At 59.1% G+C, this 57,671-nt stretch carries 51 protein-coding genes and 1 tRNA gene (1 of these 52 running past the window's edge); 24 read left to right on the forward strand and 28 right to left on the reverse strand.

The window, feature by feature from the left end:
* Positions 1-300: 300 nt before the first annotated feature.
* The 6 genes from CQ009_RS28400 to rpsU form a co-directional block, all read right to left on the reverse strand.
* Positions 301-867 carry a PBECR2 nuclease fold domain-containing protein gene (locus CQ009_RS28400; protein WP_105709366.1) on the reverse strand — a complete coding sequence of 189 codons (567 nt, stop codon included), beginning with the start codon at positions 865-867 and terminating at the stop codon, positions 301-303.
* Between the two features lie 249 nt (positions 868-1,116).
* Positions 1,117-1,193: transfer RNA gene (locus tag CQ009_RS28405), tRNA-Ile, on the reverse strand.
* 15 nt (positions 1,194-1,208) lie between these two features.
* Complete coding sequence (locus CQ009_RS28410; protein WP_064390794.1) at positions 1,209-4,955, reverse strand: bifunctional diguanylate cyclase/phosphodiesterase; 3,747 nt, start codon at positions 4,953-4,955, stop codon at positions 1,209-1,211.
* A 126-nt stretch (positions 4,956-5,081) separates the two neighbouring features.
* Positions 5,082-6,926 carry an RNA polymerase sigma factor RpoD gene (gene rpoD, locus CQ009_RS28415; RefSeq protein WP_064390793.1) on the reverse strand — a complete coding sequence of 615 codons (1,845 nt, stop codon included), beginning with the start codon at positions 6,924-6,926 and terminating at the stop codon, positions 5,082-5,084.
* Between the two features lie 67 nt (positions 6,927-6,993).
* Positions 6,994-8,958 carry a DNA primase gene (gene dnaG, locus CQ009_RS28420; RefSeq protein WP_064390792.1) on the reverse strand — a complete coding sequence of 655 codons (1,965 nt, stop codon included), beginning with the start codon at positions 8,956-8,958 and terminating at the stop codon, positions 6,994-6,996.
* Positions 8,959-9,443: 485 nt separating this feature from the next.
* Complete coding sequence (rpsU, locus tag CQ009_RS28425) at positions 9,444-9,659, reverse strand: 30S ribosomal protein S21 (protein WP_002551877.1); 216 nt, start codon at positions 9,657-9,659, stop codon at positions 9,444-9,446.
* Between the two features lie 199 nt (positions 9,660-9,858).
* On the opposite strand from rpsU, the gene tsaD reads away from it, so the two are divergent.
* The gene (gene tsaD, locus CQ009_RS28430; protein ID WP_034155077.1) at positions 9,859-10,884 is read left to right on the forward strand and encodes a tRNA (adenosine(37)-N6)-threonylcarbamoyltransferase complex transferase subunit TsaD; all 1,026 of its coding nucleotides are present in this window, start codon (positions 9,859-9,861) and stop codon (positions 10,882-10,884) included.
* 23 nt (positions 10,885-10,907) lie between these two features.
* On the opposite strand, the gene plsY is transcribed toward tsaD, so the two are convergent.
* Positions 10,908-11,477 (reverse strand): glycerol-3-phosphate 1-O-acyltransferase PlsY, encoded by a 570-nt coding sequence (gene plsY, locus CQ009_RS28435; RefSeq protein ID WP_064390790.1) that lies wholly within the window; start codon positions 11,475-11,477, stop codon positions 10,908-10,910.
* Positions 11,478-11,551: 74 nt separating this feature from the next.
* Between plsY and folB the strand changes: the two genes are divergently transcribed.
* The gene (folB, locus tag CQ009_RS28440) at positions 11,552-11,908 is read left to right on the forward strand and encodes a dihydroneopterin aldolase (RefSeq protein WP_064390789.1); all 357 of its coding nucleotides are present in this window, start codon (positions 11,552-11,554) and stop codon (positions 11,906-11,908) included.
* Entirely contained in the window at positions 11,899-12,414 is a 516-nt protein-coding gene (gene folK, locus CQ009_RS28445) for a 2-amino-4-hydroxy-6-hydroxymethyldihydropteridine diphosphokinase (protein WP_105709367.1), read from the forward strand. The genes folB and folK overlap by 10 nt, the downstream gene beginning before the upstream one ends.
* Positions 12,415-12,505: 91 nt before the next feature.
* On the opposite strand, the gene CQ009_RS28450 is transcribed toward folK, so the two are convergent.
* The 11 genes from CQ009_RS28450 to CQ009_RS28500 form a co-directional block, all read right to left on the reverse strand.
* Entirely contained in the window at positions 12,506-13,729 is a 1,224-nt protein-coding gene (locus CQ009_RS28450; protein ID WP_105709368.1) for a multifunctional CCA addition/repair protein, read from the reverse strand.
* A 63-nt stretch (positions 13,730-13,792) separates the two neighbouring features.
* On the reverse strand, positions 13,793-15,355 hold the full coding sequence (locus CQ009_RS28455; RefSeq protein WP_064390786.1) for a SpoVR family protein: 1,563 nt from the start codon (positions 15,353-15,355) through the stop codon (positions 13,793-13,795).
* Positions 15,352-16,623 (reverse strand): YeaH/YhbH family protein, encoded by a 1,272-nt coding sequence (locus CQ009_RS28460; protein ID WP_007910114.1) that lies wholly within the window; start codon positions 16,621-16,623, stop codon positions 15,352-15,354. The genes CQ009_RS28455 and CQ009_RS28460 overlap by 4 nt, the downstream gene beginning before the upstream one ends.
* A gap of 121 nt (positions 16,624-16,744) precedes the next feature.
* A complete protein-coding gene (locus tag CQ009_RS28465) occupies positions 16,745-18,667 on the reverse strand; it encodes a PrkA family serine protein kinase (RefSeq protein ID WP_007910115.1) in 1,923 nt (640 codons plus the stop codon).
* Between the two features lie 297 nt (positions 18,668-18,964).
* The gene (gene glpE / locus CQ009_RS28470) at positions 18,965-19,294 is read right to left on the reverse strand and encodes a thiosulfate sulfurtransferase GlpE (protein ID WP_016983139.1); all 330 of its coding nucleotides are present in this window, start codon (positions 19,292-19,294) and stop codon (positions 18,965-18,967) included.
* A 33-nt stretch (positions 19,295-19,327) separates the two neighbouring features.
* Positions 19,328-20,209: a symmetrical bis(5'-nucleosyl)-tetraphosphatase gene (locus CQ009_RS28475; protein WP_105709369.1), complete on the reverse strand. Its 882-nt coding sequence runs from the start codon at positions 20,207-20,209 to the stop codon at positions 19,328-19,330.
* Positions 20,209-20,589: a Co2+/Mg2+ efflux protein ApaG gene (apaG, locus tag CQ009_RS28480; protein ID WP_007910127.1), complete on the reverse strand. Its 381-nt coding sequence runs from the start codon at positions 20,587-20,589 to the stop codon at positions 20,209-20,211. Before apaG ends, CQ009_RS28475 begins: the two co-directional genes overlap by 1 nt.
* A 113-nt stretch (positions 20,590-20,702) precedes the next feature.
* Entirely contained in the window at positions 20,703-21,521 is an 819-nt protein-coding gene (gene rsmA, locus CQ009_RS28485; RefSeq protein WP_064390784.1) for a 16S rRNA (adenine(1518)-N(6)/adenine(1519)-N(6))-dimethyltransferase RsmA, read from the reverse strand.
* Positions 21,518-22,507 (reverse strand): 4-hydroxythreonine-4-phosphate dehydrogenase PdxA, encoded by a 990-nt coding sequence (gene pdxA, locus CQ009_RS28490; protein ID WP_105709370.1) that lies wholly within the window; start codon positions 22,505-22,507, stop codon positions 21,518-21,520. Before pdxA ends, rsmA begins: the two co-directional genes overlap by 4 nt.
* Complete coding sequence (gene surA / locus CQ009_RS28495; RefSeq protein ID WP_146117577.1) at positions 22,504-23,820, reverse strand: peptidylprolyl isomerase SurA; 1,317 nt, start codon at positions 23,818-23,820, stop codon at positions 22,504-22,506. Before surA ends, pdxA begins: the two co-directional genes overlap by 4 nt.
* The gene (locus CQ009_RS28500) at positions 23,801-26,599 is read right to left on the reverse strand and encodes an LPS-assembly protein LptD (RefSeq protein ID WP_064390782.1); all 2,799 of its coding nucleotides are present in this window, start codon (positions 26,597-26,599) and stop codon (positions 23,801-23,803) included. Before CQ009_RS28500 ends, surA begins: the two co-directional genes overlap by 20 nt.
* 130 nt (positions 26,600-26,729) lie before the next feature.
* Between CQ009_RS28500 and CQ009_RS28505 the strand changes: the two genes are divergently transcribed.
* From CQ009_RS28505 to CQ009_RS28515, 3 genes are read left to right on the forward strand one after another with little or no spacing between them, the layout of a single operon-like run.
* Positions 26,730-27,749, forward strand: coding sequence for an aminoglycoside phosphotransferase family protein (locus CQ009_RS28505; RefSeq protein WP_105709371.1), 1,020 nt, complete (start codon positions 26,730-26,732; stop codon positions 27,747-27,749).
* Positions 27,746-28,417 (forward strand): N-acetylmuramate alpha-1-phosphate uridylyltransferase MurU, encoded by a 672-nt coding sequence (gene murU, locus CQ009_RS28510; RefSeq protein WP_105709372.1) that lies wholly within the window; start codon positions 27,746-27,748, stop codon positions 28,415-28,417. The genes CQ009_RS28505 and murU overlap by 4 nt, the downstream gene beginning before the upstream one ends.
* A gap of 1 nt (position 28,418) precedes the next feature.
* Positions 28,419-29,186, forward strand: a complete 768-nt coding sequence (locus CQ009_RS28515; protein WP_105709373.1) for a DnaJ domain-containing protein — start codon at positions 28,419-28,421, stop codon at positions 29,184-29,186.
* A 123-nt stretch (positions 29,187-29,309) separates the two neighbouring features.
* Here the strand turns inward: CQ009_RS28515 and CQ009_RS28520 are convergent, their stop codons facing one another.
* Positions 29,310-30,299: an alpha/beta hydrolase family protein gene (locus tag CQ009_RS28520; protein ID WP_105709374.1), complete on the reverse strand. Its 990-nt coding sequence runs from the start codon at positions 30,297-30,299 to the stop codon at positions 29,310-29,312.
* 73 nt (positions 30,300-30,372) lie between these two features.
* Between CQ009_RS28520 and CQ009_RS28525 the strand changes: the two genes are divergently transcribed.
* The 10 genes from CQ009_RS28525 to trpE all read left to right on the forward strand — a co-directional run bounded on the left by CQ009_RS28525 (position 30,373) and on the right by trpE (position 42,814).
* The gene (locus CQ009_RS28525) at positions 30,373-32,766 is read left to right on the forward strand and encodes a PAS domain S-box protein (protein ID WP_105709375.1); all 2,394 of its coding nucleotides are present in this window, start codon (positions 30,373-30,375) and stop codon (positions 32,764-32,766) included.
* 105 nt (positions 32,767-32,871) lie between these two features.
* Positions 32,872-33,501 carry a response regulator transcription factor gene (locus tag CQ009_RS28530; protein ID WP_064390776.1) on the forward strand — a complete coding sequence of 210 codons (630 nt, stop codon included), beginning with the start codon at positions 32,872-32,874 and terminating at the stop codon, positions 33,499-33,501.
* Positions 33,502-33,852: 351 nt separating this feature from the next.
* Positions 33,853-34,977: an ABC transporter ATP-binding protein gene (locus CQ009_RS28535; RefSeq protein WP_105709376.1), complete on the forward strand. Its 1,125-nt coding sequence runs from the start codon at positions 33,853-33,855 to the stop codon at positions 34,975-34,977.
* Between the two features lie 48 nt (positions 34,978-35,025).
* The gene (locus tag CQ009_RS28540; protein WP_008085222.1) at positions 35,026-36,069 is read left to right on the forward strand and encodes an ABC transporter substrate-binding protein; all 1,044 of its coding nucleotides are present in this window, start codon (positions 35,026-35,028) and stop codon (positions 36,067-36,069) included.
* Between the two features lie 195 nt (positions 36,070-36,264).
* On the forward strand, positions 36,265-37,512 hold the full coding sequence (locus CQ009_RS28545; protein WP_008084125.1) for an ABC transporter permease: 1,248 nt from the start codon (positions 36,265-36,267) through the stop codon (positions 37,510-37,512).
* Positions 37,513-37,524: 12 nt separating this feature from the next.
* Complete coding sequence (locus CQ009_RS28550) at positions 37,525-38,349, forward strand: ABC transporter permease (protein WP_008084123.1); 825 nt, start codon at positions 37,525-37,527, stop codon at positions 38,347-38,349.
* Between the two features lie 194 nt (positions 38,350-38,543).
* The gene (locus CQ009_RS28555; RefSeq protein WP_105709377.1) at positions 38,544-39,692 is read left to right on the forward strand and encodes an iron-containing alcohol dehydrogenase; all 1,149 of its coding nucleotides are present in this window, start codon (positions 38,544-38,546) and stop codon (positions 39,690-39,692) included.
* Between the two features lie 79 nt (positions 39,693-39,771).
* Complete coding sequence (gene rpe, locus CQ009_RS28560; RefSeq protein ID WP_007918813.1) at positions 39,772-40,446, forward strand: ribulose-phosphate 3-epimerase; 675 nt, start codon at positions 39,772-39,774, stop codon at positions 40,444-40,446.
* Positions 40,443-41,261 (forward strand): phosphoglycolate phosphatase, encoded by an 819-nt coding sequence (locus tag CQ009_RS28565; protein WP_105709378.1) that lies wholly within the window; start codon positions 40,443-40,445, stop codon positions 41,259-41,261. The genes rpe and CQ009_RS28565 overlap by 4 nt, the downstream gene beginning before the upstream one ends.
* Before the next feature lie 71 nt (positions 41,262-41,332).
* Positions 41,333-42,814, forward strand: a complete 1,482-nt coding sequence (gene trpE, locus CQ009_RS28570) for an anthranilate synthase component I (protein WP_105709379.1) — start codon at positions 41,333-41,335, stop codon at positions 42,812-42,814.
* 175 nt (positions 42,815-42,989) lie between these two features.
* Here trpE and estP read toward each other — a convergent pair whose 3' ends face one another.
* On the reverse strand, positions 42,990-44,897 hold the full coding sequence (estP, locus tag CQ009_RS28575) for an esterase EstP (RefSeq protein ID WP_105709380.1): 1,908 nt from the start codon (positions 44,895-44,897) through the stop codon (positions 42,990-42,992).
* A gap of 408 nt (positions 44,898-45,305) precedes the next feature.
* Here estP and CQ009_RS28580 point away from each other — a divergent pair, with 408 nt between their 5' ends.
* From CQ009_RS28580 to CQ009_RS28595, 4 genes are all read left to right on the forward strand, one after another.
* On the forward strand, positions 45,306-45,899 hold the full coding sequence (locus CQ009_RS28580; RefSeq protein WP_105709381.1) for an aminodeoxychorismate/anthranilate synthase component II: 594 nt from the start codon (positions 45,306-45,308) through the stop codon (positions 45,897-45,899).
* 9 nt (positions 45,900-45,908) lie between these two features.
* Positions 45,909-46,958 carry an anthranilate phosphoribosyltransferase gene (gene trpD / locus CQ009_RS28585; RefSeq protein ID WP_105709382.1) on the forward strand — a complete coding sequence of 350 codons (1,050 nt, stop codon included), beginning with the start codon at positions 45,909-45,911 and terminating at the stop codon, positions 46,956-46,958.
* Entirely contained in the window at positions 46,955-47,791 is an 837-nt protein-coding gene (gene trpC / locus CQ009_RS28590) for an indole-3-glycerol phosphate synthase TrpC (RefSeq protein ID WP_105709383.1), read from the forward strand. Before trpD ends, trpC begins: the two co-directional genes overlap by 4 nt.
* 135 nt (positions 47,792-47,926) lie before the next feature.
* On the forward strand, positions 47,927-48,625 hold the full coding sequence (locus CQ009_RS28595; protein ID WP_105709384.1) for a lipoate--protein ligase family protein: 699 nt from the start codon (positions 47,927-47,929) through the stop codon (positions 48,623-48,625).
* Here the strand turns inward: CQ009_RS28595 and crp are convergent.
* Positions 48,622-49,266 (reverse strand): cAMP-activated global transcriptional regulator CRP, encoded by a 645-nt coding sequence (gene crp, locus CQ009_RS28600; RefSeq protein WP_008088598.1) that lies wholly within the window; start codon positions 49,264-49,266, stop codon positions 48,622-48,624. The two genes, CQ009_RS28595 and crp, sit on opposite strands and share 4 nt — an antisense overlap.
* A gap of 236 nt (positions 49,267-49,502) precedes the next feature.
* Here crp and CQ009_RS28605 point away from each other — a divergent pair, with 236 nt between their 5' ends.
* Both CQ009_RS28605 and speD read left to right on the forward strand, forming a co-directional pair.
* On the forward strand, positions 49,503-49,925 hold the full coding sequence (locus CQ009_RS28605) for an OsmC family protein (protein WP_003228794.1): 423 nt from the start codon (positions 49,503-49,505) through the stop codon (positions 49,923-49,925).
* Positions 49,926-50,162: 237 nt separating this feature from the next.
* On the forward strand, positions 50,163-50,957 hold the full coding sequence (gene speD, locus CQ009_RS28610; RefSeq protein WP_007918883.1) for an adenosylmethionine decarboxylase: 795 nt from the start codon (positions 50,163-50,165) through the stop codon (positions 50,955-50,957).
* Positions 50,958-51,076: 119 nt separating this feature from the next.
* On the opposite strand, the gene coq7 is transcribed toward speD, so the two are convergent.
* The 6 genes from coq7 to hemJ form a co-directional block, all read right to left on the reverse strand.
* A complete protein-coding gene (gene coq7, locus CQ009_RS28615; RefSeq protein ID WP_008077993.1) occupies positions 51,077-51,724 on the reverse strand; it encodes a 2-polyprenyl-3-methyl-6-methoxy-1,4-benzoquinone monooxygenase in 648 nt (215 codons plus the stop codon).
* A 202-nt stretch (positions 51,725-51,926) separates the two neighbouring features.
* Complete coding sequence (locus tag CQ009_RS28620) at positions 51,927-52,265, reverse strand: histidine triad nucleotide-binding protein (protein ID WP_003228789.1); 339 nt, start codon at positions 52,263-52,265, stop codon at positions 51,927-51,929.
* Between the two features lie 81 nt (positions 52,266-52,346).
* Complete coding sequence (locus CQ009_RS28625; RefSeq protein WP_105709385.1) at positions 52,347-53,135, reverse strand: SDR family oxidoreductase; 789 nt, start codon at positions 53,133-53,135, stop codon at positions 52,347-52,349.
* A gap of 61 nt (positions 53,136-53,196) precedes the next feature.
* Positions 53,197-54,147, reverse strand: coding sequence for a DUF805 domain-containing protein (locus tag CQ009_RS28630; protein ID WP_064390763.1), 951 nt, complete (start codon positions 54,145-54,147; stop codon positions 53,197-53,199).
* Positions 54,148-54,204: 57 nt separating this feature from the next.
* Complete coding sequence (locus CQ009_RS28635) at positions 54,205-55,191, reverse strand: nitronate monooxygenase family protein (RefSeq protein WP_105709388.1); 987 nt, start codon at positions 55,189-55,191, stop codon at positions 54,205-54,207.
* Positions 55,192-55,224: 33 nt separating this feature from the next.
* Positions 55,225-55,653, reverse strand: a complete 429-nt coding sequence (gene hemJ, locus CQ009_RS28640) for a protoporphyrinogen oxidase HemJ (protein ID WP_064390762.1) — start codon at positions 55,651-55,653, stop codon at positions 55,225-55,227.
* Positions 55,654-55,788: 135 nt separating this feature from the next.
* Here hemJ and argC point away from each other — a divergent pair, with 135 nt between their 5' ends.
* A complete protein-coding gene (gene argC, locus CQ009_RS28645) occupies positions 55,789-56,823 on the forward strand; it encodes an N-acetyl-gamma-glutamyl-phosphate reductase (protein ID WP_016983465.1) in 1,035 nt (344 codons plus the stop codon).
* Positions 56,824-56,991: 168 nt separating this feature from the next.
* Positions 56,992-57,342, forward strand: coding sequence for an iron-sulfur cluster insertion protein ErpA (gene erpA / locus CQ009_RS28650; RefSeq protein ID WP_084379622.1), 351 nt, complete (start codon positions 56,992-56,994; stop codon positions 57,340-57,342).
* 75 nt (positions 57,343-57,417) lie between these two features.
* On the opposite strand, the gene CQ009_RS28655 is transcribed toward erpA, so the two are convergent.
* Positions 57,418-57,671 carry the 3' end of an anhydro-N-acetylmuramic acid kinase gene (locus CQ009_RS28655; protein WP_105709386.1) on the reverse strand. Its footprint extends 838 nt past the window's final position, so 254 of the gene's 1,092 nt are visible here — the last part of the coding sequence; its start codon lies off the right edge, out of view; its stop codon occupies positions 57,418-57,420.

The raw sequence follows: 57,671 nt of genomic DNA on the forward strand, positions 1-57,671 counted from the left end.
GGGGGCGGTTCCATGGTGTGTGGGGGGGGCGATGAGTTGTGCATGTTACAGGCACTACGAGCGACACGTTGCGGGTGATGTTGGGGCGGTTCACCCAAGCGTCGACGCTATCGTTGCGCTGAAACAAACCATCGGATATTTGATTTGACTTGCCTGGCCTATTTATCAAGAATGCCAGCAAGAGCGCGAAATCTGCTGCCTTGCAGGGCATTAGCGGACGTAGGTACCTCGGCGATGCTGCAACATCGGTGTAAGGTGAGACCTCTTCATCCCATTTCCTGAGGATGCAAATATCAGGATTCAAACATCAAGGGCAGCCAAATGGCTGCCCTTTTCTTTGTCTTCAAGAATGTACCGCTTGTACAAAAGCTCGCCTTGGCGGTGTCTGTTCATTGCTCTGGCCGGAGCGTGCATGAAGTTCCAGAGGACATGCCCGTTTCGCACATCGACCACGACAAGCATGTCGTTTTTTGCCTCATAGGCATTGATGAATGCCATTCGGTAACCACCATTATCGTAAAGGACTTTCCAGACTTCGAAAGGTCCCGCGAGCGTATCGATGGCATGTCGAACATAGCGTTCTCGGGAGTCTGGGCGTTTCTCAACGATGTGGGCCAGTTTGTCGCGCATGACTGCAACGTTTCCAATGGGTGTGAGAATAGTAACGGCCAAAACGGACTCGACGATGAAGCCGAAGTGATCGAAGAGGATTTTGAGGGCGCCCTCTGTGTCTTCAGCCCTTTTTACTTCTTCTATTGCGGCTGACCGAAGTTCTCTGGATAGCGTTCTCAGATCGGGTAACGCAAGATCGATCCAGGTTTGTTGGTCGGCCGCTTCTTTTATCAATGGCGCAGTATTCACCAGCATGAAAACAATCCTGAACGAGCGGTGGCGTCCGGAGATTACTCGTCTGGAGAAAAGGTCAACAAGGCAGGAGAGTGGGAGAAAACATAGGTTAGGAACATTCCTACAGACCTTGCGGCTGTATTCCTCGAAACGCGCTTCGGAACTTGCCTACAGCCTTCGGGGAAGTCTTCCGAACATTGCGCTCGCCAAGACATCGATACCTAATCCATCGCCCAAGAAAAAGCCGCGCATTTAGCGCGGCTTTCAATTTGGTGGGCCCACACGGACTTGAACCGTGGACCAAAGGATTATGAGTCCTCTGCTCTAACCAACTGAGCTATAGGCCCTCAGTAGGCCGCGGATTATAGCGACGGTTTCTCGGCTGTGCTATCCGAATAATCCGATACGGTTACACGCAGAAACGTTGCCGCGAATTCTTCCGGGGGCAGTGGCAGGCTGACGATGTAGCCCTGGATCTGTTCGCAGCCTTCGGCAGCGAGAAATTGTTGTTGTGCCTGGGTCTCTACGCCCTCGGCAATCACGGTGAATTGCATGCTGCGACCAAGGGCGATGATGGCTCGGACAATCGCTGCATCGTGGGGGTCGTCGGGCAGTCCGCGGACGAACGACTGGTCGATCTTGAGGATATCCAGTGGCAGGCGCTTGAGGTAACTGAGTGAGGAATAGCCGGTGCCGAAGTCGTCGATCGCCAGTTGTACGCCGAGATGTTTGAGTTGGTGCAGCACGGCCAGCGCCTCTTCGGCCTGACTCATGATGAAATTCTCGGTAATTTCCAGTTGCAGTAAATCCGGCTGCAGGCCGTTGTCGTTGAGCAGTTGTTCGATGCGTCCGAGCAGATTGGGCTGGCGCAACTGCGCGCCGGCGAGGTTGACTGAGAGCGGGCCGAGGCTGTCGTAGACCTGATTCCACTCGAACATCTGCCGGCACGCGGTCTCCAGCACCCAGTCGCCGATCTGCAGGATCATGCCGTTTTCTTCGGCCAGCGGAATGAAGTGCTCTGGCGGTACGTCGCCAAAGGTCGGGTGGCGCCAGCGAATCAATGCTTCGGCACCAACCAGGCGGTGATCCTCCAGACTGATTTTTGGTTGGTAGTAGAGAAACAATTCATCGCGCTCGATGGCTCGGCGCAGTTCGTGTTCAAGCGCCACGCGCTCGCTCGCTTGGGCAGTGAGGTCGCGGGTGTAACTCTCGACGCGGTTGCGGCCCTTGGCCTTGGAGCGGTACATCGCCGCGTCGGCGTTTTTTACCAATGTGGCGACGTCACAGCCATCGTGCGGGTAGAGGCTGGTGCCGATGCTGGCACTGATGAAGAACTCATGCTCGCCAGCCTGGAACGGCGCACCGAAGCAATTGAGCAGTTTGCTGGCGATGTTGTCGGCGTCGCTGGCCTGTTGCAGGCCGGGCAGCAGGATGATGAATTCATCGCCGCCCAGCCGCGCCACCGTGTCGATGTCGCGCAACTGTTCTTTCAAACGCACGGCAATGCCCTTGAGCAGCAGGTCGCCGACCGGGTGACCAAGGCTGTCGTTGATGTGTTTGAAGCGATCGAGGTCGAGGAACAGCACGGCGCCCTGGCCGCCGTTTTCCTGCTGATTGTTGAGTGCAGTGAGCAAACGGCTTTCGAACAGCGTGCGATTGGGCAGGCCGGTCAGCGGGTCATGGTGCGCCTGATAGTCGAGTTTGGCCTGCGCATGTTTGAGGCTGGAAATGTCGGCAAACACTGCGACGAAGTGGGTGATGAATTTGTCACGATTACGCACGGCGCTGATGGTCAGCCAACTCGGGTACAGCTCGCCGTTCTTGCGCCGATTGGAGATCTCGCCTTGCCAGTGTCCTTCGTCGGTCAACTGGTGCCACATCGCCGCATAAAAAGCGCTGTCGTGCAGGCCGGAAGCGAGCAAGCGCGGTGTATGACCGAGGGCTTCGCTCTCGCTGTAGCCGGTGATCTCGGTAAAGGCACGGTTGACCGCGCTGATGTGCTGCTGAGTATCGGTGATCAACACACCTTCGGCGGTGCTCTCGAATACGGTCGCGGCTTGCTGCAGTTTTTCCTGCATCAGATGACGCTCGGTGATGTCACGGGCGATGGTCAGCATGCAGTCTTCTTCGCCGATCGGCAGCGGACGGCTGGAGACTTCGCAGAGGCGAATCTGCCCGTCGCTGCGGCGGATATGGCAGGTGAAGTCGCGGACGAAACCATCCCGGTGCAACAGATCGAGCATCTGTTTGCGTTCGTTGAGGTTGACCCAGATCCCCAGGTCCAGCGCCGAACGATCTACCGACATCGCACTGTTGAAGCCGGTGATGCGGCTGAAACCTTCGTTGACCTCCAGCAGCAAACCATCGCTCTGGCGCGACAGCAACAAACCGTCCGGTGAGGCGTGGAAGGCCTTGGCGAACTTCTCTTCGGAGGTTTGCAGCTGTTGTTGGGTTTCCTTGAGCTGGGTGATGTCGCGCACCACGACCACCAATGCGGGCGTGGTGTCGAGGTCGAATGGCTCGGCGGAAATCAGGCCGGTGAACAACTGGCCGTTGTTGCGGCGAAAGGGCAGTTCCAGATTGCGGATGCTGCCAGCCTGCAAGCGCTGCAACAGCCCTGGCCCGACACCGGGGATGCCCCAGATATTCAGGTCAGTGGCGGTTTGACCAATGACTTCTTCGGCTTTCAGGCCGATCTGCTCTTCAAACGCTTCGTTGACCTCCAGCAGACAACCGTCAGACAGGCGCGCGATGACCAGGATGTCCGGACATTGCTGGAACACCGAAGCAAACTTCTGCTCGGACAGCCGCAGCGCTTCTTCGGTACGCTTGATTTCGCTGATATCGATCATCAGGCCGCGCATCACCGGTTCGTGGCCATGTTCGATCAGGCTGACGATGTCGCGCACCCAAAGGCAGCGGCCATCGGCGGTGATGACGCGATAATCGACGATGTGGTCGCGGCCTTCACGCAGGGCTTCTTTGCAATAACTCTGGGTGCGGGTCAGGTCGGCCGGATGAATGATGTTGTGCCAGAAGCCTGGAATCAGCCAATGGGATTGTGGGTAGCCGAGCAAGTCTTCGGCGTGGGGCGACACATAGCTGTAGGTGAAGTCGCTCATGCGCGCTTCCCAGGCGATGGCCGAAAGACTTTCCACCAGGCCGCGGTAGTGATATTCGCTGCTGCGCAGCTCCTGTTCGAGGTCGATTCGACGGGCGATTTCCGAACTCAGGCGGCGGTTGATGCGGATCACCACGGCCAGGATGGTGATCAGCAATAACAGCCCCGGCAGGCCGTAGATCAGCAGGTCTGACCAGAATGTCCGGTGATCGAGGACGTTGCCGACCCAGTGTTCCTGAATACTGCTGATTTCGTCCGGGCTCATGTCGGCGAGGACTTTGTCGAGAATCCCCACCAGCACCTTGTTGTCGCGGGGCACGGCCATCGCCAATTGGTAGCGATAGGGTGTTTCGCCGCTGACGTACAAACCGTCGAGCTTGAGCTGGCGCAGGCTCCAGACGCTGGAAGCGAGGTCGCCGACCACCGCGTCGACCTCGTCGGTGGCCAGGGCCTGCAAGGCTGAGCTGACATTCGGCATGGCCACCAGATTCAGATCCGGGTGGTGAGTGCGCAAGAGCTCATGCGGTGCGTAGTTTTCCACTACGGCGATTTTCAGGCCGTACAGGTCGTCGAGTTTGCGCGGTTGCGCACCTCCGACGTGGGCGAGGATCACAATCGGGAAGTCGAGGTAAGGCCGGGTGAATGAGAGATAGGTCTGGCGTTCCGGGGTCGACATGATTCCCGGCAGCAGGTCGATCTTGCCTTGTTTGACCTGCTCCAGCACTACTGTCCAGCTCACCGGTTCGATGGGTGTCAATTTGATAGCGAGGCGTTGACGAATAACGTCGATATAGTCGGCCGCCAAGCCTTGATAACGGTTCTGGTCGTCGCGGTACTCGAACGGCGGCCACGACGCATCGACACCCAGATGCAAATCCGGGTGAGCCGCCAGCCAGCTACGTTCTTCATCGGTCAGAGTCAGCGCGTCAGCCGTTGCGGTCCAGATCATCAGTGACAGCAAAAAAAGCACGGACGCCAGTCTGGGCATAACGCTCTCGTTATGGCTCGGGGATGATTGTTTCGAGTGTAGACGGGGTATGCGGGGGAGGGGGGATGCGCGGGATTTAATCTGCCATATAAACAAAACCCCCGGCCTGGGCCGGGGGTTCTGGTATCACTCGTCGAGGAAGGAGCGCAGATGCTCGCTTCGCGTCGGGTGGCGCAGCTTGCGCAGCGCCTTGGCTTCGATCTGACGGATCCGCTCACGCGTTACGTCAAACTGTTTGCCCACTTCTTCGAGTGTGTGGTCGGTGTTCATGTCGATACCGAAACGCATGCGCAGTACTTTGGCTTCACGGGCAGTGAGGCCGGACAGCACTTCGCGAGTCGCTTCTTTGAGGCTCTCAACAGTGGCGACATCGATTGGCGACTGCATGGTCGAGTCTTCGATGAAGTCACCCAGATGGGAGTCTTCGTCATCACCGATCGGCGTTTCCATGGAGATCGGCTCTTTAGCGATCTTCAATACCTTGCGGATTTTATCCTCAGGCATTTCCATGCGTTCGCCCAGCTCTTCCGGAGTCGGTTCGCGACCCATTTCCTGCAACATCTGCCGGGAAATACGGTTGAGCTTGTTGATCGTCTCGATCATGTGCACCGGAATACGGATGGTGCGGGCCTGGTCGGCGATCGAGCGAGTGATCGCCTGACGGATCCACCAGGTGGCATAAGTCGAGAACTTGTAACCACGACGGTATTCGAACTTGTCTACCGCTTTCATCAGACCGATGTTGCCTTCCTGGATCAGATCGAGGAACTGCAGGCCACGGTTGGTGTACTTCTTGGCGATCGAGATCACCAGACGCAAGTTGGCTTCAACCATCTCTTTCTTCGCGCGGCGGGCCTTGGCCTCACCGATCGACATGCGACGGTTGATGTCCTTGATTTCAGCGATGGTCAGACCGGTCTCGGTTTCCAGCGCAATCAGCTTCTGCTGGCAACGAAGGATATCCGGCTGCACGCGACCGATGGCTTCGGCGTACTTGCTCTTGCCTTTGGCCAGAGCGTCGGACCAGCTTTCGTCAACTTCATTGCCCGGGAACTGACGCAGGAAATCGGCGCGTGGCATACGTGCATCACGTACACACAGTTGCATGATCGCGCGCTCTTGCTGACGCAGACGATCCAGGGCGCCGCGAACACGCTCGACCAAACCTTCGAATTGCTTCGGTACCAGTTTGATCGGCATGAACAACTCGGCCAGAGCCAACAATTCGGCAATCGCTGCCTTGTTGTTGCGACCGTGTTTTTTCAGCGCCTTGCGGGTGACTTCCATCTGATCAGCCACGGCGCCGAAGCGCTGGGCAGCGATGACCGGATCCGGACCGCTTTCGGCTTCTTCTTCGTCATCGGAAGATTCGGCTTCATCGTCGTCGGTTTCGTCGTCGGCTTTCGCTGCTTTCGCTTCGACAGGCGGCGGCACTTCGGCAGGCGGCGCGATGCCGTCGTCCGGGTCGATATAACCGCTCAGGACGTCGGACAGGCGACCACCTTCGGTGGTGACGCGGGTGTACTCGGAGAGAATGTGGTCAACCGTGCCAGGGAAGTGCGCGATTGCGCTCATCACTTCACGAATGCCCTCTTCGATCCGCTTGGCGATTTCGATTTCGCCTTCACGAGTCAGAAGCTCGACCGTACCCATTTCACGCATGTACATGCGCACTGGGTCAGTGGTGCGACCGATATCGGTCTCCACCGCTGCCAACGCAGCGGCTGCTTCTTCCGCAGCGGCCTCGTCGGTATCGGCGTCGGCCAACATAAGGGCGTCCGCATCCGGAGCACTCTCGTGTACGGGGATCCCCATGTCGTTAATCATGCGGATGATGTCTTCCACCTGCTCAGGATCTGAAATATCCTCGGGCAGGTGGTCGTTGACCTCGGCGTAAGTCAGATACTTCTGCTCACGACCCAGTTTGATCAACTCAATAATACGAGACTGCTGTTGCGCTTTTCCGGACATAACACCCTATCCACTGAAGGTCTTGGCGGGCAAAAAACAAGCCGAGGATTATACCTGAGCTATGACCTCACGCGCCAGTTGAGGTCGGGTTTGATGCGGAAACATTGCGACTAAGAAGGTCGCGCAGTTGATTTTTCTCTTCAATACTCAGTTCGCTTTGACGGGCTTTCCTGAGTAACTGTTCAAGATTTCGCTCGCGTTGGCGGGCTGACAAGCTAGTAATGGTGTCGAAAAACTGTTGTTCAAGGTTATCTCCGTCAATCAACCACTCCTTTTCTGCCAGTGCCTTGAGCAAGCGTCCCTGTTCAGTGCCGTGCCATCGCGCGATCAACTGAAATGAGTTTAGCTTGGGATTCTTCTGTACGGCTTCGAGCAGCGCCACAAGTAGTTGGGCGTTGGTCTGATTTTCGTCGGCAATGTGCCCGGCATCTTCGACGCGCTCGGCCAATTGCGGGTGATGAAGCAGTGTGCGCAGGGCGGTCAAGGTCGGCGACTCGACGCCAATCGGCGTACGTGGGCGTTGCTGGTCGCGATCACCGCCACGCTTGCCGTTCTTGTCCCAGGGCTTCTTGTCCCATTTCTTGCCGCCAGCGCCGGGTTTCTTCGGCGTCCATTCCTGCTGCGGCACATACATGTCCTGTGCCTGCGGCTGATGGTAGTCGCTGTAGTCCGGCATTGCGTCGTAATCGATGCCCGGATCGTAGGCGGGCGGCGCTTCCTGCGGCGCATTTTGTGCCAGCTGACTGACGGTTTCGCTGCTCAGGCCGGTAATTTCGGTCAGGCGCTGACGCATCAGGATGCGCAGGTTGGCGCCCGGCACTTTGTCGATCAACGGCGCCGCGAGGGTGGCCATGTGGGCCTTGCCCTCGAGCGAGCGGGGGTCGGCTTCTTCGGTCAGTTGCTGGAAGAAATAGTCCGCCAGCGGCTGAGCGTGTTGATTGATTCGCGCCTTGAACGCGTCAGTGCCTTCGGCGCGTACCAAGGTGTCCGGGTCTTCGCCTTCGGGCAGAAACAGGAAGCGTGCACGACGCCCGTCCTGCAGGCTCGACAGCGTTGCTTCCAGTGCGCGCCAGGCGGCGTTACGGCCGGCCTGGTCGCCGTCGAAACAGAACAAAACGTTCGGCACGACGCGGAACAGGCGTTTCAAGTGTTCTTCGCTGGTCGCGGTGCCCAGCGTCGCGACGGCATTTTTCAGGCCTTGTTGGGCGAGGGCGATGACGTCCATATAACCTTCGACGACAATGATTTCGTCGAGGTTGCGGTTGTTCTTGCGCGCTTCATAAAGGCCGTAGAGCTCCTGGCCTTTATGGAATACCGGGGTTTCCGGTGAGTTCAGGTACTTCGGCTTGTCGTCGCCGAGTACGCGACCGCCGAAAGCGATGATCCGCCCACGGGTGTCGCGGATCGGGAACATCACGCGATCGCGGAAGCGGTCATAGCGTTTGCCGGTTTCGGCGTTCTCGATCAGCAGGCCGGCGTCGATCATGGCTTTTTGCTGCAAAGTGTCGCTGCTCAAGTGCTTGAACAGGTTGTCCCAGCCCGGTGGCGCAAAGCCGAGGCCGAAATCCCGGGCGATCTCGCCAGTCAGTCCGCGGCCTTTGAGGTAATCCACGGCTGCCTTGCGGGCGGGATGGCTCTTGAGCGCCTGCTTGTAAAAATCCGCAGCAGCGGTGAGCAACGGGTATAGCGGCGAATCGGTCGGTTGCCGTGGCTTGCGCTCGCGGCCACTTTCTTCGCGGGGGATTTCCATGCCGGCGGCTTTCGCCAGATCCTCGACAGCCTGGGGGAAATCCAGGTTGTCGTGGTCCATGAGAAAGCCGAGGGCATTGCCGCCGGCGCCGCAGCCGAAGCAGTAATAGAACTGCTTGTCGGGGCTGACGCTGAAGGACGGGGTTTTCTCTTTGTGAAACGGGCAGCAGGCGGTGTAGTTCTTGCCGGCCTTCTTCAATTGCACGCGCGAGCTGACCACGTCGACGATGTCGGTGCGGTTCAGCAGGTCGTCAATGAAGCTCTGGGGTATCAGCCCGGCCATGGCATTCTCGTCGTCTGCGCTGCAATAAGTCCGATGCGAAAGGCTGGCGGACGCGGGTCATTATAGGAAGCACGCAAAATGTGCGGCTCGACCGGTGTCGTCTGCGTAATCGCTGTCGGGAAGTGTATCTGCCGAAAATCCACTGACGTTAGTAGCCATCAGTCTTCGACTATTTGAAAGTGTTGCGCTGAATCCGCTGGCGGCCGGTAAAGGGCCTCGGATAGCTCAATAAAGCGGGCACGCATGCAGGTGCCTTGGGCTGATCGTCGTAAGAGGAATCAGTGGGTGTGCTCGTCAGTAGCCTTGAAAGGCTCGTCAGAAAAGACGTGCACCGCTGGCAAAAGAGCCAGGTCTGACGCGTGAAGCAGATTTGTCTCGGTCGCGTGTGCGGCTTCGACGGTGAAGCATCAAGCGTTTTACGCAAATGCCATTAGCCCGGCTGAGAGCCGGGCTTAGGCAAGAAGCTTGCTACGAACGTCTGTGTATTAGTACAGACGAACGGCGCGGCGCTGTTCGCGCTGAACTTTCTTGGCGTGACGCTTAACAGCGGCTGCTGCTTTGCGCTTACGCTCAGAAGTTGGCTTCTCGTAAAATTCGCGGCTACGAACTTCAGCCAGTACACCGGCTTTTTCGCAGGAGCGCTTGAAACGACGCAGAGCTACGTCGAAGGGTTCGTTCTCTTTAACTTTGACGGCTGGCATCCAGAGCTACCTTCATTCATTACCGGGGTCAACATCCTCGCGGCAAAAGAGCACTTGAAGACGTCGGTTTTTAAGGGTTGCGGATGTTAACCCCTCATCGCTCGGAATGCAAAGCCTCTGATCGAAAACCGCTGGTCGGGGCATCACGCGGCGACTAGAATGCGCGCCTTCGAATTCAGCCTAAACAAGGCGCAAACCCATGCTAGTACTGGGATTAGAAACCTCCTGCGACGAAACCGGCGTCGCATTATATGACAGTGAGCGCGGCCTGCTGGCCGACGCACTGTTCAGTCAGATCGACCTGCACCGCGCCTATGGCGGTGTGGTGCCGGAGCTCGCCTCGCGTGACCACGTCAAACGCATGCTGCCCTTGATTCGTCAGGTGTTGGCTGAGGCCGACTGCGTGCCGACCGAGATCGATGCAATCGCCTACACCGCGGGTCCTGGCCTGGTTGGCGCGTTGTTGGTCGGTGCTTCCTGCGCTCAGGCGCTGGCGTTTGCCTGGGGTATTCCGGCACTCGGTGTGCACCACATGGAAGGGCATTTGCTCGCGCCGATGCTCGAGCCAAAACCGCCGGAATTCCCGTTCGTCGCTTTGTTGGTCTCCGGTGGTCATACACAGCTGGTTCAGGTCGATGGCATCGGCCAATACAGTCTGCTCGGCGAGACCCTCGACGATGCCGCCGGCGAAGCGTTCGATAAAACCGCGAAGATGATGGGCCTCAATTATCCGGGCGGACCGGAAATCGCCAAGTTGGCGGAGAAGGGCGTTGCAGGACGTTTCACCTTTCCGCGTCCGATGTGCGATCGCCCGGGCCTGCAATTCAGCTTCAGCGGTCTGAAAACCTCTGCGCTCAATGCCTGGCAGCAGTGCGTCAGCGCCGGGGACGACAATGAGCAAGCCCGTTGCGACATCGCGCTGGCGTTCCAGCAGGCCGTGGTGGAGACTTTGACCATCAAGTGCAAGCGTGCCCTGAAACAGGCCGGCATGAAGCGTCTGGTGATCGCTGGTGGCGTCAGCGCCAACAAGGCATTGCGGGTGTCGCTGGAGAAAATGCTCGGCGACATGAAGGGCGATGTATTTTATGCGCGTCCGGAGTTCTGCACCGACAACGGCGCGATGATCGCGTTTGCTGGTTGCCAGCGTTTGCAGGCCGGTCAGCAGGAAAGCCTGGCGATCAGCGTGCAGGCGCGCTGGCCGATGGAGCAGTTGTCGGCGTTGTGATGAGCGGCGCTCATGAGCTGTATTTAAAAATGCCGTTCGCGCCCGGCAAACAGGTCGCGTAGATTGCCGCGGTGGCGCCAGACGATCAGCAATGTCAGCGCGCTCATCGGCAACAGCGCCTCCGGTTCCTGCCAGGCGAGCAACGGCAGGGTCAGCGGCGTGGCGATCAGCGCCGCCAGTGAGCTGGTGCGGGTCAGGTAGAACGTCAGCAGCCAGGCGCAAACAGCCAGCAGCGCGGCGGGGGGATACAGGCCCAGCAGCATGCCGGCAGCGGTGGCGACGCCTTTGCCGCCACGAAAGCGAAAGTACAGCGGGAACAGGTGACCGATCACGGCGCACACGCCAATCCACGCCTGATCCTGCAGCGAAAGACCGACAGCCGAGGCGATCAGCACCGGCACCAGGCCTTTGCACAGATCACCCAGCAGGGTCAGGATCGCCAGTTTGCGACCGGCCAGGCGCAGCATGTTGGTGGCGCCGGCATTGCCCGAGCCACTCATTCGCGGATCCGGATTTCCGGTCAGGCGGCTGAGCAAAATGGCGAAGGACAGCGAGCCGAGCAGGTAGGCGAGAGTCGCCAGTAACCAAAACATGCTAACTATTCCGGGCGAGGACGCCCTGATTCTAACGGCGCATTGCGCCCTTGTCGTGCAGTGGAGAGAAGTGCTTGGACAGAGTGTTTATCGAGGGCCTGGAAGTCGACACTGTGATCGGTGCCTACGACTGGGAGCGCGGCATTCGACAGTGCTTGCGTCTTGATCTGAGCTTCGCTTGGGACAATCGCCCGGCCGCCGCCGGTGACGACCTGACCCTGGCGCTCGATTACGCCAGTGTTTCCACGCGGATTCAGGCTTTTGCCGAACAGGCTCAGTTTCAACTGGTCGAGACCTTCGCCGAGCGTTTGGTCGAAGTGCTGATGAGCGAATTCAAGATCACGTGGGTACGCCTGAAGCTGACCAAGCCCGGCGCCGTTCCAGCCGCCAAGGGTGGCGTGGGTGTGGAGATCGAGCGCGGATGTCGCTGACTCAGGTCTATCTCGGGCTCGGTAGCAATATCGAGCGCGAAACCCATTTGTGTGCAGGTCTCGATGCATTGGCGACGTTTCTGGTGGATATCCGCTGTTCGGCGGTGTTCGAGAGCGCGGCGGTGGGGATCAAGAGCGGGCCGTTCTTCAACTTCGTGGTGTCGGCGTATACCGATCTGCCGTTGATGGAGCTGGATCGCCGCTTGAAATTTATCGAGGCGGATAACGGACGTTACGCGCCGGATCGCAAGGGCCTGCCCCTGGATATCGACGTGCTGTTGTATGGTGATCAGGTGGGGAATTTCGACGGTCTGGTTTTGCCGCGTGCGGAAATTCTGAAAAATGCTTTTGTGTTGTGGCCGTTGTCGCTGATTGCGCCGGATCGGGTGCATCCGGGGGTGGGAAAAAGCTTCGCGACGTTGTGGGCAGAGGCGCAGATTGATCAGGTGCTGGCGCCGGTCCGGTTTGAGTGGCGCGGCAAGCAGCTCACGCCTGAGGACCTTTAAAAGCAAAAGATCGCAGCCTGCGGCAGCTCCTACATGGAAATCCAAATCTCTCTGTAGGAGCTGCCGAAGGCTGCGATCTTTTGATCTTGCTTCAAGCGTTGTCTTTGTACACTTTCAATGCCTTGAGCCGCTCACGCTTCAGCGCTTCGCCCAACTCAGGGCCCTTGAATCCCTTCTCCAGCAACGGCTGCACCGCGACCTCTCGCGCTGCCTTGGCCGCGCCACGCAAATAATCCGCCTGTGGATAACTTCTCTGCTCCAGCCCTTTACGGCCTCGGGCGTCCATTTCGCAGGCAGCGATGAACTCTTCAAACCTTTGCGGCCGGCGATACACGTCAAAGCTCTGCAACAACTCCAGTAGCGTAGATGCCTTCAACTCCAGGGCCCGGTGGCCATGGGTGTGGTACTTGCCAACCAGCAAGGCCAATTCCTGGCAATCCTTCGGCGCCTTGAAGCGTTCGTTGACCGCTTTGATCAGCTTCAATCCGGTGTGCTCATGGGCAATATGCCGAGGCCACTCTTCTTCCGGGGTCAGGCCTTTGCCGAGGTCATGCAGCAGACAAGCCCAGCGCACGGTCAGCGGTTGTTTGTGCAGCGCCGACTGCTCCAGCACGCTGAGTGTGTGCAGGCCGGTATCGATTTCCGGATGATGCGCTTCCGGTTGCGGCACGCCAAACAGCGCATCCACTTCCGGCATCAGCACTTTTAGCGCACCGCAGTCGCGCAGAACCTGAATGAACACCTGTGGCTGATCTTCCATCAGTGCGCGGGAGATTTCTTTCCAGCTGCGCTCAGCGGTCAATGCTTCCAGTTCGCCGGATTCGCTGAGTTGGCGCATCAGTTCGAGGGTTTCCGGTGCGACAGTAAAACCCAGCCCGGCATAGCGCGCGGCGAAGCGGGCAACACGCAGAACGCGGAGGGGATCTTCGGCAAACGCCGGGGAAACGTGGCGCAGGATTCGAGCTTCAAGATCGCGCTGGCCATCGTATGGATCGGTGAGATTCTGCTGATCGTCCTCGGCCATGGCATTGATGGTCAGGTCCCGACGAATCAGATCTTCTTCAAGAGTTACTTCGGGGCTGGCGTGAAAGGTGAAGCCGCCATAACCGCGACCGCTTTTGCGTTCAGTGCGGGCGAGGGCGTATTCCTCACCGCTTTTCGGGTGAAGAAAAACCGGGAAATCCGCACCGACCGGACGATAGCCCTTGGCGAGCATTTCTTGCGTGGTGGCGCCGACCACGACCCAATCGATGTCCGTGACCGGTTTGCCCAGCAAGCGATCTCGAACCGCGCCGCCAACCTTGAAAATCTGCATAAAAAACCTCCGTTAGCCCGACAGGATAACCCTTGCGCCGGACTTGCGGAGGCCAGAACCGTTTCAAAGATGAATGACGGCGAGGTCGAGCCGGCCGTAATCCCCTTCGCTGTGTTCACTGCGTGGCGGAACGTGATGGGTTTTCATGATCTGGTCGCCTTGCAGGGTTTCCAGGTGGATATCGAAGCCCCATAAGCGATGCAGATGTTTAAGCACCTCGTCAGTGGAATCTCCCAGCGGTTTGCGATCGTGTTGCTGGTGACGCAAGGTCAGCGAGCGATCGCCGCGCCGATCGATGCTGTAGATCTGTACGTTCGGTTCGCGGTTGCCGAGGTTGTACTGTGCCGCCAGGGTTTCGCGGATGATTCGATAACCGGGTTCGTCATGGATCGCCGGCACCAACAAGTCATCCTTTTGATCGTCATCCATAATGCTGAACAGCTTCAGATCACGGATTACCTTGGGTGACAGGTACTGCAGGATGAAGCTCTCATCCTTGAAGCTGCTCATGGCGAACTTGATGGTCGATAGCCAGTCCGTTCCGGCGATCTCCGGGAACCAGTGACGATCTTCCTCGGTAGGTTCTTCGCACATGCGCCGAATGTCGCGGTACATGGCAAAACCCAGTGCATAGGGGTTGATGCCGCTGTAGTACGGACTGTCGAAGCCAGGCTGGAACACCACGCTGGTGTGTGACGTCAGAAACTCCATCATGAAGCCGTCAGTGACCAGGCCTTCGTCGTACAGGTCGTTCATCAGGGTGTAGTGCCAGAACGTCGCCCAGCCCTCGTTCATCACCTGGGTCTGACGCTGTGGGTAAAAGTACTGGGCGATCTTGCGCACGATGCGCACGATCTCGCGCTGCCAAGGCTCCAGCAACGGCGCGTGCTTCTCGATGAAATAGAGGATGTTTTCCTGCGGCTCTGCCGGGAAACGTGCGTTGTCCTTGTCGCTGTATTTGTCCGCGCCTTTGGGAATGGTGCGCCACAGATCATTGATCTGCTTCTGCATGTGTTCTTCACGATCCTTCTGCCGCCGCCGTTCCTCCTCGGCGGAAATCGGATACGGGCGTTTGTAACGGTCGACGCCGTAGTTCATCAGTGCATGGCAGGAGTCGAGCAAGTCCTCCACGGCATCGATGCCATGGCGCTCCTCGCACTGCATGATGTACTGCTTGGCGAACACCAGGTAGTCGATGATCGAACTGGCATCCGTCCAAGTGCGGAACAGGTAATTACCCTTGAAGAAGCTGTTGTGGCCATAGCAGGCGTGAGCCACCACCAGCGCCTGCATGCAGATGGTGTTTTCTTCCATCAGATAGGCGATGCACGGGTCGGAGTTGATCACGATCTCGTAGGCCAGGCCCATTTGTCCGCGACTGTAGGATTTTTCGGTGCTGAGGAAGTGTTTGCCGTAGGACCAGTGGTGATAACCCAGCGGCATGCCCACCGACGCATAGGCGTCCATCATCTGCTCGGCGGTGATCACTTCGATCTGGTTGGGATAGGTGTCCAGCGCATAGCCGGCCGCGATACGGGCGATTTCGCGGTCGTAGGTCTGGATCAGCTCGAATGTCCATTCGGAGCCGGTGGAAATGGGTTGGCGCTTCTGCTCTTTGGCGGTCATGTCACTAACCTGCGCTGGAAGAGTTCACGGAAGACCGGATAGATATCCCCGGCCGAGACCAGTTGCTGCTGGGCAAATGTGTCAGAAAAGGCTTCGGCGATGCGTTCGTACTCGTACCACAAGGCCTGATGTTCACGCGGGGTGATCTCCACGTAAGTGTAGTACTGCACAAACGGCATGATCTGGTTGATCAGGATGTCACGGCAGATCGGCGAGTCGTCGTTCCAGTTGTCACCGTCGGAGGCCTGAGCCGCGTAGATGTTCCACTCGTTACTCGGATAGCGCTCGGCCATGATCTCCTGCATCAGCTTCAGCGCGCTGGAGACGATGGTGCCGCCGGTTTCCCGCGAATAGAAAAACTCCTCTTCGTCGACTTCCCGGGCGCTGGTGTGGTGGCGGATGAATACCACGTCGATCTTGTCGTAGTTCCGTTTCAGGAACAGGTACAACAGGATGAAAAAGCGTTTGGCAATGTCCTTGGTCGCCTGGGTCATGGACCCGGAAACGTCCATCAGGCAGAACATCACGGCTTTCGAGCTCGGGTTCGGTTGTTTGATCAGCAAGTTGTATTTCAGGTCGAACGTATCGAGGAACGGCACGCGATGGATGCGCGCGCTGAGCTTTTCGATTTCCGCCTCGAGTTCCTGAATATCGCCGAAATTGTCCGGCTCTTCGCGTCTTAGTCGCTCAAGTTCTTCTTTGACTTCGCGTAGCTTCGCCCGGCTGCTGCCGGACAGGGCGATGCGCCGCGCATGGGCGGAACGCAGGGTGCGGATGATATTGATCCGGGACGGGTTGCCTTCGTTACTGATCCCGGCGCGCACGGTTTTGAAGGTGTCGGTACCGCTCAGGTTGCGTTTGACCAGGTTCGGCAGTTCGAGGTCTTCGAACATGAATTCGAGGAATTCTTCCTGGGTGATCTGGAAGACGAACTCGTCCATGCCCTCGCCGGAATTACCGGCCTTGCCCGGACCGCGTCCGCCGCCACCGCCCGGTGGTCGGGCAATATGCTCGCCGGCGGTGAATTCCTTGTTGCCGGGGTGAACCACGGTCTGCTTGCCGCCGCGGCCGTGGTGAAGCACCGGTTCGTCGATGTCGCGACCGGGAATGCTGATTTGCTCGCCGTGTTCCATATCGGTAATGGAACGGCGGCTGACGGCCTCTTCGACAGCCTTTTTGATGTGATCACGGTAACGCCGCAGGAAACGCTGGCGGTTCACCGTGCTCTTGTTCTTGCCATTCAGACGTCGGTCGATCACATAACTCATAGGAAGCCCTCCGGGCAGCTTCAAGTTGTGAGCTTCAAGCTGCAAGAAAAAGCAGGTTCCCGGGCATCAGTGGGTTACGCGCTTTGTTCTTGCAGCTCGTAGCTAGAAGCTTGCAGCTGCTTCACTGCGACTTCCGTACCCGCAGGTACCATTCGGAAAGAAGCCGTACCTGTTTGTCGGTGTAGCCGCGCTCGACCATTCGAGTGACGAAGTCGTTGTGCTTCTGTTGGTCCTCCTTGCTGGCCTTGGCGTTGAAGCTGATGACCGGCAGCAGATCCTCGGTGTTGGAGAACATTTTCTTCTCGATGACCACGCGCAGTTTTTCGTAGCTGAGCCAGGTCGGGTTCTTGCCGTTGTTGTTGGCCCGGGCGCGCAGGACGAAGTTGACGATCTCGTTGCGGAAATCCTTCGGATTGCTGATACCGGCCGGTTTCTCGATTTTTTCCAGTTCTTCATTCAACGCGACGCGGTTGAGGATCTCGCCGGTTTCCGGATCGCGATATTCCTGATCCTGAATCCAGAAGTCTGCGTACAGGACGTAGCGGTCGAAGATGTTCTGGCCGTATTCGCTGTAAGACTCGAGATAAGCGGTCTGGATCTCCTTGCCGATGAATTCGATATAACGCGGTGCCAGGTATTCCTTCAGGTAGCGCAGGTAGCGCTCGCGGGTTTCGGCCTGGAACTGTTCCTGTTCGATCTGCTGTTCCAGCACATAGAGCAGGTGCACCGGGTTGGCGGCGATTTCATGCGGATCGAAGTTGAACACCTTGGAGAGGATCTTGAACGCGAAGCGGGTCGACAGACCGTTCATGCCTTCGTCAACACCTGCCGAGTCGCGGTATTCCTGGATCGACTTGGCCTTCGGATCGGTGTCCTTGAGGTTCTCACCGTCGTAGACGCGCATTTTTGAATAGATGTTGGAGTTTTCCGGCTCCTTGAGGCGTGACAGCACGGTGAACTGCGCGAGCATCTTCAGGGTGTCGGGCGCGCAATGGGCCTTGGCCAGAGAACTGTTGAACAACAGTTTGTCGTAGATCTTCACTTCGTCGCTGACGCGCAGGCAATACGGTACTTTGACGATGTATATCCGGTCGATGAACGCTTCGTTGTTCTTGTTGTTGCGGAAGGTGTGCCATTCCGATTCGTTGGAGTGAGCGAGCAGAATCCCGGTGAACGGAATCGCGCCGAGGCCTTCGGTACTGTTGTAGTTGCCTTCCTGTGTCGCGGTCAGCAACGGGTGCAGCACCTTGATCGGTGCCTTGAACATTTCGACAAATTCCATCAGGCCCTGGTTGGCCCGGCACAGCGCACCGGAGTAGCTATAAGCGTCGGCGTCGTTCTGTGGGTATTCCTCGAGTTTGCGGATATCGACCTTGCCCACCAGCGCCGAGATGTCCTGGTTGTTCTCGTCGCCCGGTTCGGTCTTGGCCACCGCGATCTGGTTGAGGATCGACGGGTACAGCTTGACCACGCGGAACTGGCTGATGTCGCCGCCGAATTCGGCCAGGCGTTTGGTCGCCCATGGCGACATGATGGTGTTCAGGTAGCGCCGCGGGATACCGAAGTCTTCTTCGAGGATCGCGCCATCTTCGGTGGCGTTGAACAGACCCAGCGGCGACTCGAATACAGGTGAGCCCTTGATCGCGTAGAAGGGCACTTTCTCGATCAGCTGTTTCAGCTTCTCGGCCAGCGACGATTTACCGCCGCCGACAGGGCCGAGCAGATAGAGGATCTGTTTCTTCTCTTCCAGGCCTTGGGCGGCGTGGCGGAAATACGAGACGATCTGGTCGATGCATTCTTCCATCCCGTGGAAGTCTTCAAAGGCCGGATAGCGACGGATCACCTTGTTGGAGAAGATGCGTGACAGCCTCGAATTGGTCGAGGTGTCGAGCAGTTCCGGCTCGCCGATGGCCAGCAATAGACGCTCGGCGGCGGAAACGTAGGCGCTACGGTCTTTCTTGCACAGCTCCAGGTACTCTTGCAGCGAGAGTTCTTCCTGGCGTGTGGACTCGAAGCGTTGTTGGAAGTGGCTAAAGATACTCATGACGTCACCTCGCTCGATACGTGGAGCCGACGCCGGATCACTCAGTCGATGCTGGCAAACAACCGTTTTGGCGGCTGTTTGTTTACCCCCCAGAACACTTCCACGATCGACAATCGTGAAAGTCACTCCCGATGACCCGTGCGCCGGTGTACCGGCTCTCCCCTGATTTGGATGGCCTGGGCTTAAGGATAGTTGGGAATTCGGGAGGTAAAGGCGAGATACGTAATTAGTTGTGGCAAGACCGTTCGTCTGCCAGCGCAGGCCCACGGCAGCCGGGGCCTGCGCGTTGCAAAAAAATTATTCGGCGGTGCCTTGCGCGGTTTCCGCAGGATACGTCGTACGCCACAGCTCAAAGCCGCCGTCCATGCTGTAGACGTCGGAAAAGCCTTGGCTGATCAAGTAGGCCGCAGCGCCCTGGCTGGAATTACCGTGATAGCAGACGACCACGGTCGGGGCGTCGAGGTCAGCGCCTTGAATGAAGGCGTGCAGCGAGTGATTGTCCAGATGCTTCGAGCCACTGATGTGTAGCGCTGCAAAAGTTGCCGGATCACGGACGTCGACGACGACCGCGCCTTGTTCACGCAGGGCCTGGGCCTGTTCCGGGGGGATTCGTTTGAATTCGCTCATGACGGGTTCCTGTTGCTCGGCTGAAAGCGCAGTCTAACGCGGTGCGCTGACTGGCGAAGATTCGGGGATAAGTGGTGCGACGGTCTGAGCTAGACCGCCGTGTTCGTCGCATTTGCACGACAGGCGTTCGCCGCTGTCGACGTTCATCAGGGTCAGGCTGCCGCCCCAGACACAACCGGTGTCCAGCGCCGAGATGCCAGGCTCATGGATATTGCCTTCAAGGGCCGCCCAGTGGCCGAAGATGATCCTCAGGCCCTTGGTCTTGCGCTCCTTGTGCTGGAACCACGGTTTGTAACCCGCTGGCGCGGTGTCGAGGCCTTCCTTGCTCTTGAGGTCGAGCTTGCCCTCGGTGGTGCAGAAGCGCATGCGCGTGAAATAGTTGGTGATGACGCGCAAGCGGGTCACACCTTTGAGGTCGTTGTCCCATTTCGCTGGATCGTTGCCGTACATGCCGTCGAGGTAAGCGGGGAACAGATTATCGTCACGCAGGGCGCTTTCGACTTCGGCGGCGCACTTCAGCGCGCGGTTCAGCGACCATTGCGGCGGAATGCCGGCATGCACCATGGCGACATCGCGAGTCTCGTCGTAATGCATCAGCTTTTGCTGGCGTAACCACTCAAGCAACTCGGCGCTGTCCGGTGCCTCGAGAATCTCGCGCAAGGTGTCCGACTTCTTCAGGCGCTCGATGTTTTTCGCCGCCGCCAGCAGATGCAGGTCATGGTTGCCGAGCACGCAGACCAGCGACTCACGCATGCCATAGAGAAAACGCAGGGTTTCCAGCGATTGCGGGCCACGGTTGACCAGATCGCCGACCAGCCACAGACGATCAAGCTTGGGGTCGAACGCCACCTGCCTGAGCAGGCATTTCAGCGGTTCGAGGCAGCCCTGCAGGTCGCCGACAGCATACGTCGCCATCAGTGCAAGGCTCCGGGCACCGCCAGACGGAAAGGTTTGATGATGGCGTCGAAATGCTTGCCGTCGTCGGCGACCATTTCGTAGGTGCCCTGCATGGTGCCGACCTTGGTGGTCATCACCGTGCCGCTGCTGTAGGTATGGCTCTGGCCCGCATCGATCAGCGGTTGCTGGCCGACGACACCGGCGCCGCGCACCTCTTCGACATGGCCGTCACCATCGGTGATCACCCAATGTCGCGACATCAGGCGCGCGGGCTGCTCGCCATTGTTCTGCACGGTGATGGTGTAGGCGAAGGCGAAGCGGTCGTGCTCGGGTTGCGATTGGTCTGCCAGATAGCGGGTAACGACACTGACATCGACCTGGTAACGGGAATCGGACATGCAAGGGGCCTTAAACGAAGCGGAACGCGGGGCGTAGCTGATGGGGAATCAGTCTAGGCAAGTATCGGGCAGTAAACCAGAGTGGCGTCCTGCCCGATAGCGCTCATCGCTTGTCAGTCGGCGGCGGGGGAGGCCGGAACCTGTATGGCGAGTTGGTCAGCCAAGCGTACGAACGCGGCCAGGTCCAGTTGCTCCGGACGCAGGCTGCCATCGACACCAGCGGCTTCGATCTCGGCATTGCTGAGCAATTGCTTGAGCGTGTTGCGCAGGGTTTTACGGCGCTGGTTGAACGCTTCGCGCACGACGCGCTCCAGCAACTTGTGATCCTTGGCCGGGTGCGGCAGTACGGCGTGCGGCACCAGGCGAACGATCGCCGAGTCGACTTTCGGCGGCGGGTTGAACGCGCCGGGGCCGACATTGAACAGATGTTCCACGCGGCAGTGGTACTGAACCATGATCGACAGACGACCCCAGTCACCACCGCCCGGGCCAGCAGCGAGGCGTTCGACCACTTCTTTCTGCAGCATGAAGTGCATGTCGCGAATGATGCCGGCGTTGTTCAGCAGGTGAAAAATCAGCGGCGTCGAGATGTTGTAAGGCAGGTTGCCGACCACGCGCAGGCTGTTCGGCGCGGCATTGAGCGTGTTGAAGTCGAACTTCAGCGCATCGCCCTGATGCAGGTTGAAGTTGCTCTTGCCGGCAAACTGCTGATTGAGGATCGGGATCAGATCCTTGTCCAGTTCCACCACGTCCAGTTGCGCGCCGGAGTTGAGCAAACCGGCAGTCAGTGCGCCCTGGCCCGGGCCGATTTCAAGCAGGCGGTCTCCAGACTTGGCACTGATGGAGCGCAGGATGCGATCGATGACGCCGGCATCGTGCAGGAAGTTCTGGCCAAAGCGTTTGCGCGCCTTGTGTTGGTATTGCTCGGTCATAAACGGGTCTCGGCCATCTGGTAGGCGGTTTCCAGGGCGACTTGCAGGCTGCCGGTGTCGATCTTGCCGCTGCCGGCCAGGTCCAGGGCGGTGCCATGGTCGACCGACGTGCGGATGATTGGCAAACCCAGGGTCACGTTGACGGCAGCGCCGAAGCCTTTGTACTTGAGCACAGGCAAGCCCTGGTCGTGGTACATCGCCAGCACTGCGTCGCAGTGCTCCAGATATTTGGGGGTAAACAGAGTGTCGGCGGGCAGCGGGCCACGAAGGTCCATGCCCTCGCTGCGCAGGCGCTCTAAGGTGGGTTCGATGATGTCGATTTCTTCATGGCCCAGATGTCCGCCTTCACCCGCGTGCGGGTTGAGCCCGCAGACGAGGATGCGTGGCTGGGCGATGCCGAATTTGTTTTGCAGTTCGCTGTGCAGAATCCGCGTGACCCGCTCCAGGCGCTCTGGCGTGATCGCATCGGCGATGTCACGCAGGGGCAGGTGAGTGGTGACCAGTGCAACGCGCAAACCGCGTGTCGCCAGCATCATGACGACCTGTGCGGTGTGGGTCAGGTCAGCGAGAAATTCCGTGTGTCCGGAGAACGCGATGCCCGATTCGTTGATCACGCCCTTGTGCACAGGCGCAGTGATCATCCCGGCGAAGTCGCCGTTGAGGCAGCCATTGCCGGCGCGGGTCAGGGTTTCGAGGACGAACGCGGCGTTGGCCTTGTCCAGTTGCCCGGCAACCACGGGGGCGCTGAGCGGTGTATCCCAGACGTACAGGCTGTTCGCAGGCGCCGGGGCTTTCGGCCAGTGATCAGGGCCGACCTCCAGCAAGTTGACGGCCAGCCCCAGCTGCGCGGCCCGCTCTTTGAGCAGGTCGCGGCTGGTAATGGCAATCAGGGGATGTGGCTGGGCTTGCGAGGCGAGCAGCAGGCACAGGTCGGGACCGATGCCGGCTGGTTCGCCGGGTGTCAGCGCGAAACGCTGGGGTTTCACTGCGCTGCCTGGTCTGCACCAGGGAGTTTGATCTCTACGTACGCTTCGTCACGGATCTGACGCAGCCAGGTTTGCAGCTCTTCGTCGTATTTGCGGTTACGCAGTACGGTCATGGCTTGCTGCTCGCGGGCTTGTTCGGTGCTGTCGGTGGCGCGGCGGCCAAGGACTTCCAGAACGTGCCAGCCGTATTGGGTCTGGAATGGCTTGGACAGCTGACCTTGTGGGGTCTTGGCCATCACTTCGCGGAATTCCGGCACCAGTGCGTTCGGATCGATCCAGTTCAGGTCACCGCCGTTGAGGGCCGAACCCGGGTCTTCGGAGTAGTTCTTCGCCAGTTCGGCGAAATCTTCACCGGCCAGGATGCGCTCGTACAGCGATTGCACCAGCGCCTGAGTCTTGGCTTCGTCACGGATCGGACTTGGTTTGACGAGGATGTGGCGGACATGCACTTCGTCACGCATCTGCGCTTCGCCACCACGTTTGGCCAGCAGCTTCAGGATGATGAAACCACCTGGAGTGCGTGCAGGCTGAGTGATGTCGCCAACCGCCATGCTGCTCAGCTCGCGATCGAACGGCGGTGGCAGTTGCGCGGCTTTACGCCAGCCCATGTCGCCGCCTTCCAGAGCGTTGTCGCTGCCGGACTTGGCAACGGCCATTTGACCGAAGTCGGCGCCTTGCTTGAGTTGCTGGTAAACCTCCATGGCCTGACGGGCAGCGCTCTGAATGGCGTCAGAGTTGGCGCTTTCCGGCGTCGGGATCAGGATGTTGGCCAGGTGCAGCTCTTCGGACAGTTGCATCTTGCCGAGGTCGGAGGCGAGGAAGTTTTTCACTTCCTGCTCGGAAACCTGAATGCGTTCTGCCACACGACGCTGACGCACACGGCTGATGACCATTTCGCGTTTGATCTGGTCACGAGCGTCGTCATAAGACAGACCATCGCGAGCCAGAGCGGCGCGGAATTGATCCACTGTCATGTTATTGCGCTGGGCAATCGTACCGACAGCCTGGTTCAGCTCTTCATCGGTGATACGGATGCCGGAACGTTCGCCGATCTGCAATTGCAGGTTCTCGACGATCAGGCGCTCAAGCACCTGTTGATCCAGCACGCCTGGCGGTGGCAAACCACCCCCACGCTTGGCGATGGTCTGCTGAACTTCGTGGACGCGCTGGTCCAGTTGGCTCTGCATGACCACGTCGTTATCGACGATCGCTACCACTTTATCGATGGACTGTACGGCGGCGTTGGCCGCCGTACCCAGGAACAGCGCGCCCAGCATCAGCGGGCGCAGACAATCAGAAAGCTTGGTCTTCACGTTGACGATAACCTTGGATGCCTTTGTCGAGGAAGCTCTCTACCTTGGCGCCGGTAAGGCCGCCGAGTCCCTTCAGAACAATTTGGAGGAAGACGCCGTGGTCGCCTTTTTCGTTTTCCGGGGCGTTCTGACTGAATTCGTCATAGCTGACCCAGTAACGGTTGATCAGGCGCAGTTTCCAGCAGCAGTTGTCATATTCGAAACCACCGAAGGCTTCCAGCGTACGGTTGCGGTTGTAGTCGTACTGCCAGCGGCTGATCGCGCTCCACTGCGGAACGATCGGCCAGATGACCGAGAAGTCATGCTGCTGGATCTTGTAGTAGTCCTTCACGTAGTTCGGTTGGCCCGGGGTGCCATAGTCACCACCACCCACCGACCATTTACCGGTGTTCTGGTCGTAACGAACCTGGTCGTTGCGATAGCGATAGCCGAGGTTGACGACCTTGTTCGGGTTGTCTTCCGGCTGGTAGTGGAACATCGCGCTGCCGGAACGTGGGCTGCGGCTGTCCGGATCCCAGTTGTAGTCGGCCGTGGTCCGCCAATCGCGGTTCCAGCGATATTCGTATTCCAGGGCGTAAGGCGAGACATTGGCCTGGGCATCGTCGCGGGTTTTCGCATCGATACCCGGCAGCTGTACTTCACGATCCTTGAAGTACAACGCCTGACCGACGCTGATGCGTTGACGTTCGAAACCGTCGTCTTCGATCCAGCGGCTGGTTACGCCCAGCGACAGTTTGTTCTCGTCACCGACACGGTCGGAGCCGGAGAAGCGGTTGTCGCGGAACAGCGAGGCGTAGTTGAAGGTGTATTCGCTGGTGTCGAACACTGGAATGTCTTCTTGATCAACCTCAGGTACGTAGAGGTAGAACAGGCGCGGCTCCAGGGTCTGGCGGTAGTTCTTGCCGAAGAACGACGTGTTGCGGTCGAAGTACAGGCCGCTGTCGATGCTGGCAATCGGTACGCCACGGTTCTGATTGCTGTCGAACTTGCCGTTGATCTTCTGCTGTTCGGCAGTCTGAGCAGCAATCTGCGACTTGCCGGTACCGTCGAGATCAAGCTGGTACTGAGTGTACTGATACTTGAGCGACGGCTTCAGGAAGCCATAAGTCCAGTTCATCGGCAGGCTCACACCTGGCTTCAGATTCAGACGGTCGCCGTTGGCGCGAGCCAAGCCGGTAACGTTGTTGTCGAGGCGGGACTCGACAGTGCCGTCTTCATTGGTGAAGTTGCCGTTTTCCAGATCACGATCAAAACGAACCAGTTCGGTCTCGTAATCGAAGTTCAGGCCTTCCGGGTGATACGGCAGCCGACCATTGAAGGTGATCTGCGGCAGACGGTCATACGGGGTGATGTTCGACACGGTCGCCAGCTGATACGCCTGAGCGTTCAGTCGAGCGGTGTAGCTGTCGCCACGGTAAGTCACCGAACCCTGCTGGTTGACGAAGTCTTCGCTCTTCACGCCAATCTGGTCAGTGGTCAGATCCTGGAAGTAGTACGGATCACTGATCTTGGTGTAGTCAACCTGGGTGAGCACACGGGAGTCGAGACCGCCCTTGTGCTGCCAGTTGTACATGTAGCGATTCTTTTCGTAGTCGGTCTGTTTGCTGCGATCAGTATCTTCGTCGTTCAGATACGCCGCGCCGAACTGACCTTCACTCGACTTGGTCAGGTAACGGAATTCGCCTTCCACCAACATGCCGCGTTTGCTCATGTAACGCGGATACAACGTGGCATCGTAGTTCGGCGCCAGGTTGAAGTAGTACGGAGTGACCAGCATGAAGCCGGTATCGCTGCCGGTGCCGATGGTCGGCGGCAGGAAGCCCGACTGGCGACGGTCGTCGATCGGGAAGTAGATGTACGGCGTGTACAGGATCGGAATGTCCTTGACCCGCAGTGTCACGTTGGTCGCAGTACCGAAACCGGTCGCCGGGTTCAAGGTGATGTTGTTGCCCTTGAGCTGCCAGGCGTTGCTGTTCGGTTCGCACGTGGTGTACGTGCCGTCCTTCAAGCGGATGATCGCGTTCTCGGCACGCTTGGCGTACAGCGCGTTACCGCGGATGCGCGACTTGTGCATCACGTATTCGGCGTTGTCGACCTTGGCTTCACCGGTGTCGAGCTGTACATCGGCGTGATCGCCGACGATCAGCGCGCCGTTGTCACGGATGCGCACATCGCCATTGAGTTCGGCGCGGCTCTCGGCCTGGTACAGGCTCGCTTCATCGGACTCGACCTGCATGCTGCCCTGACGCAGGACAACATCACCGGCCAGGGTGCCAACTTGATCATCGGTGTTATAGCGCGAAGCTTTTGCGCCGATAAAGGTCGGAGCATCGCTTTTATTCGTCTTGTCATTCATGCCAGGACGAGTCGGCTCGATGTAGGCACCAGAGCAATACGGACCGGTCTCGGCCAGTTGGGCGGCGGTGAGTTTCTCGCGCGGAACCCAGTCGAGATGACTGAAGTCTTCGCTGCGGGATTTCAGGCCACGGCCTTTGGCTTCGGTGACCAGTGCCGTTTTAGGGCCTGTGTCGGCAACCGAACCATTTTCGGCCGGGGCGTCGCCGGTGGCGCTGATGGCACTGCCCTCGTGCACTGGACGTGGCGGCAATGCTGCTGCCGACGTCTTGGGCGCACAGGCCCAACCACCCGAAGCCGAGACGGAGCAGTCATACTGCTCGGCGGCGACAACGAATTGACTGGCCAGAGGTTGCATAGCCAGCAGACTGCCGGTTACCAACAACGGAAATTTTTTACGAAACGCGGGGGATTTCAATGCCATCTTATTAGTCCGGGCTTCCTGCGTGCCATCTGCCCGCGGTGTGGGCCGCACGCCTCTCGATGGTCTGAAAAAGATGCTGGATAATAAAGCATGACCCGCTTGACGGCTAGCGCCGTCGGAGACCCTTGCAATGCCTGACCAAGATGTACGCTTGCAACACCTGAAAGTTTGGCTCGATGAGCAGTTGGCAATCCTTTTTGCAGATCAGGGTTGGGGCGCCGTGCCCCCGGCCACGTTGATCGCGGCCAGTAGCGACGCGAGTTTCCGTCGCTACTTCCGTTGGGAAGGAGCCGGTCGCAGCTTTGTCGTGATGGACGCGCCACCACCGCAGGAAAACTGCAAACCGTTCGTGGATATCGCGTTTTTGCTGGCGAAATCCGGAATAAATGTGCCGAAAATTTATGCCGAAGACCTCGATCGTGGATTTCTTTTGCTCAATGACCTGGGCAACAAGACCTATCTCGACGTGATCGATGGCGAAAATGCCGAGCAATTGTTCAGCGATGCCCTGCAAGCGCTGCTGGCTTTTCAGCAGTTGCCGATGGTGGCACCGTTGCCGAGTTATGACGTTGCGTTGCTGCGCCGTGAACTGGAACTGTTCCCCGAGTGGTACGTGAAGCGTGAACTCGGCGTCGAGTTCGATACGGCCCAGCAGCAGCAATGGCAGCGTGTCAGCGATCTGTTGATCAACAGCGCCCTGGCCCAGCCGAAAGTCCTGGTGCACCGCGATTACATGCCGCGCAACCTGATGCTCAGCGAGCCGAACCCTGGCGTGCTGGATTTTCAGGATGCCGTTTACGGCCCGGTGACCTACGACGTGACCTGCCTGTTCAAGGACGCCTTCCTCAGTTGGCCTGAAGAGCGCGTGCGTGGCTGGCTGGAAAGTTACTGGCAGCAAGCCTCGGCGCTGAACATTCCGGTGCAGCCGGACTTCGAAGACTTCCTGCGCGCCAGCGACCTGATGGGCGTGCAGCGTCACCTGAAAGTGATCGGCATTTTCGCGCGCATCTGCCATCGCGACGGCAAGCCGCGTTACCTGGCCGACGTGCCGCGCTTCTTCTCCTATATAGAAGCAGTGACTGCCCGTCGTCCTGAGCTGGCCGAGCTGCAAGCGCTGTTCACCAGCCTGCGGGGTGGAGCAACAGTATGAAGGCAATGATTCTGGCGGCGGGCAAAGGCGAGCGCATGCGCCCGCTGACCCTGACCACTCCAAAACCGCTGGTGCGTGCCGGCGGCGTGCCGTTGATCGAGTATCACCTGCGCGCCCTCGCGGCAGCCGGCTTCAACGAGATCGTCATCAATCATGCGTGGCTCGGTCAGCAGATCGAGGATTACCTCGGCGATGGCTCGCAATTCGGCGTGAGCATCGAGTACTCGCCGGAAGGCGAGCCACTGGAAACCGGCGGCGGGATTTTCCGTGCGCTGCCGTTGCTCGGCGATGATGCGTTTCTGGTGGTCAACGGTGATATCTGGACCGATTACGACTTCAGCGTGCTGCACCAGCCGATTAATGGTCTGGCGCATCTGGTGCTGGCGGACAATCCGGCGCATCACCCCACCGGCGACTTTTCTCTGATCGACGGGCAAGTGTTCGACGGCCAGCCGGACGCGGCGACTTTGACTTACAGCGGCATCGCTGTGCTGCATCCGCAACTGTTCGACGGCTGCGCGGACGGTGCTTTCAAGCTCGCACCTCTATTGCGCAAAGCCATGGCGGACGGTGAAGTCACTGGCGAGCGGCTAAAGGGTCACTGGGTGGATGTCGGCACCCACGAGCGTCTCGCCGAAGCTGAAACCTTGATAGAAGCGAGTCGCTGACATGTTGTGGCCAGGGACTCTGATTGGAGCCGGAGCGGGTTTTGCGATTGCCAGCATTCCGGGGGCCATGCTTGGGGCATTGTTGGGGCAGGCGCTGGATCGGCGTCTGCATTTGCAGAGCTGGGGGCATTTGCGCGAGAAGCTCGGCGGGCGGCCAATGCTGCGCAACGACGAGTTGTTGTTTGTGCTGCTTGGGCGTCTGGCCAAAAGTGACGGTCGGGTCACCGACGGGCATATCCAGCAGGCGCGCAACGAGATGCGCGCGCTGGAGATGGGCGAGCCGGCAACGCGTCGGGCGATTGCCGCGTTCAATCGCGGCAAGTCCGGCAGTGATCATCTGCGCGGTTATCTGAAACGTCTGAGTACGCAACCGCATGCTGCCGAAGGCGTATTGCGCGCCTGTTGGCGAATGGTCTGGGCCGATGGTCGCGCGGGTGTCAGCGAGCGTGAGTTGCTGGCGCAGTGGGGCAAGTGGCTGGGCTGGACGACGCAGCAGGTGCAGGCACTGGCCAGTGATTACGAGCCGGGCAAGCGCCCGATCGTCAGTGCGGCGGTGAGTTATCAGGAAGCAATGAAATTGCTTGGGGTATCGGCGACCAGTGAGCCGGCGCAGATCAAACGGGCGTACCGGCGGCTGTTGAGCCGGCATCACCCGGACAAGATTGCCGGCACCGGCGCAACGGCGGCGCAGGTGCGGGAGGCGACCGAGAAAACCCGGGAGTTGCACAATGCCTACACGTTGGTTCGTGAGCGGCGGGATTTTCGCTAACGGTTAGATCTTTCTTGCCTGCACCGGCCCCTTCGCGAGCAGGCTCGCTCCCACAATGGTTTGTGTACGCAGATCCAGTGTGGGAGCGAGCCTGCTCGCGAAGGGGGCGACTCGGTCTACCGGTCAGTCGGTGCTCTGCGGATTCAACCAGCCACGCACCCGGCGGAACAATTGTTCCTGTTCAGCCTTGTTATCCGGCAGCGCCTTGAGCGCGACCTGGCTGAACGCCGAGGTCTTCAAGCGCTTGTTTGCCTGCATGCGCTCCAGCGCGGCGTTGCGATCCAGCGGCTTGTCCATGTAGAAAATATCCGCAGTCGGCAGCTTCAGTGTCGGCGTCAGTTCGACCAGTGCCGGTTTGGCCTTGGTCGGCGTTTGCACATCAACCATGACAAATTTCTCGACCTGCGAAGTTTGTTTTTCGCTCAGGTAGCGTGCGGCCCAATAGGCACCGGTACCGTGTCCAAGCACGACAATGCTGCGCGCGCTCTGTTGCTCGGCGTAGGCAATCGCCGCGTCGATGCGCGCGAAGATTCGCTCGGCGTCAGCCTTGGACTGCTCTTCAGTGGTTTCGGCGACCACTTGATCGGCCACTTCGGCTTCACCGCCAGCGGCTTGCTCAATCGGCTGCGCGGTGGTGGCATCCTTGCTGCCGGTTTCCGGCGCTTTCGGCGCGGCGGCAGGCTCGATCACCCGCGGTGCGATGGCATCGCTTTGCAGATCGGGCAGAGTGATACTCAGGCTGCTCCACTCGGCGTCCGGCAATTTGCGCCGCAATGGGCCGATTGCCTGCGGCCAGTCAGCGGTTTCGCCCGCGCCGGGGATGATGATCACTGCGCCCTTGGGGTCGGCGGTGTTGGCCGGTTTCCACAGGGCGAGAAATGTATCGCTGCCCGCCTGCAATTGTTGCTGTTCTTGCGCCGGGACCTTACGTTCCAGTGCGGCCGCCTCTTCCTGACTACGCTCAAGCAGTGGCTGGCGTTCGGCGGGTTTTTCTTCGGCAGGTTTTTCCGTGGCGGCGGCAGGTGCCGGATCGGCGGCTTCGACGGAAAACGCACAAGGCAGGATCAGCGACAGGCACAATGCTGGCATTGCCAGGCGGTAGACAGAGGGCATCGGTTATTCCAGGCCAGAAAGTATCCCGGCAGCCTAATGGGTTGGTCAGAATTTGTCAGTGTATGAGACTTCAATGAAGCGATTTTGCTGCCTGTGGGTTATCGGCTGTTTGTGGTTTCCCTTGATGGGCTGGGCGGCGCCTGCGCCACCGACACACGCGGCGCAGTTGTCGGCGAGCCAGCAGCAATGGCTGGCGCAACACAATGAGTTGCGCGTCGGTCTGGTGTTGCAGGCGCCGTATGCAACCTACGATCGACGCCTGCAGCGGCTGTCGGGGGCCAACGTCGAGTTGATGAAGTTGCTGGCCAAGGCGCTCAACGTCGAACTGAGCTGGCGCAATTTTCAGGACCTGGCGCAACTGGAAACGGCGCTGCGCGAAGGCGAGATCGACATCGCTCCGGGCCTGAGTCAGACCCCGAGCGCACTGCGCCTGTGGCAGTTTTCCGATCCGTACATGCGCGTGCCGCAACTGATTGTCAGCGATCAGAAGGCCGGCGCTGTCGTCGATCTGGAAAAACTCGACAACCAGACTCGCGTGGCGGTGCGGATGCCGAGTAACACGGCCGATTATCTGCGCGGCACCTACCCACATCTGAACCTGCAAGACGTGCCGCTGGAGCGTCAGGCGCTGCAGTTGCTGTTGAGTCAGCAGGCGGCTTACGCGGTGGTCGATGAGGCGCAGCTCGGGCGTCTGTCGGCAGAGCCGGAGTTCGCCGAACTGGTGGTGGTCGGTGATATCGGTCTGCCGCAGTTGTTGCGGGTCGCCTCGCGCCGCGATTGGCCGGAACTGGCCGGCATCGTCCAGAGTGCTTTACGCGCTATCCCGGCCAAGGATCTGGAGCAGTTGCACAATCAATGGCTGCAACCGAAATACCCGCGACTGTCGGAGTCGCCGGGGTTCTGGCAGAACCTCAGCCTGTTGTTCGCGGTGATGCTGTTCAGTTGCGTGGCCATTGTGTTCTGGCAACGACGCCAGCAGCACAGCCTTGAACAGCGCTTGCTCGCCGCCCGAGAAGACATCGCCTTGCGCGCCGCCAGCGAAGAAGCCTTGCGGCTGACACAGTTTTCCATCGATCAAAGCACCGTCGGCATTCTCTGGGTGAATTGGGACAGCCATGTGCGTTACGCCAACCGTGCCGCCGAAGTCATGCTCGGTTATCCCTCGGGCGGACTGATCGAGCGACCGCTGATCGACTTCGAGCCGGGCCTGCACATGGATCGCTGGCTCAATCTGTGGAAACGCGCGCGGGCCAGTGAAGAGGGGCCGCTGAGTTTCGAGACCAGTTGCGTGCGCGCCGATGGCAGTGTTTTGCCGGCGGACGTGTCGCTGAGTTTTCTGCGCTTTCGCGACAGCGAATACCTGGTGGTTTATCTCACTGACGTCACCGAACGCCGTCGCGCGCTGGCGGCTTTGCAGGAGAGCGAGGCCCGCCTGCAAGGCATCGCGGCGAATGTGCCGGGGCTGGTTTTCCGGCTGGAGCGCGCGCCGGTGACCGGGCAGATCGACTTTGCCTACATCAGTGAAGGCAGCGAAAGCCTGGTCGGTTACGCGCCGGCCGTTATTGCTCATCGCGACATGGGCCTGCGAAGTCTGGTGCATCCGGATGACAAGGCCAGTTACCACCGCACTCAGGATCAGGCGCTGGACACCGATAGCGACTGGTCATGGCAGGGTCGAATCCTCACGCGTCAGGGCGAGCAACGCTGGGCAGAAATCAAGGCGATTACCCGTCAACTGGAGGATGGCGCCTACGTTTGGGATGGCATCGTCTGGGATATCACCGAGAGCAAGCGTATCGAGCTTGAGCTGGCGGCATCCCGTGAGCAGTTGCGCGAACTGTCGGCGCACCTTGAGAGCGTGCGTGAAGAAGAGAAGGCGCGGATTGCCCGCGAGGTTCACGATGAGTTAGGGCAGATGCTTACGGTGCTGAAACTGGAGACATCGATGTGCGAATTGGCCTACGCGCAACTCGACCCCGGTCTGAACGAGCGATTGAACAGCATGAAGCGCCTGATCGCCCAGCTGTTCCAGTTGGTGCGCGATGTGGCGACGGCGCTGCGACCGCCGATTCTCGACGCCGGGATTGCCTCGGCGATCGAATGGCAGGCGCGCCGATTTGAGGCGCGCACACAGATCCCGTGTCTGGTGCAGGTGCCGGACAATCTGCCGGCGCTCAGTGATGCCAAGGCAATTGGCCTGTTCCGGATTTTGCAGGAAGCGCTGACCAACGTGATGCGCCATGCTCAGGCGCATACTGTGGAGCTGACGCTGGCGCTGGAAGGCGACGAATTGTGTCTGACGGTCAGTGATGATGGCGTAGGATTTGTAGCCGCTGCCAGTCGGCCGACTTCGTTTGGTCTGGTCGGCATGCGTGAGCGGGTGTTGATCATGGGCGGGCGGTTGGAGCTGGAGAGTGAGCCGGGGGAGGGTACCAGTCTGAATGTCTGGGTACCTTTGGATCGCTAGAAGATCGCAGCCTACGGCAGCTCCTACAGGGGAATGCGATCAATGTAGGAGCTGCCGCAGGCTGCGATCTTTTGCCCTTAAAAACAACAACCGAGGAGAGTGCGAGTGATCCGTGTACTGGTAGCCGAAGACCACACCATCGTCCGCGAAGGCATCAAGCAATTGATCGGCCTGGCCAAGGATCTGCAAGTGGTGGGGGAGGCGAGCAATGGTGAACAGTTACTCGAAACCCTGCGCAGCGTGCCGTGCGAGGTTGTGTTGCTGGACATCTCCATGCCGGGCGTCAACGGCCTCGAAGCGATCCCGCGCATCCGTGCATTGAACAACCCGCCAGCGATTCTGGTGTTGTCGATGCACGACGAAGCGCAGATGGCTGCGCGAGCATTAAAAGTCGGCGCCGCCGGGTATGCGACCAAGGACAGCGATCCGGCGCTGTTGCTCACGGCGATTCGCAAGGTCGCGGCGGGTGGGCGATATATCGATCCGGATCTGGCGGACCGCATGGTGTTTGAAGTCGGCCTGACTGACACGCGGCCATTGCATTCGCTGCTGTCCGAACGCGAATTCTCGGTGTTCGAGCGCCTGGCCCAAGGCGCCAACGTCAACGACATCGCCCAGCAACTGGCGCTGAGCAGCAAAACCATCAGCACCCACAAGGCGCGGCTGATGCAAAAGCTCAACATCACCTCGCTGGCTGAACTGGTCAAATACGCGATGGAGCACAAACTCCTCTAACAGTCACCGCGATCAAAATGTAGGAGTGAGCCTGCTCGCGATAGCTTTCTCTCAGTCAACACTGCAGTGACTGATCCACCGCTATCGCGAGCAGGCTCACTCCTACAGGGGATCTCCATAGCGCCGGAAATTTCGGGCATGTCCATAAGCGACACGCGCTTTGGCTTGTTCTTACGGCTCGCAGCTCAACCCTCGCCACTGCCTTACCTGTTAGCGCCATCCTTGTAGGGCAATCCCTACCCCCAACCTTCCATCCGGCTGAGGCGATTCTCTCCTGCGCCCCGATTTGCGTGCCTGTCAGCAACCACTAGGCTTAATCCACAAGCAGTCATCAACAACAAAGGTGTGGGTATGAGCCAGGTCGATACAAACGCAGGGGCCAGTGATGTGCTGGTCAGCTTTCGTGGAGTGCAGAAGAGCTACGACGGCGAGAACCTGATCGTCAAAGACCTCAACCTCGACATTCGCAAAGGCGAATTTCTCACCCTGCTCGGGCCGTCCGGTTCCGGCAAGACCACCAGCCTGATGATGCTCGCCGGTTTCGAAACACCGACCGCCGGTGAAATTCTGCTGGCCGGGCGCTCGATCAACAACGTGCCGCCGCACAAGCGTGACATCGGCATGGTGTTCCAGAACTACGCGCTGTTCCCGCACATGACCGTGGCGGAAAACCTCGCCTTCCCGCTGACCGTCCGTGGCCTGAACAAAAGCGATGTCAGCGACCGGGTGAAGAAAGTCCTCAGCATGGTCCAGCTCGACGCGTTCGCCTCGCGCTACCCGGCGCAGCTGTCCGGTGGTCAGCAGCAACGTGTGGCACTGGCCCGTGCGCTGGTGTTCGAGCCACAACTGGTGCTGATGGATGAACCCCTAGGCGCCCTCGATAAACAACTGCGTGAACACATGCAGATGGAAATCAAACACCTGCACCAGCGCCTCGGCGTGACCGTGGTCTATGTAACTCACGATCAGGGTGAAGCGCTGACCATGTCCGACCGCGTTGCGGTATTCCATCAAGGTGAAATCCAGCAGATCGCGCCGCCACGCAGCCTTTACGAAGAACCGAAAAACACTTTCGTCGCCAACTTCATCGGTGAGAACAACCGCCTCAACGGTCGCCTGCTCAGCCAGAACGGCGAGCGCTGCGTGGTCGAGTTGGGCCGAGGCGAAAAGGTCGAGGCGCTGGCGGTCAATGTCGGCCAGACCGGCGAACCGGTGACCCTGTCGATCCGTCCGGAGCGCGTCAGCCTCAACGGTTCGAGCGATCAATGCGTTAACCGCTTCTCAGGGAGGGTGGCGGAATTCATCTATCTGGGCGACCACGTCCGGGTGCGCCTGGAAGTCTGCGGCAAGACCGACTTCTTCGTGAAACAACCGATTGCCGAGCTCGATCCAGCGCTCGCGGTCGGTGACGTGGTACCGCTTGGCTGGCAGGTCGAGCACGTTCGCGCGCTTGATCCACTTCTAGAGGCGCATTAATCGCCCCGGCAACACCAACACCAACCCTGCACGTGGAGAGAACAATAAATGTTGAGATCCCTGAAGTTCACCGCCCTGACCCTGGGCCTGATGGGTGCGGCCAGCGCAATGGCCGCTGGCCCGGATTTGACCGTGGTGTCGTTTGGCGGGGCGAACAAGGCGGCGCAAGTCAAAGCCTTCTATGCACCGTGGGAAGCGGCGGGCAACGGCAAGATCGTCGCCGGCGAATACAACGGCGAAATGGCCAAGGTCAAAGCCATGGTCGACACCAAGAGCGTGTCGTGGGACCTGGTGGAAGTTGAATCGCCAGAACTGTCCCGTGGCTGCGACGAAGACATGTTCGAACAACTCGATCCGGCACTGTTCGGCAAAACCGAAGACTACGTCAAAGGCGCGATTCAGCCGTGCGGCGTAGGTTTCTTCGTTTGGTCGACCGTGCTGGCTTACAACGCCGACAAGCTGAAAACCGCACCGACCAGTTGGGCGGATTTCTGGGATACCAAGAAATTCCCGGGCAAGCGTGGCCTGCGCAAAGGCGCCAAGTACACCCTCGAATTCGCGCTGATGGCCGATGGTGTGGCGCCGAAAGACGTCTACAAAGAGCTGGCGAGCAAGGGTGGCCAGGATCGCGCGTTCAAGAAGCTTGATGAGCTGAAGCCGAGCATTCAGTGGTGGGAAGCCGGCGCACAACCGCCGCAATACCTCGCTTCCGGCGATGTGGTGATGAGCTCGGCCTACAACGGTCGCATCGCTGCCGTGCAGAAAGAATCCAACCTGAAAGTGGTATGGAACGGCGGTATCTACGACTTCGACGCCTGGGCCATTCCGAAAGGTCTGGACGCCAAGCGCGCGGAAGCTGCGAAGAAATTCATCGCCTACTCGGTGCAGCCGCAACAGCAGAAGACCTACTCGGAAAACATCGCCTACGGCCCGGCCAACACCCAAGCCGTACCGCTGCTGGCCAAGGATGTCCTGAAAGACATGCCGACCACTCCGGAAAACATCGCCAACCAGGTGCAGATCGACGTCAGCTTCTGGGCTGACAACGGCGAGCAACTGGAGCAGCGCTTCAACTCCTGGGCTGCGAAATAACCCGAGCATACGGGCGACGGCTTTCCGGATGATCGTTCCCACGCTCTGCGTGGGAACGCCGCCCGGGACGCTCCGCGTCCCTGTGACGCAGAGCGTCACTGGATGCGTTACCACGCAGAGCGTGGGAACGATCAGTAGCTAAAGTTCGAGGTGGTTCACCACCTCTGTAACGATCAAAGATTTGCGGAGTACGTCATGGCCATCGCCGTTCCCCTGAACGAGGGCAACAGCCCCACCTTGAAGCAGAAGCTCAAGCGCGCCGAGCGGGTCAACCGCTGGAAGGCTCAAGCGCTGATTGCGCCGCTGGTGCTGTTTCTGCTGCTGGTGTTTCTGGTGCCGATCGTGGCGCTGCTCTACAAAAGCGTCGGCAACCCCGAAGTGGTCGGCGGCATGCCGCGCACGGTGGCGGCCATCGCCAGTTGGGACGGCCGTGGCCTGCCCGCTGAACCCGTCTACAAAGCCGCCGGCGAAGACCTCGCCGAAGCGCGCAAAAACCAGACGCTGGGCGATCTGTCCAAGCGCTTGAACATGGAGTTGGCCGGCTATCGCAGCCTGCTGACCAAAACTGCCCGGGCGCTGCCCTTCGCCAGCGAACCGGCCTCTTATAAAGAAGCCCTCGAAGCACTCGACGAACGTTGGGGCGACCCCGCCTACTGGCAGGCGGTGAAACGCAACACCAGCAGCATCACACCTTATTACCTGCTGGCGTCCGTCGATCACCGCATCGACGACCTCGGCGAAATCGCCCCGGCGACCCCGGATCAGGCGATCTACCTCGACATCTTCGCCCGCACGTTCTGGATGGGCCTGGTCATCACCGTGATCTGCCTGCTGCTGGCTTATCCGTTGGCGTACCTGCTGGCGAACCTGCCATCGCGGCAAAGCAACCTGCTGATGATTCTGGTGCTGCTACCGTTCTGGACCTCGATTCTGGTGCGCGTTGCTGCGTGGATCGTACTGCTGCAATCGGGCGGTCTGATCAACAGCGGCCTGATGGCCATGGGCATCATCGATAAACCGCTGGAACTGGTGTTCAACCGCACCGGTGTGTACATCTCGATGGTGCACATCCTGCTGCCGTTCATGATCCTGCCGATCTACAGCGTGATGAAAGGCATCTCGCCGACCTACATGCGCGCCGCAATTTCCCTCGGCTGCCACCCGTTCGCCAGTTTCTGGCGGGTGTACTTCCCGCAGACCTACGCCGGTGTCGGCGCCGGTTGTCTGCTGGTGTTCATCCTCGCCATCGGCTACTACATCACCCCGGCGCTGCTCGGCAGCCCGAACGATCAAATGGTCAGCTACTTCGTCGCCTTCTACACCAACACCAGCATCAACTGGGGCATGGCCACCGCGCTGGGCGGGCTGTTGTTGCTGGCGACCGTGGTGCTTTATCTGATTTACAGCTGGCTGGTGGGCGCCAGTCGCCTGCGCCTGAGCTAAGGGGAATTCGAGATGCTGAGTCCTTACATGTCGCCCATCGAACGGGTGTGGTTCTACAGCCTGCGGATTCTCTGCGGCCTGATTCTGTTGTTCCTGATTCTGCCGGTGCTGGTGATCATTCCGCTGTCGTTCAACTCGGGCAGTTTTCTGGTCTATCCGCTGCAAGGCTTCTCGCTGCAGTGGTATCACGACTTCTTCGCTTCGGCGGAATGGATGCGCGCGCTGAAGAACAGCATCATCGTCGCCCCGGCGGCGACGGTGCTGGCGATGATCTTCGGTACGCTCGCAGCGATTGGCCTGACCCGTGGCGACTTCCCCGGTAAAGCGCTGGTGATGGCGCTGGTGATTTCGCCGATGGTGGTGCCAGTGGTGATCATTGGTGTGGCGAGTTATCTGTTCTTCGCGCCATTGGGGCTGGGTAATAGCTTCTTCTCGCTGATCGTCGTGCATGCGGTGCTGGGCGTGCCGTTTGTGATCATCACAGTGTCGGCGACGTTGCAGGGCTTTAACCACAATCTGGTGCGTGCGGCGGCGAGTCTTGGTGCTTCGCCACTGACGGCGTTCCGCCGGGTGACCTTGCCGCTGATTGCGCCGGGGGTGATTTCCGGGGCGCTGTTTGCGTTTGCGACTTCGTTTGATGAGGTGGTGGTGACGCTGTTTCTTGCCGGGCCTGAGCAGGCGACGTTGCCTCGGCAGATGTTTAGCGGGATTCGCGAGAACCTCAGCCCAACCATCGCCGCTGCCGCTACTTTGCTGATCGCCTTCTCGGTCATCCTGCTGCTGACCCTGGAATGGCTACGTGGCCGCAGCGAAAAACTGCGTACCGCCCAGGTCTGACGCATACCCCTGTAGGAGCTGCCGAAGGCTGCGATCTTTTGATCCTGATCTTATAAACAAAGATCAAAAGATCGCAGCCTTCGGCAGCTCCTACAGGGGGTAGTCGTTGGTCATTCATGCAGTGAATGGCAGACAACCCCAAATCCCCAGCTAATCTTGTGCCCAGCTCCCACATCTATAAGAGGCTGCGCACGATGAGTCTGTCCCAGTTCAAAATCGCTCACAAACTGATCACCGGCGCCGGAGCCATCGAACAACTGGCCGCCGAACTCACACGCCTGGATATCGACAACCCGCTGATCGTCACCGATGCCGCGCTGGTCAAATCCGGCACGGTAGAGCTGGCGCTGGTGCAACTCGGCGGGCGCGACTACGAGATTTTCGACCGCGTACTGCCCGACCCGGAAATCGCCATCGTCGAAGACTGCATGCGTGTTTACCGCGAAGGCGGGCATGACGGTTTGATCGGCCTCGGTGGCGGTAGCGCCATCGACATCGCCAAAAGTGTCGCTGCGTATGCCGGTTACCACGGCGCACTGGAAGATCTGTTCGGTGTTGACCAAGTGCCACGCAAAGGCCCGCCGCTGATCGCCATCCCGACCACCGCCGGCACCGGTTCCGAAGTGACCAACGTCGCAATCCTCTCGGACAAAGTCGCGCAGCTGAAGAAAGGCATCGTCAGCGACTATCTATTACCGGACGTCGCACTGGTCAGCCCGCAAATGACCCTGACCTGCCCCCGCAGCGTCACCGCCGCCAGTGGCGTCGACGCCTTGGTGCACGCCATCGAATCCTATCTGTCGGTGAATGCCTCGCCGATCACCGACTCCCTGGCCATCGGCGCCATCAAGTTGATCGCCAGCGCGTTGCCCAAGGCCTACGCCAACGGCGCCAACCTGCAAGCGCGCGAAGACATGGCCACCGCCAGCCTGATGGCCGGCATGGCGTTCGGCAATGCCGGGGTCGGCGCGGTGCATGCGCTGGCGTACCCGCTGGGCGGGCGTTTCAACATTGCCCATGGCGTCAGTAATGCCTTGCTGCTGCCGTATGTCATGACCTGGAACAAGATGGCTTGCGTCGAACGCATGCAGGATATTGCCGAAGCCATGGGGGTGAAGACCGCTCATCTGAGTGCAACCGAGGCGGCGGACAAAGCCGTGCAGGCGATGACTGATTTGTGCGCGGCGGTGGAAATTCCTGCCGGGCTGCGCAGTTTCGGTGTGCCGGAAGAAGCGATCCCGGCCATGGCTGCAGAAGCCGCGGGCATCGAGCGCTTGATGCGCAACAATCCGCGCAAACTCAGCGCCGTCGATATCGAGAAGATCTACCGAGCGGCGTACTGATCATCGCGGTCACGGTGCGCGCAGCAATCCATGAGGCTACAATGCGCGCCATCGTGATTTAGCTCAGAAAAGGTGCGTCATGCAGCCCTTCGTAATTGCTCCGTCGATTCTCTCCGCCGACTTCGCCCGCCTCGGCGAGGAAGTGGACAACGTTCTCGCCGCTGGCGCCGACTTCGTCCACTTCGACGTCATGGACAACCACTACGTGCCAAACCTGACCATCGGCCCGATGGTTTGCGCGGCGTTGCGCAAGTACGGCGTCACCGCGCCGATCGACGCGCACCTGATGGTCAGCCCGGTAGATCGTATCGTCGGCGACTTCATCGAAGCCGGCGCGACCTACATCACCTTCCACCCGGAAGCCACGCTGCACGTTGATCGTTCGCTGCAACTGATCCGTGAAGGCGGCTGCAAATCCGGCCTGGTGTTCAACCCGGCGACCCCGCTGGACGTGCTCAAATACGTGATCGACAAGGTCGACATGGTCTTGCTGATGAGCGTCAACCCGGGCTTCGGCGGGCAGAAATTCATTCCTGGCACCCTCGACAAACTGCGCGAAGCGCGGGCGATCATCGATGCCTCGGGCCGTGACATCCGTCTGGAAATCGACGGCGGCGTCAACGTCAACAACATCCGCGAAATCGCCGCGGCTGGCGCTGACACCTTTGTCGCTGGCTCGGCAATTTTCAACGCGCCGAACTACCAGGAAGTCATCGACAAGATGCGCTCCGAACTGGCGCTGGCGCGCCCATGAGCGGATTTGAGCAGCTGTTCCCGGGAAAACTGCCACGGCTGGTGATGTTCGATCTGGATGGCACATTGATCGACTCGGTTCCAGACCTGGCAGCGGCGGTGGACACCATGCTGCTCTCGCTCGGCCGCAAGCCCGCGGGTATCGAATCGGTACGCGAGTGGGTGGGTAACGGCGCGCCAGTGTTGGTGCGCCGGGCGTTGGCCGGTGGCATTGATCATTCGACGGTGGATGACGTCGAGGCCGAGCATGCGCTGGAAGTGTTCATGGAGGCTTACGGCGCCAGCCATGAGCTGACCGTGGTCTATCCCGGCGTGCGCGACACCCTCAAGTGGCTGCACAAGCAAGGCGTGGCCATGGCGCTGATCACCAACAAGCCGGAGCGTTTCGTCGCGCCGTTGCTGGATCAGATGAAGATCGGCCGCTACTTCAAGTGGATCATCGGCGGCGATACCTTGCCGCAGAAGAAACCTGATCCGGCGGCGCTGTTCTTCGTGATGAAAATGGCCAACATCCCTGCCTCGCAATCGTTGTTCGTCGGCGACTCGCGCAGCGACGTGCTGGCGGCGAAAGCGGCGGGGGTCAAATGCGTGGCGCTGAGTTACGGTTACAACCATGGCCGGCCGATTGCCGAAGAATCACCTGCCTTGGTGATCGACGATCTGCGCAAGCTAATTCCCGGTTGCCTCGTCACGGCCGCTGAGATAACGTTGCCCGACGCTTCTCAATCCCCTTCTGGAAACGCCATCGTGGTGGTCACTCGCAAACTCTGGATGAAAGTCATCAAGGCCCTGGCCCGCTGGCGTTGGCGCGCCTGACTTGTTTCTGGCCGGCCTGCCGGCGCGTTTGCATACCTGACTGATTTGCCCCTCACACCACGAGGCACCTTATGATCCGCGAAGAATTCCTGCGCTTGGCCGCTGACGGCTACAACCGCATCCCGTTGGCCTGCGAAACCCTGGCCGACTTCGACACGCCGCTGTCGATCTACCTGAAACTGGCTGACCAGCCCAACTCCTACCTGCTCGAATCGGTGCAGGGCGGTGAGAAATGGGGCCGTTACTCGATCATCGGTCTGCCATGCCGCACGGTTATGCGCGTTCACGACCATCACGTCAGCATCACCGTTGATGGCGTCGAGACCGAAAGCCACGACGTTGAAGACCCGCTGGCTTTCGTCGAAACCTTCAAGGCGCGCTACAACGTGCCGACCATTGCCGGTCTGCCGCGTTTCAACGGTGGTCTGGTCGGTTACTTCGGTTACGACTGCGTGCGTTATGTCGAGAAGCGCTTGGGCAAGTGCCCGAATCCGGATCCACTGGGCGTGCCGGACATTCTGCTGATGGTTTCCGACGCCGTTGTCGTTTTCGACAACCTTGCCGGCAAGATGCACGCAATCGTGCTGGCCGACCCTGCCGAGGCCGATGCTTTCGAACAGGGGCAAGCACGTTTGCAGGAACTGCTGGAGCAATTGCGCCAGCCAATCACGCCGCGCCGTGGTCTGGACTTCAGCAAACAGCAATCCGCTGATCCGGTATTTCGTTCGAGTTTCACCCAGGACGATTACGAAAGAGCCGTCGACACCATCAAGGAATACATCCTGGCCGGTGACTGCATGCAGGTCGTGCCGTCGCAGCGCATGTCGATCGACTTCAAGGCTGCACCGATTGATTTGTACCGCGCCCTGCGTTGCTTCAACCCGACGCCGTACATGTACTTCTTCAACTTCGGCGATTTCCACGTTGTCGGCAGTTCGCCGGAAGTGCTGGTGCGCGTTGAAGACAACCTGATCACCGTGCGCCCGATTGCCGGCACGCGCCCACGTGGCGCGACCGAAGAAGTCGATGTGGCGCTGGAAGAAGACTTGCTGTCGGATGACAAAGAGATCGCCGAGCACTTGATGCTGATCGATCTGGGGCGCAACGATACCGGTCGCGTTTCGGAAATCGGTTCGGTGAAACTCACCGAGAAGATGGTCATCGAGCGCTATTCCAATGTGATGCATATCGTCTCCAACGTCACCGGTCAGTTGAAAGCCGGGCTGACGGCGATGGACGCGTTGCGGGCGATTCTGCCGGCCGGCACCTTGTCGGGTGCGCCGAAGATTCGCGCGATGGAAATCATCGACGAACTGGAGCCGGTCAAGCGTGGCGTGTATGGCGGTGCGGTCGGTTACTTCGCCTGGAACGGCAACATGGACACCGCGATTGCCATTCGTACAGCGGTGATCAAGAACGGCGAACTGCACGTGCAGGCCGGTGGTGGCATCGTCGCTGATTCGGTGCCGGCACTGGAATGGGAAGAGACCTTGAACAAACGCCGCGCGATGTTCCGCGCCGTGGCGCTGGCCGAGCAAACCCCGGCAGCCTGAGCCAACGCACCCCCCCCTGTAGGAGTGAGTCTGCTCGCGATAGCGGATTGACATTCAACGGATATGTTGTCTGAACCACCGCAATCGCGAGCAGGCTCACTCCTACATTTGATCTGTGTTCGGCCATAAAAAAAGCGGCGCCTGTGAGGGCGCCGCTTTTTTTGTGCCTGCGGTTTTAGAAATCCAGCACCACTCCGACGTTAACGCCCTGCTGAGTAAAGTCATCATCCTTGCGCAACGTATACCCGCCACGCAACGCCAGATCAGCCGTGAGCTTGTGGCTGACGCCCAGGCTCAAGCGGTTCAAATGGCTCTGCGGCGTGTAACCCTCAAGTTTGAAGTCATTGGCTGGCAGGGTATTGAGTGCGATGCGGACCTTCTGCACGTCATCTTCGTACTCACGCTCGTGCGCATACTCACCAAACACCTGAGTTTGCGGGGTGATGTTGTATTTGCCCTGCAAGCCGAGACCGAGGCGTTTCGAATCGCGGGTCTGATCATCGAAGGTCAGCGCGGTGGCGCGGTTGCTCTTCTCTGAATAGCCGTCGACATCGACGCTGGCGTAATCGGCGCTGACGAACGGCGACAGATGCCATTCGCTGCCCGGCTGGGCAATGTCATAACCGATGCGAGTGCTGAACGCCCACAGGCTGCCGTCGGTATCGCCTTTCTCCGCACCCTCGCTTGCGCCGAGATCGAACTTGCGCTTGAGGTTGTCGTAGTCGAGTTTGCCGCCGGTCAACGCCATGTCAGCCCACCAGCGATTCTGCTGAAACTGAGCAAACGCGGTGGCCATGTAACTGTTGAGTTTGTAGTCCGAGTCGTTGTGACCGGCCTCCAGGTTCTGCCGGTAGAAACCACCCGCCACACCGACACGCCAGTCTTCGTTGAGACGATAGCTGCCGCCGACGTTGAGGTTGTAACCGCTGCCGTCGGCGCTGGCGCCGCTGCTTTGGCTGTCGACATCCAGGTGCTGACCGCCAGCGGAAACAATCGCCCGCCATTGACCGACCGCTTGCCAGTTTTCCCAATCCGCCTGCCATTGGCTGCGCAATTCATCCTGATGCGCACGTACGGTGGCGTGGGCCATTTCCGGCAGCAGCGTCAGTTCCCACGGCGCGGCCAGCAGGGAGTAGGCGTAGTCGGAGATCAGTTTCTGGCCGGCTTCGGTGGGGTGCACGCCGTCGTTGTAAATCAACTTGCTCGGATCCGGGGTCGCACTGTTGATGCCGTAACGGGCGTTTTCCGGGCAACTGCTGCCGCTGAAGCAGGTCGCGGTCAGGTTCTGATCGGTGGCGAGACCAAAGCGGCCCGGATCGGCGAACACCTCCGATAGCAGCACCGGAATGTTCAAAGGAATGATTTCGGCGTTGATGCTTTGCAGGCGCGTGACCAATTGGCTGTTGAACTGGCTGGCGAGCTGACTGCTGAAAGCCTGCAGCGGCGTGCCATTGATCGCCGGAGTCAGACCGACGTCAGGCAGCAACCAGACCATCACGTATTTGGCACCGGCGGTTTGCAGTGTCTGCACGCTGTCGGCCAGTCGATCTGCTGCGGCGTTGGCTTGCGGCAGACTGAGAATGCGCCCCTGCAGGAAGTCGTTACCGCCTCCGGAAATGTAATACAGCGCATTCGGGTCGGCACGGAAGCCGTTCGAAGGCAGGTAGCCGGCGCGGGTGCGTTCGCCGGTAGCGGACTGTGTGGTGATCGAGTCGAGGATCTGGTCGGTGCGATAGCCGCCGACCGCCCAGTTGTTGCCGTCAGGCTGGCCGTTTTCGGCGCGCACGGCGGAGCTGGAAGAGGCGGTCTGGTCTGGCGAAAAGCCAAGGCGTCCGCCGAGCAACTGCGTGGAGTTCAATGAATACAGTTCACCGCTGCCATTCTGATACACCGGCCCGGTCCGGTTGGTGTAACGCTCGGTGGAGCCGGCCGGTCCGCCAGTGTCGGCGAAGGTTCCGGCGTCATTGAGACTGTCGCCGAAAACTATGAAATTCGAATAGGGATTGGGTGCTGCATTCGCCTGAGCACAAGCCAGTGCGAGCAGGCAGCCAGCCAGCGGTACAAACAACGTCTGTTTGATCATGAGCAAGTCCGTTTATTTATTGTTGTAGGTGAACGAAACGACAGTACCAAAAACTTCCGGCGTTTTGCCATCGGTCGCCAATCCTCCACTGGATTTAACCCCCAAATCCCCGGCCATATTGCACGCTCCGCCCAGCTAAGTTACTGTGCTGGAACGTATGAACGAGACCTTCCCCGTGTTGATCACCAGCAAACTTCTGGATCAAGTCATCAAGGCACACGCCCGCTGGCGTTGGCGCGCCTGAATCTTTTCTGCCGGCCCCGCCGGATCTGTATCGCTTTGCCTTCCTTGCCTGTTTGAAATGCCGCTGTGCCGACGCATCTACCTGCGTCCGACATCGTGCAGCGCCCTGCGGGCAAGTGATCTGAAGGCTGTTTTCAAATCAGAATTCAAGAGGTTCGACACGCCATGTTGCTGATGATCGACAACTACGACTCCTTTACTTACAACGTTGTGCAATATCTCGGCGAGCTGGGTGCCGAGGTCAAGGTTGTGCGCAACGACGAATTGACCGTCGCTGAAATCGAAGCGCTCAAGCCTGAACGTATCGTCGTCTCGCCAGGTCCTTGCACGCCGACCGAAGCGGGCATCTCCATCGAAGCCATCAAACACTTCGCTGGCAAACTACCGATCCTCGGTGTCTGCCTTGGTCACCAGTCCATCGGCCAGGCCTTTGGCGGTGACGTTGTACGTGCGCGTCAGGTAATGCACGGTAAGACTAGTCCGGTATTTCACGAGGACAAGGGTGTTTTCGCAGGACTGAATCATCCACTGACGGTTACCCGCTATCACTCGCTGATCGTCAAGCGCGATACTTTGCCCGACTGCCTGGAGCTGACCGCGTGGACGCAACACGACGACGGTTCGGTCGACGAAATCATGGGCCTGCGTCACAAGACCCTGAACATTGAGGGTGTACAGTTCCACCCCGAGTCGATCCTGACCGAGCAGGGTCATGAACTGTTTGCCAACTTCCTCAAACAAACCGGCGGCACGCGCTAAGGACTTTCCATGAATATCAAGACAGCCCTGGGCCGTATCGTCGAACACCTCGACCTCAGCACCGATGAAATGCGCGACGTGATGCGCGAAATCATGACCGGCCAATGCACCGACGCGCAGATTGGCGCGTTCATGATGGCCATGCGCATGAAGAGCGAGAGCATCGATGAAATCGTCGGCGCGGTCTCGGTGATGCGTGAGCTGGCCGATCAGGTTGAACTGAAGACCCTTGATGGCGTGGTCGATGTGGTCGGTACCGGCGGTGACGGTGCAAACATCTTCAACGTCTCGACCGCTTCTTCCTTTGTTGTTGCCGCTGCTGGTTGCACCGTCGCCAAGCACGGCAACCGCGCGGTATCGGGCAAGAGCGGCAGCGCCGACTTGCTCGAAGCCGCCGGTATCTATTTGAACCTGACGCCGGTGCAGGTCGCGCGTTGCATCGACAACGTCGGCATCGGTTTCATGTTTGCCCAGACTCACCACAAAGCCATGAAGTACGCCGCCGGTCCGCGCCGCGATCTCGGCTTGCGTACGCTGTTCAACATGCTCGGCCCGCTTACGAATCCGGCCGGTGTGAAGCATCAGGTGGTGGGCGTATTCAATAAGGCGCTGTGCCGGCCCTTGGCCGAAGTCTTGCAGCGTCTGGGCAGCAAGCATGTGCTGGTGGTGCACTCGAAGGACGGTCTGGACGAGTTCAGTCTCGCCGCGCCGACCTTCGTCGCTGAGCTGAAGAACAATGAAATCACTGAATATTGGGTCGAGCCGGAAGACCTCGGCATGAAAAGCCAGAGCCTGCACGGTCTGTCGGTCGAAGGCCCGGAGGCGTCGCTGGCGCTGATCCGCGATGCCCTCGGCAAGCGCAAAACCGAAAACGGCCAGAAAGCTGCCGAAATGATTGTGCTCAACGCCGGCGCCGCGCTGTACGCCGCCGACGTGGCCAGCAGTTTGAAACAGGGCGTCGAGCTTGCGCACGACGCGCTGCACACCGGCCTCGCTCGGGAAAAACTCGAGGAGCTGGGTGCCTTTACCGCGGTATTCAGAGTGGAGAATGAGGGATGAGTGTACCGACGGTTCTGGAAAACATTCTGGCCCGAAAAGTTCAGGAAGTCGCCGAGCGTAGCGCCCGCGTCAGCCTGAGCGAGCTGGAAAGTCTGGCCAAGGCGGCCGATGCACCTCGTGGTTTTGCCCAGGCATTGCTGGCGCAGGCAAAGAAGAAGCAGCCGGCGGTGATTGCCGAGATCAAAAAGGCTTCGCCAAGCAAAGGCGTGATCCGCGAGGACTTCGTTCCGGCCGATATCGCCAAAAGCTACGAGAAGGGCGGGGCGACCTGTCTGTCCGTACTGACCGACATCGATTACTTCCAGGGCGCCGATGCGTACCTGCAACAGGCGCGCGCCGCCTGCAAGCTGCCGGTGATCCGCAAGGACTTCATGATTGATCCTTACCAGATCGTTGAAGCCCGCGCCTTGGGCGCCGACTGTGTGCTGCTGATCGTCTCCGCGCTGGATGACGTGAAAATGGCTGAGCTTGCAGCCGTCGCCAAAAGCGTCGGTCTCGATGTGCTGGTCGAAGTGCACGATGGCGATGAGCTGGAGCGCGCGTTGAAAACCCTCGACACGCCGCTGGTCGGGGTCAACAACCGTAACCTGCACACCTTCGACGTCAGTCTGGAAACCACGCTCGACCTGCTGCCACGGATTCCACGTGATCGTCTGGTCATCACCGAAAGCGGCATTCTTAATCGTGCCGATGTCGAACTGATGGAAATCAGCGACGTGTATTCGTTCCTGGTCGGTGAAGCGTTCATGCGTGCGGAAAATCCGGGCACTGAACTGCAGCGTCTGTTCTTCCCGGAGCGCGGCGTGTCGATCAGCGGTTCGACCCTCGACTGATTCGCTTCAGGCCGAGTCGACGCCATCGCGAGCAGGCTCACTCCTACAGGGGAACGCGTTCCAATTGTAGGAGTGAGCCTGCTCGCGATGAGGTACTAGAAATCCCCAAAGATTCCAGATCTGCCGGAGCCTTCCATGTCGCTGCCAACCCTCCTGACCATCGAAGCCGGCCTGCAAGCCGAACAGGACTTGCTGGCCTCGGTCTGCGCCGGCGATACAGAATTCGGCCTGCTGTTCTGGCAACCCAGCGATCGCGCCCTGGTCATGCCGCGCCGCCTCAATCGTCTACCCGCTTTCGAGCACGCCAGCGAAGTCTCCGCCGCTGCTGGCTGGCCCGTCCTGCTACGCGAAACCGGCGGCGAACCCGTGCCGCAATCTGCCGCCACTATCAACATCGCCCTGGTCTACGCACCACCGCGTAGCGAAGGCGATCTGAATCGCATCGAAACCGGCTACCACCGCCTCTGCGATCCGATCTGTCAGTTGCTGGATGAATTGGGTGGTACCTCGTCGTTGGGCGAAATCGACGGCGCATTCTGCGACGGTCGCTTCAACGTCAACCTCGACGGCCGGAAAATGGTCGGCACCGCCCAGCGCTGGCGCCAGAGTCAGGGCGGGCAGCGTCCGGTCGGTCTGGTTCACGGAGCGATGTTGATGGATAACGAGCGTGAGTCGATGGTGGCGGCGGTCAATCGCTTCAACGAAGCGTGCGGCCTGGAGCAGCGGGTGCGGGCGCAAAGCCACATTGCCCTGCATGAAAAATTCAACGCGCCACAGGCCTTGGCGCGTCTCGATGAGCTGTATCGTTTGATGCTGGCGCAAATGTACGTTTAACGCGTACCGAAGACCACCATGGTCTTGCCTTTCACATCGACCAGGTTGCGTTCTTCAAGATCCTTGAGCACGCGACCGACCATCTCCCTTGAACAACCGACAATTCGCCCAATCTCTTGACGCGTCACTTTGATCTGCATGCCGTCCGGGTGGGTCATCGCGTCCGGCTGTTTGCACAACTCCAGCAAACAACGGGCTACCCGGCCAGTGACGTCGAAGAACGCCAGGTCGCCGACCTTGCGCGTGGTGTTGCGCAGGCGTTGTGCGATTTGTCCGCTGAGTACGTAAAGAATGTCCGGATCCTGCTGCGATAATTCGCGGAACTTGGCGTAACTGATTTCCGCAGTTTCGCACTCGACCTTGGCGCGCACCCAGGCACTGCGTTCCTGTTCCTGGCCGGCTTGTTCGAACAGACCCAGCTCACCGAAGAAATCCCCGGCGTTGAGGTAGGCGATGATCATTTCGCGACCGTCGTCGTCCTCGATCAGGATCGTCACCGAACCCTTGATGATGAAGTACAGCGTGTCCGAACGATCGCCCGCACAGATGATGTTGCTCTTGGCTGCATGACGACGGCGCTGACAATGCATCAGCAGCTTGTCGAGGTTCTTGATTTTGGGTGTGGGGGTAATAGCAACCATGGTTGTATCCCGAAAAGACTGCACGGTGATGTTTGATTTTTTTATGAGGCGCTGAAGGCGGTCGCTACACAGCTGGCATGGGCGCCAGTGAATTGGCGCCAGCTTAACAGACACTTCGTCGAGAATTCGAGAAATTACCTACACCGCAGAGGCATCCGTCCTAGGAACGCCGCCGCTGTCCGGGCAAAGCCCTGTGCTAAGCTGGCGACCCTTTTTTCTACAGTGGAGTCTTGGCGATGAAGGCACGCATCCAATGGGCTGGCGAAGCCATGTTCCTCGGCGAATCCGGCAGCGGTCATGTCGTAGTGATGGACGGTCCGCCGGACGCCGGTGGTCGTAATCTGGGTGTTCGCCCGATGGAAATGCTCCTGCTCGGTGTTGGCGGTTGCAGCAATTTCGACGTGGTCAGCATTCTCAAGAAGTCGCGTCAGGCCGTTGAGAGCTGCGAAGCCTTCCTTGAAGCCGAGCGCGCGACCGAAGATCCGAAGGTGTTCACCAAGATTCACATGCATTTTGTGGTCAAGGGCCGTGGCTTGAAAGAAGCCCAGGTCAAACGTGCGATCGAGTTGTCTGCAGAGAAGTATTGCTCGGCCTCGATCATGCTCGGCGCGGCTGGCGTGGCGATCACTCACGATTACGAAATCGTCGAACTCGGTTGAACCGACATTCAACTATCATAAAAGCAGTGCAGACTCTGGCGATCCCCCGCTGACGTCTGCATAATGCGCCACTTTTTTCAGGGCAGTGATCGGTCAGCCGACAGGTCATCCGCCTGAACAGATAACCAAAATCGCCATCGCGAAGAGGTGTTAACCGTCCTACGCAGGTGCGTTGTTCGCACTTGACGGGCATGCTTGATCACGCGGCCGGGCCGCATACATAGAGAGTTTTTAACGGTGAAAAGCAAACTCAAGCTCCACGGGTTCAATAACCTGACAAAGACCTTGAGCTTCAACATCTATGACATCTGCTACGCGGAAACCCCGCAAGACCAGCAGGCTTACGTTGAGTACATCAATCAAGAGTACAACGCGAAACGCCTGACGCAGATTCTCACAGAAGTTGTCGAGATCATTGGTGCCAACATCCTGAACATTGCCAGTCAGGACTATGAACCTCAGGGCGCCAGCGTCACGATTCTGATATCTGAAGAGCCGGTAACCCCGACTGAAAGCCAGATCGAAGAGTCGCCGGGCCCGTTGCCCGAAATTATCCTGGCCCACCTCGACAAGAGTCATATCACGGTGCACACCTACCCGGAAATCCATCCGGACGACGGTATTGCAACCTTCCGTGTGGACATCGATGTGTCGACCTGTGGTGTCATTTCACCGCTCAAAGCGCTCAATTTCCTCATTCACCAGTTCGATTCGGACATTGTGACTGTGGATTATCGTGTGCGTGGCTTCACCCGTGACGTTGAAGGCAACAAGCACTTCATCGACCACGAGATCAATTCGATCCAGAACTACCTGTCCGAAGATACCCGCGACGCGTACCAGATGACCGACGTGAATGTGTACCAGGAAAACCTGTTCCACACCAAAATGCTGCTGAAGAACTTCGAACTGGACAACTACCTGTTCGGCGACGCCACCAGCAACCTGTCTGCGGAGCAGCGTGCTCAGGTGACTGACCGGGTGAAACACGAAATGCTCGAAATCTTCTACGCGCGCAACATGCCGACCTAAGATTCCCGGGCACAAAAAAAGGCGACTGTCTCAGGACAGTCGCCTTTTTTATTGTTGAAACAAAGACCCCTGTGGGAGCTGGCCTGCCAGCGATGGGGCCCTGTCCGGCAATACACTTCTCAAATCCGATAAGTACTCTTGGTCATCACCTTAGCCAGAATACTCATCCCGAACTTCACCGGCGCCGGAAAACGAAACCCTCCAGCCTCCAGCGCACTCTCCGCATGATGCTCTTCATCAATGCGCATCTGCTCCAGAATCGCCCGGGACTTCTCGTCCTCAGCCGGCAATTGTTCCAGGTGTTCATTCAAATGCTTGCACACCTGATGCTCGGTCGCTGCAACAAACCCCAGGCTGACCTTGTCGCTGATCAATCCGGCCACCGCGCCAATGCCGAACGACATCCCGTAAAACAGCGGATTGAGCACGCTGGTATGACTGCCCAACTGGTGAATGCGCTGTTCGCACCACACAAGGTGATCAATCTCTTCTTCGGCGGCGTGCTCCATGGCTTCGCGCACTTGCGGCAGCTTGGCGGTCAGCGCTTGCCCTTGATACAGCGCCTGGGCGCAGACTTCACCAGTGTGGTTGATGCGCATCAGCCCGGCAACGTGGCGGGTGTCTTCATCGCTCATTTGCGTGTCCGGCTGCAAAATCGCCGGCGACGGACGGTACGGCTGGCCACTGAAGGGCAGCAGGGTACGCATGGCGGCATCGGCTTGCAGCAGCAGACGGTCAATGGGCGAGTAGTGACGTTGGGTAGTCATGCTGACCTCCGGGAAGAATCTCGGCGGCCAGTTTAACCGAATCGGCCGGGGAAGGTTTGCGCTGGGTCATCAGTAACACTGGATGTGCTTTTTGCTTTATGTAGGAGCTGCCGAAGGCTGCGATCTTTTGATCTTGTTTTTGATACTCGAAGATCAAAAGATCGCAGCCTTCGGCAGCTCCTACACACAGGTTTGCTGGGTATCAGCCCGGTGGCCAGTTCATCTGGCGCTGACCGAGTACGTGCATATGAATGTGGTAGACGGTTTGCCCACCCTTTTCATTGCAGTTCATCACCACACGGAAGCCTTCCTCGCAACCCAGTTCCAGCGCCAGACGTTGTGCAGTGAACAGGATATGCCCGGCCAGTGCCTTGTCGTCTTCGGTCAGGTCATTGAGGGTGCGCACCGGTTTCTTCGGGATCACCAGAAAATGCACCGGTGCCTGAGGAGCGATATCGTGGAAGGCCAGAACCTGGTCGTCTTCGTAAATGATCTTGGCCGGGATTTCCCGGTTGATGATCTTGGTGAACAGAGTATCCACTGCTGTTTTCTCCGTTGTTTGGGCTGGTCTGAGTGTACGCAGGGCGGCTTATCCCGCCCAGTGTTTTACCTGTAGGGCATTTCAGCGCGGGCAGTAAGCCTTGTTGACCATGCCGACAATGGTGCGATTGAGCCAGCGCGACCCCAATCTCGGCAGGAAGGCGAACCATCGATTGCGTCGCCCCGGGATGATGATCGCGCGGTTCTTGTCGAGGGCGCGTACGGTGTATAGCGCGACTTCCTCTGGGCTCATCATTAACTTGCTGTCTTTGAGTTTGTCGCTGTTGAGCTGTGCCGTGCGGAAAAATGCCGTGCGTGTCGGGCCTGGGCAGAGTACCGAGACATTCACCGCACTCTGTTTGAGTTCGACCCGCAAGGCTTCGGAGAAGTGCAGAACATATGCCTTGCTGGCGTAGTAAGTGCTCATCCATGGGCCCGGGTTGAACGCGGCCATTGAGGCGACATTGAGAATCTGCCCGCCACCCTGCAGCGCCATGCTGTTGCCGATCGCGTGGCATAGACGGGTGAGGGCGAGGATGTTCACCTCGATCAGATCCTGCTCGGTCATCCAGTCCTGAGCAAGGAACGGCCCGCAAGTGCCGATGCCGGCGCAGTTCACCAGTAAATCGATCTGCCGGTCGCCTTCTTCCAGCTCAAGCAGAAAACCGGACAAGCGCAATGGTTCGCCCAGGTCGCAGGCGCGGAACAGCACCTCGACACCAAAACGTTGGGTCAACTCGATCGCAATGCTTTCCAGCTGATCACGCTGTCGAGCCACAAGAATCAAACTGCGGCCGCGCCGGGCCAGCGCTTCAGCCATGGCCAGGCCAATGCCGCTGGAAGCGCCAGTGATCAGTGCGTAACGGGTCATGCAATTCTCCATCGCAACAGCTCCGCGCCGACGACGCGGGTGTCACGGCGGGGAGCGCTGTTCATTCTTTCGCAGAGTCTACAGGGGCCTGCGCCGCTTCGGCTGCATCGTCGGCGGAATTCGCTGCGGGTTCGACTTCCACGTCGATTTCGTCGGTGGTCACCGAGCCGCTTTCGTAGCTGCTTTCCAGATTGCTTTCGTATTCCTGCTGGATAGCCGAGATTCCGCCGAGGATGCCGCTGACGAAAAACAGGGCGATAAACACGATCCACAGGGAACACAGGACCTTGACCGCAGTGCTGTTCGGTGGCGGCGGGGGGCCATAGCGGTTGGCGACGGTATTACCCGGTACGATCATGACCACAAACGGGAAGAAACTGCCCACGAAAGGCACCAGTGTCAGCAACCAGAGCCAGCCGGACCAACCGATATCATGCAAGCGTTGAACACTGAACATGATGCTGACGATGAGCAGTGCCAAAAACAAGAAGACCGCGACGATGCCGCCGATGATCAGGCCGCTGGTGGAGTCGGCGCCGACAAGTCCCAGCGCGATCAACGCAAAGATGCCGATAATCGGCAGGGTCACCAGCGTCAGTACCATCGACCAGGCGAGGTAGCGTAAACGTCCGATCCGGCCTTCCACCCCAAACGGTTTGAGCGTAGCGAACGCAGGCAGGCTTTCGCCGACGTTCGCTCGAGGTGGCGCGTACGGTGAGCTCGGTTCCATCGCGGCAGCGGCGTGTTCATGCACGTCCGCCAGATTCAGTTCGATGGGGGTTTCGGTTTCGATGCGGGCATTGATACCGGTCTTGTTCAGCGCTTGCAGGTAGGTCTGCGCATCGCTGTGGGATAGATCGCGCTTGATCGCGACGACGCTGCCATTGAAGAGTCGCTCGATGGCGGCTACTTCGCTTTTGAACAGGTTCGCCAGATTGAGTTTGGCAGTGGTGATGTCGACACCGGGCTGTAGAGCTCCGTCGAAAACGATCTTGTAACGGGTGTCGCTCATGGCCGAGGCATCCTTGTCGCGAATAGATTGAAAGGTCGTCAGTGTAAGGCCAGTCCTTCAGAGACTGGCCTGATTTTTACGTGGCCAGCGTTGTGGCAGTTGCGCTGCGTGTTGCTGGGCCTGTCGGTATTCAGCGTCAAAGCGAGCGATCAACTGATCGACGCTTGGCAGGTCGTCGATCTGCCCGACGCCTTGGCCGGCAGACCATACGGTCTTCCAGGCTTTGGCTTCGTCGCTGACCGGTTTGAGTTTGTCGCCGAAATTCACCTCGCCTTTGCCTTGCAGAGTTGCCATGTCGAAACCGGCCGCCTCCAGGCTCTGGCGCATGAAACTGGCCGGAACGCCCGACACCGCTGGGGTATGGATGATGTCCGCAGCCTTGGCTGTCAGCAGCATCTCCTTGTAGGCGTCAGGCGCATGGCTTTGCGTGGTGCCGATGAATCGCGTGCCGAAGTAGGCCAGATCCGCGCCAAGCAGCTGTGCGGCGAGAATCTCGTGGCCGTGGTTCAAACATCCTGCAAGCAACAGTGTCTTGTCGAAGAACTGACGGATCTCGGCGATCAGTGCAAACGGGCTCCAGGTGCCGGCATGGCCACCTGCGCCGGCGGCAACGGCGATCAATCCATCGACACCGGCTTCGGCGGCTTTCTCGGCATGTCGCCGAGTGGTGACGTCGTGGAAGACCAGGCCACCATAGCTGTGCACGGCATCGACCAACTCCTTCACCGCCCCGAGGCTGGTAATGACGATGGGGACTTTATGCTCGACGCAAATGTTCAAATCCGCCTGCAAGCGTGGGTTGCTGTTATGAACGATCAGGTTCACCGCGTACGGCGCCGGGTTGTCCAGTGTCGCCAGTCCCGCTTCGATCTGTTCCAGCCAGGCTTTGAAGCCGCTGCTTTCGCGCTGGTTAAGTGCCGGAAAGCTGCCAACCACGCCGTTGCGGCAACAGGCGAGCACTAACTCGGGGTTGGAAATCAGAAACATCGGCGCTGCAACTACAGGCAAACGCAAACGTTGTTCGAGCAGAGCGGGCAGCGACATGATGAACACCCCAGAGATCTGTACTTGTTGAAGTTAGAACGGCTTGACCACGACCAGAATTACGATAGCCAGCAATATCAGAACCGGGACTTCATTGAACCAGCGATAAAAGACATGGCTGCGGGTGTTTTCGCCACGGGCAAAACGTTTTACCTGCGCGCCGCACATATGGTGATAGCCGATCAACAAGACGACGAGGGTCAGTTTGGCGTGAATCCAGCCACCCATGCTGAAGATGGTCGGATTGAGGTAAATCAGCCAGCCACCGAAGATCAGCGTAGCGATCATCGCCGGGCCCATGATGCCGCGATACAACTTGCGCTCCATGACGCTGAAGCGTTCCTTGCTGATCGAGTCTTCGCTTTGCGCGTGATACACGAACAGTCGCGGCAAGTAGAACAGTCCGGCAAACCAGCAAACGATGCTGACAATGTGGAAAGCCTTGATCCATAGATAGAGCATTTTTAGTTATTTCCTTAATCACGGTAAGCCGGATAGTAGAGGCTTGAGCGCCCGCACGTCACCTTGACGGTTGTCGCAGGGGCGCGCGGCCCCTATTATCGACGGCTTTCCAGTGGGTTCGTTGAGGGCAGGTTTATGGTCAAGGTCGGTATCGTCGGCGGCACGGGTTACACCGGTGTCGAACTGCTGCGTCTGTTGGCGCAACATCCGCAGGCAGAAGTGGTTGTGATCACTTCCCGATCCGAGGCAGGTCTGGCCGTGGCTGACATGTACCCGAACCTGCGCGGTCACTATGACGGCCTGGCTTTCAGTGTGCCGGACATCAAAACCCTCGGCGCTTGCGACGTGGTGTTCTTCGCCACGCCACACGGTGTGGCTCATGCACTGGCGGGCGAACTGCTGGCGGCGGGCACCAAAGTCATCGACCTGTCGGCAGACTTCCGTCTGCAAGACGCCGAAGAATGGGCCAAGTGGTACGGTCAGCCGCACGGCGCGCCTGAGCTGCTTGATGAGGCGGTCTACGGTCTGCCGGAAGTCAATCGCGAGCAGATCAAGAAAGCGCGTCTGATCGCCGTGCCGGGTTGCTATCCAACCGCTACGCAGTTGGGTTTCCTGCCGCTGCTTGAGGCTGGTCTGGCGGATGCTTCGCGTTTGATTGCCGACTGCAAATCCGGTGTCAGCGGTGCCGGTCGCGGTGCGGCTGTAGGCTCGTTGTACTCCGAGACGTCGGAAAGCATGAAGGCTTACGCGGTAAAAGGTCACCGTCACCTGCCGGAAATTCGCCAGGGTTTGCGTCGTGCCGCAGGTAAGGACGTTGGCCTGACCTTCGTTCCGCACCTGACTCCGATGATTCGTGGCATTCATTCCACGCTCTATGCGACCGTGGTCGATCGCTCGGTAGATCTGCAGGCTCTGTTTGAAAAGCGTTATGCCAACGAACCGTTCGTCGACGTGATGCCTGCCGGCAGTCATCCGGAAACCCGTAGCGTACGTGGCGCCAACGTGTGCCGTATCGCCGTTCACCGTCCACAGGATGGGGATCTGGTTGTAGTGCTGTCGGTGATCGACAATCTGGTCAAAGGCGCCTCGGGTCAGGCGGTGCAGAACATGAACATCCTGTTCGGGCTGGACGAGCGCTTCGGCCTGTCCCACGCTGGTATGTTGCCGTAACACTTTAAGCTGCACAGTAAAAAGGCCCGTTGAACGGGCCTTTTTGCATGCTGAGCAGCTCATCGGGTTTATTGATATACCGTAACAATAGTTGACCGATTTTCTAGGACAAGCGGATAATGCCCGTCATCACGCATTATGGCGGCGTAACGCCGGGAGATAGTCAGCATGAGCGTCGAATCCTTCACCCCCACGGTTTTGCAATTCACCCACGGTGCCGCGCACAAGGTGAAGAGCCTGGTCGATGAAGAGGGGAATGATCGCTTGAAGCTGCGCGTATTCGTTACGGGCGGCGGTTGTTCAGGTTTTCAGTACGGTTTCACCTTCGATGAAGATGTGGCCGATGACGACACCATTGTCGAGCGCGAAGGTGTGAGTCTGGTGGTTGATCCGATGAGCTTCCAGTACCTGGCCGGTGCTGAAGTGGATTACCAGGAAGGTCTGGAAGGTTCGCGATTCGTGATCAAGAACCCGAACGCCACCACCACGTGTGGTTGCGGGTCGTCGTTCTCGATCTGATCGTTTTTCGCTACAGACAACAAAACGCCGCAGAGCCTTACGGTTCTGCGGCGTTTTTTGTTGCTTGCGTTTTATTCAGTTGGGGTAGATGGCGCCGAGTACGCGAAGACCTTTGGCGCCTGTGACGCTTGGCCGGTTGGCTGCGATGCCTTCAAGGCAGCAATGGGCAAGCCAGGCGAAGGCCATGGCTTCGACCCAGTCCGGATCAACGCCGTGGGTCGCGGTGCTGGCAACCGTTGTGTTGGGCAGCAACTGGGCCAGGCGTTTCATCAGTGTGGCGTTGTGTGCGCCGCCACCACAAACCAGCAGCTCCTGCGTGGCGCCCTGTG

This window comes from Pseudomonas sp. MYb2 (assembly GCF_002979955.1).
Taxonomy (GTDB): domain Bacteria; phylum Pseudomonadota; class Gammaproteobacteria; order Pseudomonadales; family Pseudomonadaceae; genus Aquipseudomonas.

Coding starts and splice junctions, on each gene's coding strand:
- CQ009_RS28500 (WP_064390782.1), bottom strand. CDS start 26,599: ATGGCATTGAAATCCCCCGCGTTTCGTAAAAAATTTCCGTTGTTGGTA.
- folK (WP_105709367.1), top strand. CDS start 11,899: ATGTCGCTGACTCAGGTCTATCTCGGGCTCGGTAGCAATATCGAGCGC.
- tsaD (WP_034155077.1), top strand. CDS start 9,859: ATGCTAGTACTGGGATTAGAAACCTCCTGCGACGAAACCGGCGTCGCA.
- apaG (WP_007910127.1), bottom strand. CDS start 20,589: ATGTCCGATTCCCGTTACCAGGTCGATGTCAGTGTCGTTACCCGCTAT.
- coq7 (WP_008077993.1), bottom strand. CDS start 51,724: ATGACTACCCAACGTCACTACTCGCCCATTGACCGTCTGCTGCTGCAA.
- CQ009_RS28550 (WP_008084123.1), top strand. CDS start 37,525: ATGCTGAGTCCTTACATGTCGCCCATCGAACGGGTGTGGTTCTACAGC.
- erpA (WP_084379622.1), top strand. CDS start 56,992: ATGAGCGTCGAATCCTTCACCCCCACGGTTTTGCAATTCACCCACGGT.
- CQ009_RS28465 (WP_007910115.1), bottom strand. CDS start 18,667: ATGAGTATCTTTAGCCACTTCCAACAACGCTTCGAGTCCACACGCCAG.
- CQ009_RS28475 (WP_105709369.1), bottom strand. CDS start 20,209: ATGGCGACGTATGCTGTCGGCGACCTGCAGGGCTGCCTCGAACCGCTG.
- CQ009_RS28460 (WP_007910114.1), bottom strand. CDS start 16,623: ATGAGTTATGTGATCGACCGACGTCTGAATGGCAAGAACAAGAGCACG.
- CQ009_RS28450 (WP_105709368.1), bottom strand. CDS start 13,729: ATGCAGATTTTCAAGGTTGGCGGCGCGGTTCGAGATCGCTTGCTGGGC.
- rpsU (WP_002551877.1), bottom strand. CDS start 9,659: ATGCCAGCCGTCAAAGTTAAAGAGAACGAACCCTTCGACGTAGCTCTG.
- CQ009_RS28630 (WP_064390763.1), bottom strand. CDS start 54,147: ATGAGCGACACCCGTTACAAGATCGTTTTCGACGGAGCTCTACAGCCC.
- CQ009_RS28580 (WP_105709381.1), top strand. CDS start 45,306: ATGTTGCTGATGATCGACAACTACGACTCCTTTACTTACAACGTTGTG.
- CQ009_RS28635 (WP_105709388.1), bottom strand. CDS start 55,191: ATGTCGCTGCCCGCTCTGCTCGAACAACGTTTGCGTTTGCCTGTAGTT.
- plsY (WP_064390790.1), bottom strand. CDS start 11,477: ATGTTTTGGTTACTGGCGACTCTCGCCTACCTGCTCGGCTCGCTGTCC.
- estP (WP_105709380.1), bottom strand. CDS start 44,897: ATGATCAAACAGACGTTGTTTGTACCGCTGGCTGGCTGCCTGCTCGCA.
- CQ009_RS28525 (WP_105709375.1), top strand. CDS start 30,373: ATGAAGCGATTTTGCTGCCTGTGGGTTATCGGCTGTTTGTGGTTTCCC.
- CQ009_RS28605 (WP_003228794.1), top strand. CDS start 49,503: ATGAAGGCACGCATCCAATGGGCTGGCGAAGCCATGTTCCTCGGCGAA.
- dnaG (WP_064390792.1), bottom strand. CDS start 8,958: ATGGCCGGGCTGATACCCCAGAGCTTCATTGACGACCTGCTGAACCGC.
- murU (WP_105709372.1), top strand. CDS start 27,746: ATGAAGGCAATGATTCTGGCGGCGGGCAAAGGCGAGCGCATGCGCCCG.
- CQ009_RS28565 (WP_105709378.1), top strand. CDS start 40,443: ATGAGCGGATTTGAGCAGCTGTTCCCGGGAAAACTGCCACGGCTGGTG.
- CQ009_RS28535 (WP_105709376.1), top strand. CDS start 33,853: ATGAGCCAGGTCGATACAAACGCAGGGGCCAGTGATGTGCTGGTCAGC.
- argC (WP_016983465.1), top strand. CDS start 55,789: ATGGTCAAGGTCGGTATCGTCGGCGGCACGGGTTACACCGGTGTCGAA.
- rsmA (WP_064390784.1), bottom strand. CDS start 21,521: ATGACCGAGCAATACCAACACAAGGCGCGCAAACGCTTTGGCCAGAAC.
- CQ009_RS28505 (WP_105709371.1), top strand. CDS start 26,730: ATGCCTGACCAAGATGTACGCTTGCAACACCTGAAAGTTTGGCTCGAT.
- trpD (WP_105709382.1), top strand. CDS start 45,909: ATGAATATCAAGACAGCCCTGGGCCGTATCGTCGAACACCTCGACCTC.
- hemJ (WP_064390762.1), bottom strand. CDS start 55,653: ATGCTCTATCTATGGATCAAGGCTTTCCACATTGTCAGCATCGTTTGC.
- rpe (WP_007918813.1), top strand. CDS start 39,772: ATGCAGCCCTTCGTAATTGCTCCGTCGATTCTCTCCGCCGACTTCGCC.
- trpE (WP_105709379.1), top strand. CDS start 41,333: ATGATCCGCGAAGAATTCCTGCGCTTGGCCGCTGACGGCTACAACCGC.
- CQ009_RS28595 (WP_105709384.1), top strand. CDS start 47,927: ATGTCGCTGCCAACCCTCCTGACCATCGAAGCCGGCCTGCAAGCCGAA.
- trpC (WP_105709383.1), top strand. CDS start 46,955: ATGAGTGTACCGACGGTTCTGGAAAACATTCTGGCCCGAAAAGTTCAG.
- CQ009_RS28410 (WP_064390794.1), bottom strand. CDS start 4,955: ATGCCCAGACTGGCGTCCGTGCTTTTTTTGCTGTCACTGATGATCTGG.
- CQ009_RS28455 (WP_064390786.1), bottom strand. CDS start 15,355: ATGACCGCCAAAGAGCAGAAGCGCCAACCCATTTCCACCGGCTCCGAA.
- crp (WP_008088598.1), bottom strand. CDS start 49,266: ATGGTTGCTATTACCCCCACACCCAAAATCAAGAACCTCGACAAGCTG.
- CQ009_RS28545 (WP_008084125.1), top strand. CDS start 36,265: ATGGCCATCGCCGTTCCCCTGAACGAGGGCAACAGCCCCACCTTGAAG.
- CQ009_RS28520 (WP_105709374.1), bottom strand. CDS start 30,299: ATGCCCTCTGTCTACCGCCTGGCAATGCCAGCATTGTGCCTGTCGCTG.
- CQ009_RS28555 (WP_105709377.1), top strand. CDS start 38,544: ATGAGTCTGTCCCAGTTCAAAATCGCTCACAAACTGATCACCGGCGCC.
- CQ009_RS28400 (WP_105709366.1), bottom strand. CDS start 867: ATGCTGGTGAATACTGCGCCATTGATAAAAGAAGCGGCCGACCAACAA.
- CQ009_RS28625 (WP_105709385.1), bottom strand. CDS start 53,135: ATGACCCGTTACGCACTGATCACTGGCGCTTCCAGCGGCATTGGCCTG.
- CQ009_RS28515 (WP_105709373.1), top strand. CDS start 28,419: ATGTTGTGGCCAGGGACTCTGATTGGAGCCGGAGCGGGTTTTGCGATT.
- CQ009_RS28540 (WP_008085222.1), top strand. CDS start 35,026: ATGTTGAGATCCCTGAAGTTCACCGCCCTGACCCTGGGCCTGATGGGT.
- rpoD (WP_064390793.1), bottom strand. CDS start 6,926: ATGTCCGGAAAAGCGCAACAGCAGTCTCGTATTATTGAGTTGATCAAA.
- glpE (WP_016983139.1), bottom strand. CDS start 19,294: ATGAGCGAATTCAAACGAATCCCCCCGGAACAGGCCCAGGCCCTGCGT.